This window comes from Altererythrobacter sp. BO-6 (assembly GCF_011047315.1).
Lineage (GTDB): Bacteria > Pseudomonadota > Alphaproteobacteria > Sphingomonadales > Sphingomonadaceae > Erythrobacter.
Genome location: NZ_CP049259.1, coordinates 1250568 through 1307329, shown reverse-complemented (window position 1 = coordinate 1307329; position 56762 = coordinate 1250568). Strand labels below are relative to the sequence as shown.

55 protein-coding genes, 3 tRNA genes and 1 pseudogene (1 of these 59 only partly in view) are annotated in these 56762 nt (G+C 58.8%); 34 read left to right on the top strand and 25 right to left on the bottom strand.

All coding sequences use genetic code 11. The annotated features are described in order from the left end of the window. Positions 1 to 575: the 5' portion of an RlmE family RNA methyltransferase gene (locus tag G6N82_RS06375; protein WP_165194863.1), read on the bottom strand. Its footprint begins 100 nt before the window's first position; only the first 575 of its 675 coding nucleotides appear in the window; it begins with the start codon at positions 573 to 575; its stop codon lies off the left edge, out of view. Beyond that, positions 572 to 1840, bottom strand: a complete 1269-nt coding sequence (locus tag G6N82_RS06370) for a Ppx/GppA phosphatase family protein (RefSeq protein ID WP_165194861.1) — start codon at positions 1838 to 1840, stop codon at positions 572 to 574. The genes G6N82_RS06375 and G6N82_RS06370 overlap by 4 nt, the downstream gene beginning before the upstream one ends. A gap of 172 nt (positions 1841 to 2012) precedes the next feature. Between G6N82_RS06370 and G6N82_RS06365 the strand changes: the two genes are divergently transcribed. Further along, positions 2013 to 2086, top strand: a tRNA-Gln gene (locus G6N82_RS06365). A 98-nt stretch (positions 2087 to 2184) separates the two neighbouring features. Beyond that, positions 2185 to 3063, top strand: a complete 879-nt coding sequence (locus tag G6N82_RS06360) for an LOG family protein (protein WP_165194859.1) — start codon at positions 2185 to 2187, stop codon at positions 3061 to 3063. 7 nt (positions 3064 to 3070) lie between these two features. Here G6N82_RS06360 and thiD read toward each other — a convergent pair whose 3' ends face one another. Genes thiD through glmM form a run of 3 tightly spaced genes read right to left on the bottom strand, consistent with a single transcriptional unit; the run spans position 3071 to position 5450 of the window. Further along, the gene (gene thiD, locus G6N82_RS06355; RefSeq protein WP_165194857.1) at positions 3071 to 3880 is read right to left on the bottom strand and encodes a bifunctional hydroxymethylpyrimidine kinase/phosphomethylpyrimidine kinase; all 810 of its coding nucleotides are present in this window, start codon (positions 3878 to 3880) and stop codon (positions 3071 to 3073) included. Between the two features lie 8 nt (positions 3881 to 3888). Next, positions 3889 to 4113: a DUF1272 domain-containing protein gene (locus tag G6N82_RS06350; protein WP_165194855.1), complete on the bottom strand. Its 225-nt coding sequence runs from the start codon at positions 4111 to 4113 to the stop codon at positions 3889 to 3891. Then, positions 4113 to 5450 carry a phosphoglucosamine mutase gene (glmM, locus tag G6N82_RS06345; protein WP_165194853.1) on the bottom strand — a complete coding sequence of 446 codons (1338 nt, stop codon included), beginning with the start codon at positions 5448 to 5450 and terminating at the stop codon, positions 4113 to 4115. Before glmM ends, G6N82_RS06350 begins: the two co-directional genes overlap by 1 nt. 98 nt (positions 5451 to 5548) lie before the next feature. Between glmM and G6N82_RS06340 the strand changes: the two genes are divergently transcribed. Then, positions 5549 to 6799 carry a cation:dicarboxylase symporter family transporter gene (locus G6N82_RS06340; RefSeq protein WP_165194851.1) on the top strand — a complete coding sequence of 417 codons (1251 nt, stop codon included), beginning with the start codon at positions 5549 to 5551 and terminating at the stop codon, positions 6797 to 6799. 114 nt (positions 6800 to 6913) lie between these two features. Beyond that, entirely contained in the window at positions 6914 to 7525 is a 612-nt protein-coding gene (locus G6N82_RS06335; RefSeq protein ID WP_165194849.1) for a superoxide dismutase, read from the top strand. A gap of 50 nt (positions 7526 to 7575) precedes the next feature. On the opposite strand, the gene G6N82_RS06330 is transcribed toward G6N82_RS06335, so the two are convergent. Beyond that, complete coding sequence (locus G6N82_RS06330) at positions 7576 to 8184, bottom strand: sigma-70 family RNA polymerase sigma factor (RefSeq protein ID WP_165194847.1); 609 nt, start codon at positions 8182 to 8184, stop codon at positions 7576 to 7578. Beyond that, positions 8184 to 8381, bottom strand: a complete 198-nt coding sequence (locus G6N82_RS06325) for a NepR family anti-sigma factor (protein WP_165194845.1) — start codon at positions 8379 to 8381, stop codon at positions 8184 to 8186. The genes G6N82_RS06330 and G6N82_RS06325 overlap by 1 nt, the downstream gene beginning before the upstream one ends. Positions 8382 to 8638: 257 nt before the next feature. Here G6N82_RS06325 and G6N82_RS06320 point away from each other — a divergent pair, with 257 nt between their 5' ends. Beyond that, positions 8639 to 10198, top strand: coding sequence for a CHASE domain-containing protein (locus G6N82_RS06320; RefSeq protein ID WP_241255217.1), 1560 nt, complete (start codon positions 8639 to 8641; stop codon positions 10196 to 10198). Here the strand turns inward: G6N82_RS06320 and G6N82_RS06315 are convergent. Both G6N82_RS06315 and G6N82_RS06310 read right to left on the bottom strand, forming a co-directional pair. Next, positions 10195 to 10987, bottom strand: a pseudogene (locus G6N82_RS06315) (response regulator). The gene G6N82_RS06320 and the pseudogene G6N82_RS06315 overlap by 4 nt on opposite strands. A gap of 272 nt (positions 10988 to 11259) precedes the next feature. After that, positions 11260 to 12420 (bottom strand): N-acetyltransferase, encoded by a 1161-nt coding sequence (locus tag G6N82_RS06310; RefSeq protein WP_165194843.1) that lies wholly within the window; start codon positions 12418 to 12420, stop codon positions 11260 to 11262. 147 nt (positions 12421 to 12567) lie between these two features. Between G6N82_RS06310 and G6N82_RS06305 the strand changes: the two genes are divergently transcribed. After that, entirely contained in the window at positions 12568 to 13665 is a 1098-nt protein-coding gene (locus G6N82_RS06305; RefSeq protein WP_165194841.1) for a fatty acid desaturase, read from the top strand. Between the two features lie 3 nt (positions 13666 to 13668). Here the strand turns inward: G6N82_RS06305 and lptG are convergent, their stop codons facing one another. From lptG to phaC, 5 genes are all read right to left on the bottom strand, one after another. Beyond that, positions 13669 to 14766: an LPS export ABC transporter permease LptG gene (gene lptG / locus G6N82_RS06300; protein WP_165194839.1), complete on the bottom strand. Its 1098-nt coding sequence runs from the start codon at positions 14764 to 14766 to the stop codon at positions 13669 to 13671. A gap of 12 nt (positions 14767 to 14778) precedes the next feature. After that, positions 14779 to 16011 (bottom strand): LptF/LptG family permease, encoded by a 1233-nt coding sequence (locus G6N82_RS06295; protein ID WP_165198015.1) that lies wholly within the window; start codon positions 16009 to 16011, stop codon positions 14779 to 14781. Positions 16012 to 16106: 95 nt separating this feature from the next. After that, a complete protein-coding gene (gene clpS, locus G6N82_RS06290; RefSeq protein WP_165198013.1) occupies positions 16107 to 16436 on the bottom strand; it encodes an ATP-dependent Clp protease adapter ClpS in 330 nt (109 codons plus the stop codon). Between the two features lie 289 nt (positions 16437 to 16725). Further along, entirely contained in the window at positions 16726 to 17514 is a 789-nt protein-coding gene (locus G6N82_RS06285) for a phasin family protein (RefSeq protein ID WP_165194837.1), read from the bottom strand. A 108-nt stretch (positions 17515 to 17622) separates the two neighbouring features. Further along, positions 17623 to 19530, bottom strand: a complete 1908-nt coding sequence (phaC, locus tag G6N82_RS06280) for a class I poly(R)-hydroxyalkanoic acid synthase (protein WP_165194835.1) — start codon at positions 19528 to 19530, stop codon at positions 17623 to 17625. Between the two features lie 132 nt (positions 19531 to 19662). Between phaC and G6N82_RS06275 the strand changes: the two genes are divergently transcribed. The 7 genes from G6N82_RS06275 (at position 19663) to G6N82_RS06250 (ending at position 24143) form a co-directional block, all read left to right on the top strand. Next, on the top strand, positions 19663 to 20862 hold the full coding sequence (locus tag G6N82_RS06275) for an LL-diaminopimelate aminotransferase (protein WP_165194833.1): 1200 nt from the start codon (positions 19663 to 19665) through the stop codon (positions 20860 to 20862). A 101-nt stretch (positions 20863 to 20963) separates the two neighbouring features. Further along, complete coding sequence (locus G6N82_RS06270; protein ID WP_241255216.1) at positions 20964 to 21542, top strand: hypothetical protein; 579 nt, start codon at positions 20964 to 20966, stop codon at positions 21540 to 21542. 26 nt (positions 21543 to 21568) lie between these two features. Next, positions 21569 to 21901, top strand: coding sequence for a hypothetical protein (locus G6N82_RS06265; RefSeq protein WP_241255215.1), 333 nt, complete (start codon positions 21569 to 21571; stop codon positions 21899 to 21901). A gap of 75 nt (positions 21902 to 21976) precedes the next feature. Further along, the gene (locus G6N82_RS06260) at positions 21977 to 22438 is read left to right on the top strand and encodes a hypothetical protein (protein WP_165194830.1); all 462 of its coding nucleotides are present in this window, start codon (positions 21977 to 21979) and stop codon (positions 22436 to 22438) included. 11 nt (positions 22439 to 22449) lie between these two features. Further along, complete coding sequence (locus G6N82_RS06255; protein WP_165194827.1) at positions 22450 to 22860, top strand: JAB domain-containing protein; 411 nt, start codon at positions 22450 to 22452, stop codon at positions 22858 to 22860. Between the two features lie 41 nt (positions 22861 to 22901). Beyond that, a complete protein-coding gene (locus G6N82_RS14955; protein WP_241255214.1) occupies positions 22902 to 23243 on the top strand; it encodes a winged helix-turn-helix domain-containing protein in 342 nt (113 codons plus the stop codon). 99 nt (positions 23244 to 23342) lie between these two features. Next, positions 23343 to 24143: a crotonase/enoyl-CoA hydratase family protein gene (locus G6N82_RS06250; RefSeq protein ID WP_241255213.1), complete on the top strand. Its 801-nt coding sequence runs from the start codon at positions 23343 to 23345 to the stop codon at positions 24141 to 24143. A gap of 3 nt (positions 24144 to 24146) precedes the next feature. Here the strand turns inward: G6N82_RS06250 and G6N82_RS06245 are convergent, their stop codons facing one another. Beyond that, positions 24147 to 24926: a thioesterase family protein gene (locus G6N82_RS06245; RefSeq protein ID WP_165194824.1), complete on the bottom strand. Its 780-nt coding sequence runs from the start codon at positions 24924 to 24926 to the stop codon at positions 24147 to 24149. Positions 24927 to 25052: 126 nt separating this feature from the next. Between G6N82_RS06245 and G6N82_RS06240 the strand changes: the two genes are divergently transcribed. Next, positions 25053 to 25126, top strand: a tRNA-Cys gene (locus tag G6N82_RS06240). Between the two features lie 33 nt (positions 25127 to 25159). Further along, positions 25160 to 25235 (top strand) — tRNA-Thr (locus G6N82_RS06235). 166 nt (positions 25236 to 25401) lie between these two features. On the opposite strand, the gene G6N82_RS06230 is transcribed toward G6N82_RS06235, so the two are convergent. Genes G6N82_RS06230 through G6N82_RS06220 form a run of 3 tightly spaced genes read right to left on the bottom strand, consistent with a single transcriptional unit; the run spans position 25402 to position 27891 of the window. Next, positions 25402 to 27069 carry a phage major capsid protein gene (locus G6N82_RS06230; RefSeq protein WP_165194822.1) on the bottom strand — a complete coding sequence of 556 codons (1668 nt, stop codon included), beginning with the start codon at positions 27067 to 27069 and terminating at the stop codon, positions 25402 to 25404. Further along, positions 27056 to 27436, bottom strand: coding sequence for a hypothetical protein (locus G6N82_RS06225; RefSeq protein WP_165194820.1), 381 nt, complete (start codon positions 27434 to 27436; stop codon positions 27056 to 27058). The genes G6N82_RS06230 and G6N82_RS06225 overlap by 14 nt, the downstream gene beginning before the upstream one ends. Continuing rightward, positions 27433 to 27891 (bottom strand): hypothetical protein, encoded by a 459-nt coding sequence (locus G6N82_RS06220; RefSeq protein WP_165194817.1) that lies wholly within the window; start codon positions 27889 to 27891, stop codon positions 27433 to 27435. The genes G6N82_RS06225 and G6N82_RS06220 overlap by 4 nt, the downstream gene beginning before the upstream one ends. A gap of 1296 nt (positions 27892 to 29187) precedes the next feature. Here G6N82_RS06220 and G6N82_RS06210 point away from each other — a divergent pair. After that, entirely contained in the window at positions 29188 to 29379 is a 192-nt protein-coding gene (locus G6N82_RS06210; RefSeq protein ID WP_165194812.1) for a hypothetical protein, read from the top strand. A 369-nt stretch (positions 29380 to 29748) separates the two neighbouring features. On the opposite strand, the gene G6N82_RS06205 is transcribed toward G6N82_RS06210, so the two are convergent. The 5 genes from G6N82_RS06205 to G6N82_RS06180 all read right to left on the bottom strand — a co-directional run bounded on the left by G6N82_RS06205 (position 29749) and on the right by G6N82_RS06180 (position 34633). Next, positions 29749 to 31248 (bottom strand): phage/plasmid primase, P4 family, encoded by a 1500-nt coding sequence (locus tag G6N82_RS06205; RefSeq protein ID WP_165194809.1) that lies wholly within the window; start codon positions 31246 to 31248, stop codon positions 29749 to 29751. Beyond that, positions 31245 to 31673, bottom strand: coding sequence for a toprim domain-containing protein (locus tag G6N82_RS14855; protein WP_206520318.1), 429 nt, complete (start codon positions 31671 to 31673; stop codon positions 31245 to 31247). The genes G6N82_RS06205 and G6N82_RS14855 overlap by 4 nt, the downstream gene beginning before the upstream one ends. 562 nt (positions 31674 to 32235) lie before the next feature. Beyond that, positions 32236 to 32535, bottom strand: a complete 300-nt coding sequence (locus G6N82_RS06195; RefSeq protein WP_165194804.1) for a hypothetical protein — start codon at positions 32533 to 32535, stop codon at positions 32236 to 32238. Between the two features lie 281 nt (positions 32536 to 32816). Further along, positions 32817 to 33383: a hypothetical protein gene (locus tag G6N82_RS06185; RefSeq protein WP_165194801.1), complete on the bottom strand. Its 567-nt coding sequence runs from the start codon at positions 33381 to 33383 to the stop codon at positions 32817 to 32819. Beyond that, positions 33380 to 34633, bottom strand: coding sequence for an integrase family protein (locus G6N82_RS06180; protein ID WP_165194798.1), 1254 nt, complete (start codon positions 34631 to 34633; stop codon positions 33380 to 33382). Before G6N82_RS06180 ends, G6N82_RS06185 begins: the two co-directional genes overlap by 4 nt. A 530-nt stretch (positions 34634 to 35163) precedes the next feature. Between G6N82_RS06180 and G6N82_RS06175 the strand changes: the two genes are divergently transcribed. From G6N82_RS06175 to G6N82_RS06135, 10 genes are all read left to right on the top strand, one after another. Then, positions 35164 to 37305, top strand: a complete 2142-nt coding sequence (locus G6N82_RS06175) for a PQQ-dependent dehydrogenase, methanol/ethanol family (RefSeq protein ID WP_206520316.1) — start codon at positions 35164 to 35166, stop codon at positions 37303 to 37305. Between the two features lie 166 nt (positions 37306 to 37471). Beyond that, a complete protein-coding gene (locus tag G6N82_RS06170) occupies positions 37472 to 38011 on the top strand; it encodes a hypothetical protein (RefSeq protein WP_165194794.1) in 540 nt (179 codons plus the stop codon). Positions 38012 to 38315: 304 nt separating this feature from the next. Next, complete coding sequence (locus G6N82_RS06165) at positions 38316 to 40151, top strand: multicopper oxidase domain-containing protein (protein WP_206520315.1); 1836 nt, start codon at positions 38316 to 38318, stop codon at positions 40149 to 40151. Between the two features lie 254 nt (positions 40152 to 40405). Next, positions 40406 to 40849, top strand: a complete 444-nt coding sequence (locus G6N82_RS06160) for a nuclear transport factor 2 family protein (RefSeq protein WP_165194790.1) — start codon at positions 40406 to 40408, stop codon at positions 40847 to 40849. Positions 40850 to 41407: 558 nt separating this feature from the next. Beyond that, positions 41408 to 42082 carry a TetR/AcrR family transcriptional regulator gene (locus tag G6N82_RS06155; protein ID WP_165194788.1) on the top strand — a complete coding sequence of 225 codons (675 nt, stop codon included), beginning with the start codon at positions 41408 to 41410 and terminating at the stop codon, positions 42080 to 42082. 291 nt (positions 42083 to 42373) lie between these two features. Beyond that, on the top strand, positions 42374 to 44608 hold the full coding sequence (locus G6N82_RS06150) for a TonB-dependent receptor (RefSeq protein WP_277601964.1): 2235 nt from the start codon (positions 42374 to 42376) through the stop codon (positions 44606 to 44608). Further along, the gene (locus G6N82_RS15175; protein WP_346773754.1) at positions 44608 to 44985 is read left to right on the top strand and encodes a 5'/3'-nucleotidase SurE; all 378 of its coding nucleotides are present in this window, start codon (positions 44608 to 44610) and stop codon (positions 44983 to 44985) included. The genes G6N82_RS06150 and G6N82_RS15175 overlap by 1 nt, the downstream gene beginning before the upstream one ends. Beyond that, on the top strand, positions 44945 to 45664 hold the full coding sequence (locus tag G6N82_RS06145; RefSeq protein WP_277601963.1) for a 5'/3'-nucleotidase SurE: 720 nt from the start codon (positions 44945 to 44947) through the stop codon (positions 45662 to 45664). Before G6N82_RS15175 ends, G6N82_RS06145 begins: the two co-directional genes overlap by 41 nt. Before the next feature lie 211 nt (positions 45665 to 45875). Further along, the gene (locus tag G6N82_RS06140) at positions 45876 to 47126 is read left to right on the top strand and encodes a cytochrome P450 (protein ID WP_165194784.1); all 1251 of its coding nucleotides are present in this window, start codon (positions 45876 to 45878) and stop codon (positions 47124 to 47126) included. A gap of 41 nt (positions 47127 to 47167) precedes the next feature. Beyond that, positions 47168 to 48706, top strand: coding sequence for an aromatic ring-hydroxylating dioxygenase subunit alpha (locus G6N82_RS06135; RefSeq protein ID WP_165194782.1), 1539 nt, complete (start codon positions 47168 to 47170; stop codon positions 48704 to 48706). A 283-nt stretch (positions 48707 to 48989) separates the two neighbouring features. On the opposite strand, the gene G6N82_RS06130 is transcribed toward G6N82_RS06135, so the two are convergent. Then, on the bottom strand, positions 48990 to 49928 hold the full coding sequence (locus tag G6N82_RS06130) for a magnesium transporter CorA family protein (protein ID WP_206520313.1): 939 nt from the start codon (positions 49926 to 49928) through the stop codon (positions 48990 to 48992). A gap of 411 nt (positions 49929 to 50339) precedes the next feature. Beyond that, positions 50340 to 50924, bottom strand: a complete 585-nt coding sequence (locus G6N82_RS06125; RefSeq protein WP_206520312.1) for a hypothetical protein — start codon at positions 50922 to 50924, stop codon at positions 50340 to 50342. Positions 50925 to 50993: 69 nt separating this feature from the next. Here G6N82_RS06125 and G6N82_RS06120 point away from each other — a divergent pair, with 69 nt between their 5' ends. The 8 genes from G6N82_RS06120 to G6N82_RS06085 all read left to right on the top strand — a co-directional run bounded on the left by G6N82_RS06120 (position 50994) and on the right by G6N82_RS06085 (position 56406). Then, positions 50994 to 51419 (top strand): hypothetical protein, encoded by a 426-nt coding sequence (locus tag G6N82_RS06120; protein ID WP_165194776.1) that lies wholly within the window; start codon positions 50994 to 50996, stop codon positions 51417 to 51419. A gap of 92 nt (positions 51420 to 51511) precedes the next feature. After that, complete coding sequence (locus tag G6N82_RS06115; protein WP_165194774.1) at positions 51512 to 51838, top strand: hypothetical protein; 327 nt, start codon at positions 51512 to 51514, stop codon at positions 51836 to 51838. Further along, positions 51835 to 52083 (top strand): hypothetical protein, encoded by a 249-nt coding sequence (locus tag G6N82_RS06110; protein WP_165194772.1) that lies wholly within the window; start codon positions 51835 to 51837, stop codon positions 52081 to 52083. Before G6N82_RS06115 ends, G6N82_RS06110 begins: the two co-directional genes overlap by 4 nt. 275 nt (positions 52084 to 52358) lie before the next feature. Continuing rightward, complete coding sequence (locus G6N82_RS06105; protein WP_165194770.1) at positions 52359 to 52757, top strand: helix-turn-helix transcriptional regulator; 399 nt, start codon at positions 52359 to 52361, stop codon at positions 52755 to 52757. Between the two features lie 279 nt (positions 52758 to 53036). Then, on the top strand, positions 53037 to 53384 hold the full coding sequence (locus G6N82_RS06100; protein WP_165194768.1) for a hypothetical protein: 348 nt from the start codon (positions 53037 to 53039) through the stop codon (positions 53382 to 53384). A 131-nt stretch (positions 53385 to 53515) separates the two neighbouring features. Further along, on the top strand, positions 53516 to 54709 hold the full coding sequence (locus G6N82_RS06095; RefSeq protein ID WP_165194766.1) for a VapE domain-containing protein: 1194 nt from the start codon (positions 53516 to 53518) through the stop codon (positions 54707 to 54709). Between the two features lie 267 nt (positions 54710 to 54976). Next, positions 54977 to 56137: a site-specific integrase gene (locus G6N82_RS06090; RefSeq protein ID WP_165194764.1), complete on the top strand. Its 1161-nt coding sequence runs from the start codon at positions 54977 to 54979 to the stop codon at positions 56135 to 56137. Continuing rightward, the gene (locus tag G6N82_RS06085; protein ID WP_165194762.1) at positions 56134 to 56406 is read left to right on the top strand and encodes a hypothetical protein; all 273 of its coding nucleotides are present in this window, start codon (positions 56134 to 56136) and stop codon (positions 56404 to 56406) included. Before G6N82_RS06090 ends, G6N82_RS06085 begins: the two co-directional genes overlap by 4 nt. Positions 56407 to 56762: the final 356 nt, after the last annotated feature.

The window sequence follows — 56762 nt, the reverse complement described above, 5'->3', positions numbered from 1 at the left end:
AAATGCGTCTTCAGCAGCTTGAGCAATTCGGTGTCGGTCCCGCCCGCCAGCACCTTGGCCACGAAAGTGCCGCCGGGGGCGAGATTGTCGATCGCGAACCATGCCCCAGCCTCGACCAGGCCCATGGTGCGCAAATGATCGGTCTGCTTGTGACCGACGGTGTTTGCCGCCATGTCTGACAGGATCAAGTCCGCCTTGCCGCCCAGCGCTTCTTCCAGTGCGGCAGGGGCGGCATCGTCCATGAAGTCCATCTGGAAGATCGTGACGCCTTCGATCGGTTCGGTCGGCAGCAGGTCGATCCCGACCACCGTGGCTTTCGGCGCCAGCTTGCGCACCACCTGGCTCCAGCCGCCCGGGGCGATGCCCAGGTCGACCACGCGTTTCGCACCGCGGATCAGGCCGAATTTCTCGTCCAGCTCGATCAGCTTATAGGCCGCGCGGCTGCGGTAGCCCTCCGCCTTGGCCTGCTTGACATAGGGATCGTTGAGCTGGCGCTCGAGCCAGCGAACCTGTGACGCAGTGCGCCCCTTGGCGGTCTTGACCCGCTTGTCAGGGTTGCGGCCCGAACGGCTCACTTCGAATAGCCCAGCGACGGGTCACGCGCCGGCCAGGCGGGCCGGTTCTCATGCAGCGGATGCGGATGGGCCAGCTCATGCGCCATCAGGCTACGCAATATGCCTTCGCGGATGCCGCGGTCGGCCACGCCAAGCCGGGTCGCCGGCCAGATGTCGATGATCGAATCGAGGATCGCGCATCCGGCCACCACCAGTTCGGCCCGGTCTCGCCCAATGCAGGGAACTTCGCTCCGTTCTTCGGGCGACAGGCCCGCCAGCTTCCCCGTTATCACGCGCATCGACTGGGCGGGGACGATCAGGCCGTCCACGGCGTTGCGGTCATATTGCGGCAGGCCCAGGTGCAGGCTGGCCAACGTTGTTACCGTGCCGCTGGTGCCCAGCAGGCGCAGATCGCCTTGTTTGGCAGCCGGTGCAATGCGGTCGGCAAAGGCGGCGAAGCTGTCGCGCACCACGCGGCGCATCTCGGCATAGCGCGCGGCGCGCTCCTCGGCGGTGCCTTCGACCCTGCCGACCGTATCGGTCAGCGAGACTACACCCCAGGGCACGCTCAGCCAGTCGACCATTTCAGGCACGCCGCTGCCCTGTTCAAGCAGGACCAGTTCAGTCGACCCGCCGCCGATGTCGAAGATGATCGCCGGGCCGGTGCCGGGCTCCAGCAGGATCTGGCAGCCGAGTACCGCCAGCCGCGCTTCCTCTTCCGCGCTGATAATGTCGAGCGCGATGCCGGTTTCCTCGCGCACGCGGGCAATGAAAGCCTCGCCATTGGCAGCGCGGCGGCACGCCTCGGTCGCCACCGAGCGGGCGAGGTAGACATTGCGGCGGCGCAATTTCTCCGCGCACACCGATAGCGCTTGCACCGTGCGGTCCATCGCCGCATCGCTCAACCGGCCTGATTTGGCCAGTCCTTCGCCCAGCCGCACCACACGGCTGAAGGCGTCGATCACGGTAAAGCTGTCCCCCGATGGCCGGGCGATCAGCAGGCGGCAATTGTTGGTGCCAAGGTCCAGCGCGGCATAGGCCTGGCCAGGGCGCGGGCCGGGCTGATTGAAGGGCTTGGGCGCAGGTGGGCGATTCGCCGGCTTGGCGCCACGATCGCTGTTGCTGCGTGGACCGGACGGCTTGACGCGCGGATTTTGTGCCCGCGCGGCCTTGGGTTCATTGGGCTTGGCGGGGCGCTTGTAGCGGAAATCGGCTACCTTGCCGGACTTACCGCCCCTTTTTGAGCCTGCCCTGTTTTTACCGTCCGGCGGAGAAAAATCCGCCATATCAATACTTTCTTTCCTCCCGCTGCTTTTCGCGCACGGGGACCTGAAATCTGGTTACCTTAGGGAAGGGCGCGGGGCAAGCCATGCGGGCGACAGGCCTTGACCTTGCCGCTAGCTAAAACTAGATGCACGCACCGCTCAGGCTGGCCCGATCAAGGCCGCGCAAGGCAATTGCCCCGTCGTCTAATGGTAAGACTACGGACTCTGACTCCGTCAATTGAGGTTCGAATCCTCACGGGGCATCCAGCCATAACGCCACAAGTTGCAACGCTGTTCATCAGCGCCCACGGGGCACGGTCGATCTTGGCTTGCCGATGCCGCATGCCCGCCCTAGGTCACTGGCCATGGACAAGAAAATCAAAGAACACGATCTGGTAGACCACAAGTTCTACCATGCCGGGCAGGAAGCGCCGTTCCAGGAATGCACTGAAGACCCCGGTACGCCGCAGACGCGCCATCCGGCCTATCGGCTGGCCTTTGCCGACAATGATTTCCTGCTGCGCGACGAATTGCGCCCGGTGCGTTTCCAGCTTGAGCTGCTCAAGCCCGAAATGCTGCTGGAAGAGGCGGGCGTCGGGTCAACGCTGGTGATGTATGGTTCAGCCCGTATTCCTTCGCCAGAGGAAGCAGATAGACTCGTGGCCGAAGCCTCTGACGAGCGCCGCCCGATCGCGGAACGGCTGGCCGCGAATTCGAAATACTACACCGAAGCCTATAAGCTTGCGCGGCAGGTAAGCGAGCTGGCGATCGTCGAGAATGGCAAGCGCCAGTTCGTGATCTGCTCGGGCGGTGGCCCTTCGATCATGGAAGCGGCCAATCGCGGTGCCAGCGATGCCGGGGCAGAATCGATCGGGCTTAATATCTCGCTCCCGCATGAGCAGTATCCCAACGCCTATGTCACGCCCTACCTCAGCTTCCAGTTCCACTACTTCGCGCTACGCAAGCTGCATTTCCTGTTACGTGCACGTGCTGTCGCCGTATTCCCCGGCGGCTTCGGCACGCTCGACGAATTCCTGGAACTGCTGACGCTGATCCAGACCGGCAAGATGAAGCCGATCCCGGTGCTGCTGTTCGGCAAGGACTTCTGGAGCCGCGTGATCAATTTCGACGCGCTGGTGGAAGAAGGCACGATCAACCGCGAGGATCTCGACCTGTTCAAATGGTGTGAGAGCGCGGATGAGGCATGGTGCCACATCGCGGAATTCTACGATCTGGAATGCTGACCGCGGGCTAGCCGCCGCGCACCGCCTGGTGACCGAGCGGGCCGCTGCCTGATCCGAACCCGGGCGCGGCCTCGATCGCGCGGTAGACGAAATTGCGCGCCAGTGTGATTGCGTGCTCCAGCGGCTGGCCATGCGCCAGTAGCGTGGCGATGGCAGCTGACAGGGTGCAGCCCGTGCCATGGGTGTGGCGCGTGTCGATCCGCGCATGGCTGTATTGCAGCGCCTTGCCGTCTGGCGCGACGAGCATGTCGATCACCTGTTGCGTCTCGGTATGGCCGCCTTTGGCTAGGACATGGCAGCCATAGCTGCGCGCCAATTGCCCGGCGGCGCTTTCCATCAACCCGCTGTCGCGCAATTCGCGCTCGGCCATATGTTCGAGCTCGGGCAGGTTGGGGGTCAGCAGCGTCGCGCGCTCGAACAGCAGGTCTTCGATCGCGGCCATGGCATCGGGCGCGATCAGCGGCGAGCCGGAGGTAGCGATCATCACCGGATCGAGCACCACCGGCGTGCCTTCGGGCAGCGTGTCGAGTGCGGCGGCAACATGTTCGATGATGTCGCGATCGTGCAGCATGCCGATCTTGACAGCATCGACCCCGATATCCGCGACACAGGAGGCGATCTGCTGCGCAACGAAAGCGCCTGACAGCGGCGTGATCGCCTGCACGCCCACGCTGTTTTGCGCGGTCGCGGCGGTGATCGCGGTCATCGCGTAGCCGCCCAGCATGGTGATCGTCTTGATGTCGGCCTGGATCCCCGCGCCGCCCGAACTGTCGGACCCGGCGATGCTGAGGATGCGCGGCGGGGGTTTGGCACTCATCCCAAAAGTCATCCGGCGTGCTTGCGCTCAGTCGATGGGGGAAATTTCTCGTGCAGCTTTTTAGCGCGTGTGGGCCGGTCCATCAGCTCTCCGCCGCAATTGGGGCAGGCATCGTCTAGCGCTTCGGCGCAAGTGGCGCAGAAGGTGCATTCGAAGCTGCAGATGAAAGCGCCGGGCGCTTCTGCCGGAAGGTCCGTGCCGCAGCTTTCGCAATCGGGGTGCATTTCCAGCATCAGCCTGCTTCCTTCACCGCTGCACAGATCCTGTCGACCACGTTTTCGACCTGGGCCGCGTCGTCCCCTTCGGCCATTACGCGGATCACCGGTTCCGTGCCCGAGGGGCGGATCACCAGGCGGCCATTGCCCGCCAGTTCCGCCTCGGCCTCGGCAATGACCGCCTTGACCATGGCATTCTCGAGCGGCGCACCGCCCACATAGCGGACGTTCTTGAGCAATTGCGGCACCGGATCGAACAGGTGGAGCAGCTCGCTCGCGGGCTTGCCCGATCGCACCAGCCCCGCGAGCACGCGCAGCGCGGCGACGGTGCCATCGCCGGTGGTCGCGTGATCGAGCAGGATCATATGGCCCGACTGTTCGCCGCCCAGGTTGAAGCCGCCTTCCTTCATCCGCTCCAGCACATAGCGGTCACCCACCTTGGTCCGCTCAAGCGTCAGACCCTTGCTCGCCAGGTATCGTTCCAGGCCCAGGTTCGACATCACGGTTGCCACCACGCCGCCACCGGTCAGCGTGCCTTTCTCCAGCATCCGCGTGGCGATCAGCGCCATCAGCAGGTCGCCATCGACCTTGTGGCCCTTCTCGTCGACCACGATCAGCCGGTCAGCATCGCCATCGAGCGCGATGCCGACGTGCGCCCCCTCTTCGATGACCTTGGCCTGCAGCGCTTCGATCGAGGTTGAGCCGACCCCGGCATTGATGTTGAGGCCATTGGGGTTGACGCCGATCGGGATCACCTCCGCGCCCAATTCCCAGATCGCCGTGGGCGCAACCTTGTAGGCCGCGCCATGCGCGCAATCGATCACGACTTTGAGGCCATCAAAGCTGACGTCCGACGCGACCGATTGCTTGACCGCATGGATGTAGCGCCCGGCGGCATCGTCAACGCGCCATGCGCGCCCGATTCGCGCCGGTTCAGCCAATTGTGGTTCGGATTCGATCAATGCTTCGATCGCCAGTTCATCCGCATCCGACAGCTTGAACCCGTCCGGCCCGAACAGCTTGATGCCATTGTCCTCGTATGGATTGTGACTGGCAGAGATCATCACGCCCATATCAGCGCGCATTTCGCGGGTCAGCATGGCGATGGCAGGGGTGGGCAGCGGCCCGGTGAGGATCACGTCCATGCCCACGCTGGTAAACCCTGCGACCAGCGCATTCTCCATCATATAGCCTGACAGGCGCGTATCCTTGCCAATTACCACGCGGTGGCGGTGGTCGCCGCGCAGGAAATGTGCGCCTGCGGCCTGCCCCACGCGCATCGCCATGGCAGCGGTCATCACGCCATCGTTGGTGCGCCCCCTGATCCCGTCGGTGCCAAAAAACTTGCGGCCCATGTCTTACCTTGTAGCAGGATTTGAAATGATGGATTTGTCATGCCGCGTGGCGAAGGCAATGTCACGCCCGGTCACGGCCAGGGGAAGGTTTTTACGCAATGAATGAAGCTGCGGGATCGAGCGCATTTCCAGAGATCAGGGTTCCCGCAGCGCTTACTTTTGGCGGGCTGGTGCTGGGGATCGCGCTCGGCATCGCCGTGCAGGGCAATGCTGCGGCAGCGGAGTGGGTCAATGTCGCGGAAAAGATCGGCGACCTTTGGCTCACCGCGCTCAAGCTGACGATCCTGCCGCTGGTGATCGGGCTGGTGTTCACCGGCATTTCGCAAACGCTGGCTGCGGCTGGCGGCGGCGCGCTTGCACGGCGCGCGGTGGTGCTGTTCATGGTAGTGTTGCTGGCCAGCGGGCTGATGGCGTCGCTGCTGGTCCCGGCCTTGCTAGAGATTGCCCCCATTCCCGTGCGTGCGGCAGAAGCGCTGAGCGGCGGTGCGGTCGATACCGGAGCTGTTCCGGGCTTCTTCGAAATCCTGTCCGCGATGTTCCCGGACAATATCTTCGCTGCCGCATCGGGCGGTGCGATGCTGCCGGTTGTCGTTTTCACGGCGCTGTTCGCAGTCGCTGCGACACAGATTGCAGAAGCGCCGCGGCAGCAATTACGCGCGCTGTTCGAAGGGCTGGCGATGGCGATGATGGTGGTCGTAGGCTGGGTGCTGATGCTGGCCCCCATCGGCGTGTTCGGGCTGGCGGTGTCGCTTGGTGCAAAGACCGGGGCCGATGCGATTGGTGGGCTGGCGCATTACATCCTGGTTGTCAGCGCCGCCGGGGCGGTGGTGCTGATCGCCGCCTATGTCCTGGCAATGACGCTGGGCGGACAGCGCCCGCTAGCGTTTGCGCGGGCGATGGTGCCCGTCCACGCGGTGGCGATCTCGACCCAGTCCTCGCTGGCCAGTCTGCCGGCCATGTTGGCGGCATCGCACAGGCTGGGAGTTCGGGATTCGACCGCAGATTTCGTCTTGCCGCTGGCAGTGGCGATCTTTCGCGCCACCAGCCCGGCGATGAACCTGGGGGTGGCGCTTTATGTCGCCTATCTCACAGGTACGCCAATCACCTTATGGGCGATCGGGGCCGGCATCCTAGTCGCTTTTCTCGTTTCGCTCAGCTCGGTTTCGCTGCCCGGCACGCTCAGCTTCATCGTTTCCGTGGGGCCGATTGCCATGGCCATGGGCATCCCGATCGAGCCGCTGGCATTGCTGGTGGCGGTCGAGATGCTGCCTGACATCATGCGCACGCTGGGCAATGTAACCATGAACGTCGCGGTGACTTCCACGGTTGATCGCGGCTCGCGCAGCTGATCCGACTCCCAGCAAGCCAGGTTGCATTCTTTGCACGACAACCCGTGCAACCATGTCCGGCCCCATGCGTTGTTTAATTGAAGCTATTCAAATTATTCAATAAATGGAGACATCATGGCTATCGAGCTGATCCCGCTGCCCTATGAACCTGACGCACTGACCCCCGCTATTTCGGCAGAGACGCTGTCCTTTCACTACGGCAAGCACCATCAGGCCTATGTCGACAAGACCAACGCCGCGATCGAAGGCACCGCCCACGCGGAACAGCCACTCGAGGCAATCATCGCTGCGGCGCGCGATGTCGATACGGGCCTGTTCAACAATGCCGCACAAAGCTGGAACCATGCATTCTACTGGCATTCGATGAGCCCAGATGGGGGGGCGCCATCAGGTGAATTGGCGGAGAAGATCGACACGGCGTTCGGTTCGCTCGACGGCTTGAAGGAACAGCTCAAGGCGCGCGGTGCGGGCCACTTCGCCAGCGGCTGGGTGTGGCTGGCGGAGAAGGACGGAATGCTCTCGATCCAGGAAACGCATGACGGCGACACGCTGGCTGACGGTGACCACAATCCGTTGCTGACGATCGACGTGTGGGAGCACGCCTATTATCTCGACCACCAGAACAAGCGCCCCGCCTATCTCGATGCAGTAATCGACGGCAAACTCAACTGGACTTTCGCTGCCGAGAACCTCGCGCGCGGCTCGATTTGGACTTACCCGGCCTGATCAATTCGATTGAAAAAGAACGGGAATTGGCGCCGGGAGTTGCGGCGGTGTCAGTTCCCGGCGATTTCTTCCTGCCGCGCGGCCACTTCGTCAAGCTCTTGCAGGATGGCGCGGTGCGCGCTGGCATCGTCGCTTGACCGCTGCGGGATCGAGCCGTCTTCCATCATCGCATTGAGCGCCGCGCGGGCCCGCCCGACGCGGCTTTTGATGGTGCCGACGGCACAACCGCAGATGGTCGCGGCTTCTTCATAGGAAAAGCCCCCGGCACCAACGAGCAAGAGTGCTTCGCGCCGTTCCGGCGGGAGCGTCTGGAGCGCGCGGTGCAGGTCGGCAAGGTGGATCGGCTCCTCCTGCCCCGCTGGTGCGGTCAGGATGCGTTCGGCCACGCTTTCGTCATATTCCCCGCGGAAGCGGTTGCGGCGCATATCGGTGAGGTAGGCATTGCGCAGGATCACGAAGGTCCAGGCGCGCATCGAAGTGCCGGGTTCGAACCGCTCCTGTGCGGCCCAGGCCTTGAGCAGGGCTTCCTGCACCAAATCGTCGGCCATGTCGGGGCGGCCGCACAGGCCGCGCGCAAAGGCGCGCAAGTGAGGCACCACCTCGGTCAGCTCACGCCGGAAATCCGCCTTTTCAGCGGCGGTGCGGGTGTCTTTCGCCATCAGGCGGATCCATTCACGGATGGATCGTCCAGCTTGTCGAGTAAATCCTTGAAACTGTCGGGCATCGGCTCTTCTACGACCGAATCGTAAAGCTTGCGCAGGCCATCGGACCATGCCGGCGGTGCAGACGCGGGCTTGCCGGCGGCGGGGTGTCTCCGCTCGTCCGATTTGCCCGAGTGATGCTTATCCGATGCCATGGCTTGCCTGTGCCCTTGTCCTTTTCCGTCCCCTGCTGCAACAAGCCTGGGGGCACGTACATGCTATCGAGGGAACGATAGCGAAATTGTTTGGTTCCCATCCTACCCCGGTGTCGAGGCAGTCAGGCGATGCACGTTAACCCGCAACAGCGGATAGGAAAGGCAAAAACGGGCGGCGCCGTGCGATTGCTCGCGCGCTATCCGCGTGCCGTGCCGGTGGTGATCTTTTTGCAATCGCGCTGGTCACGGCCCTCAGCGTGCTGGCGATCGAAGCGAGCGAAGAACAACATGATCGCGCTGTGATGGGTGAAGTCGCACAGTCGGTCTCGTCTGCGCTGGAGCGCCGAGGCGATACCAGCGCTGCCTATCTGCGTGCAGGATCGGCCTTGTTTACCGCCAACTCCGAAGTGAGCCAGTCCTTGTTCCGGAGCTATGCGAACGAGCTTCAGCTGGATGTGGATGCGGGCGGATCGGAAGGCATCGGCTGGGCCGAAGTCGTGTCGCTTGCTGAACTCGATGATTTCGAACGCCAGGTGCGCGTGGAACGTGACGGGCCGTTCGAGGTGCGCCGGGAACCAGGTGCAGGCGCTGACCTGATGGTGCCCGTAACCTTCTTCAAACCCGACACCGAAGGATCCCGCAGGGCGATCGGATTCGATCTTTATTCGGAGCCGGCGCGGCGCGCGGCCATGGACGAAGCCGCGCAATTGCTGCGTCCTACCGGCACAGGCAAGCTGATGCTGCTGCGAACGGGCGAGCGCGAAGTGATCGGGTTTCTGGTGTTCATGCCCGTGTTCGAGACAATTGCTGGTGAGCGGCGGTTGAAGGGCTTTATCTTCAGCCCCTTCGACGCCCAGTATTTCCTTGAATCGGCAATGAGAACCTCCGCACACCCCTATGTCGGTGTGCGCCTATACGATGGCGCTGCAAGCCCCGAAAATCTGCTGGCGACCCATGCCCCCGCCGCCGCTTCGGGCAAGGTTATCCATCAGCGGATTCAGATCGCCAATCGACCGCTACTGATCGAAATCGAGTCCTCGCGCCAGGGTATCCTGTCGCCGTTGTCCATGGCGACTCTGCTGTTCGGTCTGGCGGTGGCGAGCCTGCTGATGATGCTGGCGCGTTTGCTGACGCGGCAGGCGATCGAAGACGAAGCCTCGCTGGCGTTCTTCGAAGAACAGAATTCGATCCGCAATTCGCTCACCCGCGAGCTCAACCACCGTGTGAAGAATACGCTGGCCAGCATTCTGTCGATCATTTCCCTGACCCGGCGCCGGACCAACGACCTCGACGAATTTGCCGAAGGGCTTGAAGGGCGGGTACGCGCATTGTCGGCGACGCATGACTTGCTGACGCAGTCGGATTGGGGAACCACGCCGGTGCGATCGGTAATCGAGGCCGAACTGGCTCCTTATGCCGGCGTCGGGGCTGATGCCGAAATCGTGATTGAAGGGCCCGATATCCAGCTCTCCCCGAATGATGCGCTGTCACTGGGCCTGGCGGTGCACGAATTGACGACTAATGCCGCGAAGTATGGCGCCTTAAGCCAGCCCGGCGGTAAGGTCACCGCGCAATGGGAATATGAGGGTGAGGAGCTGGTCGTCGTTCGCTGGCAGGAACGCGGCGGGCCGCCCGTCAGCCCGGAACGCAAGAAAGGTTTCGGCACCGAGCTGATCCAGAAGATCGTGGCACATGAATTGCGCCAGCCAGTCGATCTGCGCTTCGAAGCAGAAGGCGTCAGCTGCACCTTGCGCGTGCCCATCCGGGTGCGCAGAGAATTCCAGATCCGCGAAAAGCTGAACCGGCTTGCGGACTAGGCCACAGCGTTTGACCGGAAGAACAGCGCCTGGCTAATCGTCGTGCCCACGGTACGTTCCTGGAACGGCTTGGTGACGAGATAGGTCGGTTCGGGCCGGTCGCCGGTAAGCAGCCGCTCGGGGTAAGCGGTGATGAAGATCACCGGCACGTCGGCGATCGCCAGGATGTCAGTCGACTGCGTCGAGCCCTGATGAGCCGTCGGCCAGTTGTATATCGGCGAGGACCAGACCGGGCATTGCGCTGGCAACGGCCTCCCTGGCCTGCGTGCGCGTTGCGGCTGTGGCGAAAACCTCGTGCCCCAGTGAAACAACCAGATCTTCAAGCTGCATCGAGATCAGCGGTTCATCTTCAATGATCAGCACGCTGGTAGCCGCTTCGCGCTCGATCTCGGCAATGGCGTCAGCGGCAAGGCGCTCTGCCTCGGCGGCGTCGATGCCAAGGATTTGCCCCGCCTGGGCCGGGCTGAAACCTTCGAGCGTGGTTAGCAACAGGGCCTGCCGGTTGAGCGGTGTGACAGCGCCCAGCACCGCCTGCGCTGCCCCTTCACGCCCGGTTTGGCTTTCGCTGCCTTGCCGTGTTTCGGCAGTGGCGGAGGACCATAGCGCGGTAAAGGCCCGGTATAGCGGCACGCGACCACCAGCGAGGCTGGCCTTGAGCTCCTCATTGGCCAGTGCCGCTTCCAGCGTGGCGCGCACGAAATTGTCGCCGCTGGCCTGTGATCCTGTCAGGGCGCGGGCATACCGCCGCAAGTAAGGGAGATGGGCAGCAACTTGTGCGCTTAATGACATTGTGAGCCTTCCCGTGACATACAAATTCCCCAACGGATTGGGCAGGAATGCGTTCCACCGCGCAGGCCGGATAGCAAAGTGAGGGGCTTTGTCCATGGCTGCCGGCCCACGGCAAGCAGACGGCAGGACCTTTTGGAAAATTTTTTCGCTGCACGGGGAACCGCCGCCGGTTTCGGACATTTCCGAAATATCACCGCCGAGACCCCCCTCCCGTCCAAGCGGCTGGTGATACGATCCCGAAGGCCTCCGCCCTCAAAAGCGGAGGCCTTTTTTTATCCGAGTGCTTTCTCGAAGACGATATATTCGCGGTTGATCCTGCTCTCGATCGCGTCGGCGATAGCGACCATGCCCTGGTTGTCATCAAGGATCCAGCCGATCTCGCCCCGCTTCGAGCCGTATAGTTCGTCGGCCTTGTCGCGGATCTGGCTGATCATCATGAAGGCAAGCTGGCTGGCGACCCTGGAATTGTGCAACTCCTTCTTCACGCCCATCAGTGGCACCCGCATTCCCGCGCCCTTGGGGAAGCGCAGCCAGCGCAGCAGGTGGAACCAGCCGAACGGGAAAAGTTTGCCATCGATCCGCTTCAAAACCTGGTTGATGTCAGGGAAAGTCAGCATGAAGGCGACTGGCTCGCCATCAAGTTCGGCGATCATGTTGAGCGGTTCGAATATGATCGGGCGCAGCTTCTTGCCGGCATAGGCCACTTCTTCCGGCGTAAAAGGTACGAAACCCCAGTTCTTCGACCATGCATCGTTGAGGATTTCAAGCACCACAGCGACTTCCTCGTCCCAGCGGCTTTTGTCGACCGGACGCACGCGGATGCGCTCGTTGCGCTCGCCTGACTTCACGATCCGCTGGATCAGCGGGGGAAACTCTTTGGTCACATCCAGATCATAGGTCAGCAGCGTCTTGGCAGGGATAAAGCCATAGCTTTCGATCCAGCCGCGATAGTGCGCCGGGTGATGGCCCATCATGATCATCGGGGCGTGGTCTTGCCCGCGCACGAGCAGGCCCGGCTCTTCCCAGACCGACAACGAGATCGGCCCCACTACGCGGGTCATGCCCTGACTGCGTAGCGATTGCTCGGCTGCTTGAAGCAGGGCATGTGCGGCCGCCTCGTCCTCCGCGTCGAAATAGCCGAACATGCCGGTACCGGGGCCAAAGCCCTGGCCGGCCGGCATTTGCAGCGCCAGTTCGTCGATATGTGCGGAGATCCGTCCCACTGGCTGGTTGCCGCGGCGGGCGACAAGGAATTCCGCCCGGCCATGCCCGAAAAAGGGGTTCCTGTCCGGGTCTATCAATTCGATCAGCTCGCTGCGCAGCTGCGGCACCGAATGCGGTTCGCGCGCGGCAAAGCTGCGGCCCAGGTCGACAAATGCAGCGCGTCCTTTCTTGCCCGTTGCTGGCTCGATTACTATCTCTGTCGCGCTCACTCGCTTGTTCCGTTCAGATTGAGTTGGGTCAATGTGTGGTGGGAGAACGCGGCTTAAGCAAGCCATTCGATCACTCTTGCCAACACATCGCATTTGTCCTCGTCCGCCGTTATGGGGTAAGGGCGCGGTCCAGTCAGAGATTTTATGATGGAACAGACGCTAAATCCCGCCGCTGCATCGAGCGCTTTGAGGGCGCCGGCGACGCGTGCCCAGTTCATCGATAGCGATGACAAGGACATGCTGCGGGTCGCCCGCGATGCGACCAAGGACCTGGGGCAAGCCCGCGCGGCGTGGTATTGGCCCGACATGCTGCTTTCGGCAGGCCTGGGCTATGGTGCCATGGCAGGCGCGATACTGACCGATAATATCACGCTGGCAGTGGTGCTGGGGATCGTTTCCGCACTCGCGCTCTATCGCGCGCTGATGTTCATCCATGAACTGACGCACATTCACCGCGACGCCTTGCCCGGCTTTCGCACGGCGTGGAACCTGCTCGTCGGCATCCCGATGCTAGTGCCCAGCTTCATGTATGAAGGTGTGCACACGTTGCATCACAAGCGCACGCAATATGGCACAGCAGAGGATCCCGAATACCTTCCCCTAGCGTTGATGAAACCATGGAGCCTGCCGGCCTTCGTGCTTATCGCGCTGCTGGCGCCGGTTGGCCTGATCCTGCGCTTTGCCGTGCTGGTGCCGCTGGGGGTCGTGATCCCGCCGCTCAGGAAACTGGTTTGGGAACAGGCCTCTGCGCTGATGATCAACCCCGAATTCCGCCGCAAGCCGCCCGAAGGTGTACTGGCCAAGCGCGTGTACTGGCAGGAACTGGGCGGGTTCGTGTGGGCTTGGGCGGTACTCGCCAGCACCCAATTCATCGGCTGGCGCCCGCTGCTGATCGCGCTCGCAATCGTCTCGCTTACCGCAGTACTCAACCAACTGCGTACGCTGGTCGCGCATTTGTGGGAGAACGATGGCGAACCGATGACGGTAACCGCGCAATTCCTTGACAGCGTCAATGTGCCGCCGCCCGGGCTGGTGGCGGAAATCTGGGCCCCGGTGGGCCTGCGCTATCACGCGCTGCATCACCTGATGCCGTCCATGCCCTATCACGACCTGCCCGAAGCACACCGGCGGCTCAAGGCCGAGCTCGGCACGCAATCGACCTATGACGGGGCGAACCACAAGGGCATGATGGAACTGGTGGCGCGTATAGCGCGCAGCACGATGGGCCAGCGGCCTACGGCATAAGCGCTATTCCTCGGTGCGGATCAGCACCGTCTCACCGACCAGCAGGAACAGCAGGAACGGTCCCCACGCCGCGAGGAAGGGCGGATAGCCGCCGAAATTTCCCATCGACAGCGCGGCATTGTCGATCACGAAATAGGCAAAGCCCAGCGCCATGCCGATGATCGCGCGCAGGAACAGCTGGCCCGAACGCGCCAGGCCGAAGGCGGCGATCGCCCCCAAAAGCGGCATCAGGAAGGCTGACAATGGGCCTGACAGCTTGTGCCACCATTTGGCGCGCAGTTCGGCGGTGCGGCGGCCGACCGCTTCATAGGCTTCGATCGATTGCGACAGCTCCCAGAACGGCTGTGTTTCCGGGTCGACCGTGTCCATCTCGATCTTGTCCGGCGTCAGCTCGCGGCCAACGACAAGCGTGCTCTTCTGTGCGGTCTGGGCCGTGCCGACATCGAACTGTTCGGCATTCTCGAGCCGCCAGCCCGGCGCAGCATAGGTGGCGCTTGCAGCACGTACTTGGTTCAGGATCATGCCCCCTTCGCTGCGCTGGTACCAGGTGACGTCGCGCATGCGGATGTTGCTGCCCGATCCCGTCATGCTGGCCGCGGTGAGCACACTGATCCCGTCCGTCAGGTAGACATTGGCACGCACACCCGACTCTTCCGGGATCGGGCCATAATCCGCAGATTCCCATGCCTTAAGCGTGGCTGTGGCTCGGGTCACCACACGCTCGTTGAAGACAAAGCTCACAGCCGAAAACGCGAGCGCGGTCACCAGCAGTGGCGCCAGCACCTGATGCGCGGACAGGCCCGCCGCCTTCATCGCGATAACCTCGCTGTTCTGGTTGAGCGTGATCAGCGTGAGGATCGTCGCCAGCAGCACCGAATAGGGCAGGAAGCTCTGCACCAGCTGCGGAATGCGCAGCGAGGCATAGGTCACCAGCTGGGCCTGGCCGTTGCCCGGCATCGCCAATATGTCCCCGCTCTTTGACAGCAGGTCCAGCATCATCAGCACCAGCACCAGCATCACCAGCACGGCGATGATCCGCACGGCAAACAACCGCGCCAGATAGAAAGTGAGCGTGCGCGAAGGGAAGAATTCAAGCTGCATCCGCTGTCTGCCCTATTCCGCCGGTGAAGCTTCTAGCAAGGCGGCATGACGCGGCTGGCGCCGCTTGAACAGCTTGCGCAAACGCTTGCCAAGTTTGGAGGCGAGCGTTTCCAGCGCGCCGATAGCCTGCCCGCCGGGCACATAGGCAACCCGGTAATACATCCACACGATCAGTGCGGCGAAGATCACGAACGGTCCCCACAAGGCCACAATCGGATCGACCCGGCCCAAAGAGGCGATGTCTTCGCCATATTGGTTCACCTTGTGATAGGAGACGACCATGATGATCGACACGAACACGCCCAACGCGCTGGTCGATCGTTTTGGCGGGATCGCCAGCGCCACTGCCAGCAGCGGCAAAAGCAGCATCATCACCACTTCCACCAGGCGGAAATTGAAGCTCGCCTGGCTGGCATCGCGCTTGGTTTCCGGCTGGGTGTCGCTCCAGCCGATCCGCAGCAATTCAGGCAGGATATATTCGCGCTCGGCATCGCCGCGTTCGCGGAATTCCTCGATCCGCGGCAGGTCGATCGGCAGATCGTGCCGGGTAAAACTCAGCACGCGCGGCGTGTTGTTGCCGGTGTCCTGCACGATCGTGCCATCGGTCAGCCGCAGGATAATCGTGTCCGGGCTGTCGCTGGTCGCCATGAAAGCGCCTTCGCGCGCCGAGATGGAAAGCACCTGCCCTTGCGAATTCGAAACGCGGGCAAAGATCCCTTTCAACCGTCGGCCCTCGTCTTCGCTTTCCTCGATCCGCAGCGCCATCCGGTCCTTGAGCGTGGTGAACTCGCCAACCTTGATCGACGCGCCCAGCGCGCCCGAACGCAGCTCATATTCCATCTGCTCGTAGTAATAACGGCTAATCGGCTGGACATAGAATACCAGCGCCACGTTCACGCCAATCAGCACCAGCGTGATGAGATAGGGCATGCGCAGCAGCCGGGTGTAACCCAGCCCGACCGCCCGCAGCACGTCAAGTTCGCTGGTGGTCGCCAGCTTGCGGAAGGCGAGCAAGATACCCAGCAACAAGCCGAGCGGGATCGCCAGGCTGGCATATTCCGGGATCAAGGCCCCGAGCATCTTGAAGACGACGGAAACGGGCCCGCCTTCGACCGCAACGAAATCAAGCAGTCGCGACAGTTTTTCGAGCGTCAGCAGCGACGCGGCGAGCGCAAACACGCCCAACATCGGAAACACCACCAGGCGCAGGATATACCGGTCTATGCTGGGCAGGAACTTGAGCACTTGTCTCGCCGGAAAATCGCTTGCTGTTATCGGGTCAGGCAATCCCTAGCGCGAAAATCCGGCGCGGTCATGCCCTCACGCGCGAAAGGCGGATATTATGCCTTCTCCAGCGTGCATTGCAGCGGGTGCTGGTTCTGCCGGGCAAAATCCATCACCTGGTTCACCTTGGTTTCCGCCACTTCGTAGGGGAAGATGCCGCATACCCCCACCCCGCGCTGGTGCACATGCAGCATGACGCGGGTGGCCTGCTCAAGATCCATCGCGAAGAACCGCTTGAGCACTATCACGACAAATTCCATCGGGGTGTAATCGTCATTGAGCATCAGCACCTTGTACTGGCTCGGCTTCTTGGGCCGGGTCTTGGCCTTGGTGGCAATGCCGACTTCGTTTTCCGAACCCGAATCCCCGTCAGTGCCCTCGGCCATAGCGATGGCGGGCAGGCGGCGCTGGTCTTGGGCGCGGAGGAAAGTGAGGTCGGTGTTCATTGGCAGGTGCAATATCGTAAGCCCCGGCTGAATCGCAAGGTCAGAGCGCATCGGCTTTGGCGCAATCGGGTTAATGCAATCCGAACTCGTGCAAAAGCAATCGGGTTCCCGGGGCGCTGCGCACAACGAAAAGGGCCGGCTGGACGCTTGGTCCAACCGGCCCTGGTGTTTCTGCCGGGTGAGGGAGAGGAGAGAGTACCCGGTCAGAACTCTGGAATTTCCAGAAGGCCTAGGCGGCCTTCTTGATCTTCTCTGCAGCCAGGCTCATGCGGCTCGAAATCGGCGCGAAGGCTTCGTTGTAGAGCTTCACCAGCGCTTCGGTGTTCTTCGAACCGAACGACACGGCAGCGTCGAAGTTGCGGCGGGCGAGTTCGCCCTGCAGCTGGACGAGTTCGGTCGGCGACTTGACGGCAGCCATCTTCTTGAAGTCTGCGGTGACGGTTTCGACGACGGTCTTGGTCGCTTCAACCTGCTCACGGCCCATGCTCTGCACGCCGTTGAAGAAGATCTTGCCCGACTCAACGACGGCTTCGAGATTGCCCTTGTTGAATTCAGTCACTTCCGAGGCGAGTTCGCCGGTCTTGGCGAAAGCGGTCTTGGCGCGGGTCTGTGCGTCAGCCAGGAATTCCTTGGCGGTTGCGGTGAAATCGGTGGTCTTGGCAGTGGCCATGATCTTGTCCTTAACTTGGATGAAGGGGTTGGCGGGCGCTGCGGTTTTCGCGGCGGCCTTGGCGGTCTTCTTCGGTGCGGCCTTCTTGGCTGCTACCTTTTTCGGAGCCGCCTTCTTGGTGACGGTCTTCTTCACGGCTGCCTTTTTGGGAGCAGCCTTCTTGGCGGTCGTCTTCTTGGCCGGAGCCTTCACCGCCTTCTTGACAGCAGCAACCTTGACCGGTGCCTTGGGGGCATCGGTGGCAATTGCCTCTTCAACCGCCGTCTCGCTGACGGTCTTCTTTGCGGCTGCTTCGGCATATGCCTTCTCTGCAGCGGCATCGATCTTTGCTTTGGCTTGTTCGGCCATGGGAACCTCGCTTTATGTTGCAGTGCACAAAATAGGCATTGCACCAGCGAAGTCAAGGATTTTTTGTGCAGTGCACAAAAAACCGGAAAACGGTTCAGCTGTATGTACTTAGCGAGTTTTCACATAGCGGCCTGGGGCGTCTTCGATCACCTTATCCCCTTTTCCACCGGGCTTGCGCTTGCCTGATGCGGGCACCCGCTTTGCATCCTGCGCTTCCAGCCATTCGATCCAGTGCGGCCACCAACTGCCCGGATGCTCGGTAGCGCCGGCGACGAACTCCTTGAGCGAGCAGGCCTCGCTGTCGCCAGTCCAGTACTGGTATTTGCCGGCAGCGGGCGGGTTTACCACCCCGGCAATATGGCCTGACCCGGCGAGCAGAAAAGTCAGCTGCCCCTTGAAGTGCTCGGTGATCTTCCACACGCTTTCCGCGGGCGCAATATGGTCCTCGCGCCCGGCCTGTACGTAGCTGGGCGTTTCCACCAGCGACAGGTCGATCGGCGTGCCATCCGCGCTCAGCGCGTTGGGCACCACCAGCTTGTTGTCGCGATAGAGGTCGCGCAAATAGTCGGCGTGCCACTTGCTCGGCAGGTTGGTGACATCGCCATTCCAGTGCAGCAGGTCGAAGGCCGGATAGTCTTCGCCGAGCAGGTAATTGTTGACGACATAGTTCCAGATCAGGTCCTTGCCGCGCAGCGAGTTGAAAGTAGCCGCCAGATAGCGCCCGTCGAGGTAGCCTTCGCTCGACAGGCTCTTGATCATTTCGAGCTGGCCGTCGTCGATGAAATGCTTGAGGTCGCCGGCCTTTTCGAAATCGACCTGGGCGGTGAAGAAAGTCGCGCTCTTTACCTTGTCAGCCTCGCCGCGTTTCGCCAGCACTGCCAATGTTGCCGCGAGTGTGGTTCCCGCCACGCAATAACCGATGGTATGCACTGCGGGCACCTTGAGCCGATTGCGCACAGTGTCGATCGCATCGATCTGGGAGCGGATGTAATCGTCCCACACCACGTCCTTCATGCTCGCGTCGGCCGATTTCCAGCTGACCACGAACACCGTCAGACCCTGATCGACCGCCCATTTGATGAAGCTTTTCTTGGGCGTCAGGTCGAGGATGTAGAAGCGGTTGATCCACGGCGGGAAGATCACCAGCGGGATTTCGAAGACCTGCTCGGTCGAAGGGCTATACTGCACCAGCTGGTAGAGCGGAGTTTCGTGCACGACCTTGCCCGGCGTGGCGGCGAGGTTGACGCCCAGTTCGAAGGCCTCGGCGTCGGTATGGGTCAGCTGGCCGCGCTTCAGGTCATTGATCAGGTGGCGCATGCCCTTGACGAGATTCTGCCCCTTGGTCTCGATCGTACGCTTCAGCACAACGGGGTTGGTCAGGATGAAATTGTCCGGGCTCATCGCTTCGACCAGCGCGGTGGTGGCGAATTCCAGCTGCTTGCGCTTCTCCGGGGCGATGCCTTCGACCTGCTTGGCCGCGCCGACAAAATACTCTGCCATCATCAGATAGGTCTGGTGCAGCAGCGCAAAGGCGGGGTGGGCGCGCCATTCCTCGGCGGCGAAGCGCCGGTCCTTGCGTGGCAGCGCGTCGGCATCGGCAGCGTCCTTGCCGCCGGCCCGACCCAGGAAACTGCCCAGCACGCCCTGCCACACTTCCATGCTGTCACTGGCGAACTTCTGCGCGGCATCGAGCGGCGCCTTGGGCAATTGCCTGGCCATGCCTTGTGCCAGCGTAAGCCACTGGGCTGGATCGAAGGGGTTCGCCCCTTCGCCTTGTCCCTGGCTGCGCTCGGCCATGAATTCGAACCACATAGACTGGATTTCGCGCGCGACAGCGGCAAATTCACCCGCGTCGCCTGTAAGCGAGGAACGGTCAGCCAATCCAGATAGAGGGGACTTCCCGGAGCCTGGCATGAAGCTTCCCAGCATTTCGCGCATCGCTTCGCCTTGCATGTCGAAGAATGCCCGGAAGGGCTCACCCGGATTGTCCCACTGGTCGCCGCCGTCCTTGGCCATCGGCTGTTTGATCCTCTTTATCTATGTTGCAATGCGGTATAGCGAGATTGGCGTTTCAGTTCGACTACTATTAGCGTAGATTCAGATGCAGCAAGCCGCACAGTTTCGCAGCGGCCTTTAGGAAAGACCCGGATGGATACCGAATTTTACCGCATGAAGCGCTTGCCACCCTATGTCATCGCAGAAGTGAATGCGATGCGTGCGGCGGCGCGGGCCGCGGGCGAGGACATCATCGATCTGGGCATGGGCAATCCCGACCTGCCGCCTCCGCAGCATGTTATCGACAAACTGTGCGAGGTCGCGCAGAAGCCGGACGCGCACGGCTATTCCCAGTCAAAGGGCATCCCCGGGCTGCGCCGTGCGCAGGCCAATTACTATGCCCGCCGGTTCGGCGTCGAGCTCGATCCGGAGCGTGAAGTGGTCGTGACCATGGGCTCGAAGGAAGGGCTGGCCAGCCTTGCTACCGCCATCACTGCGCCGGGCGACGTCGTACTGGCGCCAAACCCGTCCTACCCGATCCACACTTTCGGCTTCATAATTGCCGGTGCGACGATCCGCTCGGTTCCCACCACGCCCGACGAGAACTATTTCCTCAGCCTGGAAAAGGCGATGGCCTTTACGGTGCCGCGCCCCAGCGTGCTGGTGGTCAACTATCCATCCAATCCGACGGCAGAAGTGGTCGACCTGGCGTTTTATGAGCGGCTCGTAGATTGGGCACGGGCCAACAAGGTCTGGATCCTTTCCGACCTTGCCTATTCGGAGCTCTATTTCGACGGCAATCCCACCCCTTCGATCATGCAGGTCAAAGGCGCAAAGGATGTCGCGATCGAGTTCACCAGCATGTCGAAAACCTATTCGATGGCCGGCTGGCGGATGGGCTTTGCGGTGGGCAACCAGAAGCTGATCGCTGCCATGACCCGGGTGAAGAGCTATCTCGATTATGGCGCCTTTACCCCGATCCAGGCCGCAGCCTGCGCCGCGCTCAACGGCCCGCAGGATATCGTCGAAAGGAACCGCGAGCTGTATCACAAGCGCCGTGACGTGATGGTCGAGGCTTTCGGGCGGGCCGGCTGGGAAATTCCCCCGCCGGCAGCATCGATGTTCGCCTGGGCACCGCTTCCGCCTGCACTGGCGCATATGGGCAGCCTCGAATTCTCGAAGCAGCTGCTCACCGAAGCCAAGGTCGCGGTGGCACCCGGGGTAGGCTATGGCGAGAACGGCGAGGGCTTTGTGCGCATCGCCATGGTCGAAAACGAGCAGCGCTTGCGGCAGGCTGCGCGGAATGTCCGCCGATACCTGACCAGCCTGGGCGTCAACAGCTCGGCTGCCTGATCAGCCATCGACAAAGCGAAGCTCCGGGTCGCAGAAATGCGGAGCCTTCTGGGTGCAAGTGTGTTAGATAACCACGTGTCTTTGCATTTCTGGAGCTGTTGATGGGGGCCGCCGAAAGGCGAAATATGACCAAACGCCAAGTGGACGTGCTGGAACGAATCGACCGGCGCGTGCCGATCAAGGTCATCGCATCGGAGCTGGGTGTATCCGAAACCCGCATCAACCAGCATATCCGCGCGCTTAAGAATCACTACCAGGTCGATAGCCTGAATGAACTGGTCGAATGCTATCGCGAAGAATTCGGCATAACCGACGTGCCTCTGGAAGAGGGGGAACGCCCTTCAGCTGAAGCCTTCAGTGAATCTGCATACAGGAAAAATCAGCTGCCGGGCACGGCACCTGAAACTGAATACGGGTCCCGGGTCGATCCGGGCGAGATCGTGCTGAGCGACGTAATGCCGCTCGGTGGTCTGGCGCCATGGAAGTTGGCGGCAGAGCCGCGGATTGTCCCCGGGGTGCTCGACGGCGACAATGCTGTCTTGCTTCGGCTGGTGGCAATCGTCGGGATTGCCTTCGGCATCCTGGCGGCGATCGTTCTCATGGTCACCGCTGCGATGACGGTAAGCGAAGCACTGCAGGGAAAGGCGCAAGTCCCCGAAGATTATCTTCAGTCTGCCTGACGAGCGGGCAGGCCGGGAGACCTCTCATGTCTGACCGTATCGTTACCGACGCCCGTTATCTGAAAAAGCTTATCCGCGAGGCCGAAGCACTGGCCGATGAATCGATGATTGCCTTTGCCAAGCTCAAGCAGGCGATGCTGGCCGCGCGGCAAAACCCTGAAGTTGGGGTGGATACTGGCCAGCGTGCACTCATGCGACTAACGCAAGCTGAGCAGCAAGCGATAGCCATGTCGACCAACCTTCTGCGAGTCCACGAAGAACTGAGCAAGGTTGCACGTGTGGTTGGCGGGCTTGATGAGGGTGTGCCAACCGAGATCCAAGAGGCAGCTTTTAGCGACGGCGAGCTCGTTTCGGCGTAATTGTGCACCATCCATCATGCTTAGCTTAATCCTTGAATTTCGCGACGAGGCGCAGAGAATTGCCTTCTGGGCAGTGTGTCTCGCCGCGCTATTCAAGGGGGCGGCCCCGAGCGCGCCATTTCGATCACGCTAATCTCGATCTTCGTTGTAACTGACACGATCTATCACGCGCTTACTGACAACAGCTTCTCAACCCACCAGGTCGATATTTTCCACGCCAGCAATGACCTGCTTGCCGGCGTGCTGCTCATCTTGATCGCGCTTTACGCGAACAGGATATATCCAATGTGGATCGCATCATTCCAGCTGCTTGCGACCCTCGCGCATGTGGCGCGCGAATTGGCTGACCAGATCTCTCCGATCGCGTACGTCATCATGGTTAGCGTCCCGTCTTATTTTCAGATCGGTATTCTCGCGGGAGGTGTGTTTCTGCACGCCCGCCGCCGACGCCGCTTCGGACGGTATCGCGACTGGCGGCCTGGCGTAGGCACGCACGGCTGGATTCATGTGCTTTCGACCATCGGGCACAAGACATGAATGTCGCGGCTATGCCAGCGGGCCGAGCCCTTCGCTCTTGTCCGGAGCAAGCGCAGCTTGCCGCCCTGTTCGAACATCTGCACTATGCCTTTTCGGCTGTCGCAGCGGGCGAGGAACGGTTCCATGCCATCTTTCTCGACCACGAGCGCACCTACCTTGACGATTGTGTCATGGCCTGCGGACATTCCGCGCATCTGCCGGTCCGCTTGCGCGACATCTTTGCCCGGGCGCTGGCGATTGGCGCGCGCGCCATCATCGTGTCGCACAACCATCCCTCGGGCGATTGCCGCCCAAGCCGCAGCGATATCGACGCAACCCGCCGCCTGACCGAGATTGCGCGCGCGCTCGACATCGAACTACTCGATCACCTGATTTTTACCCGCGAGAAGGTCTATTCTATGCGGGCTGGGGGAAAACTATGAATTCGGTCAATGCACGCCGGCTTTTGCCGGGCAGCGATAAAATGATTCCGCGTTTCATCGAAGCGGGCGATGTGACCCTGGACCTTTTCCATCGGGATGGCCGGGTCGAGGATCGCTGGTTGCACCTGCATCCACGCGAATTCGAACTATTGTGGCGGTTGGCCCAGTGCCCGGGGCAACGCCTGACGCGCCGCGAGCTTTTGGCCGAGGTGTGGCGGATCCAGCAGGAGCCGGGAACCAACAGCGTCGCTGTGCATGTAGCGCGCGTGCGCGGCAAGCTTGACCGGTTCGGGCTCGGCCGGATGCTGGCGACGCACCCGGATGGCGGCTATTACCTCGACGCGCCGCCCGGCCCCAGCGCCTTTCGCTTCCAGCGCGCCTAAATCCTGGGGCATGAGGCTCGAATAGCGCGCTGGACAGCGTAGGCCAGTTGCGCCAGTCTTTGCCCAATTCAATTTGGATCTGGACAATTGGGAATGGCGATGGACTTCAGGGAAAGAGTTTCGATCGATCTTGGCGGTGACGGCGTGGCGCAGGTCCGCTTTACGCGCCCGGACAAGCTCAATGCGCTCGACCCAGATATGTTCGAAGCGATTATCGAATCCGGGCGCGCTTTGCACAAGATGAAGGGGCTGCGTGTTGTCGTCCTGTCGGGTGAAGGGCGTGCATTCTGCGCCGGGCTCGACCTGTCGAACTTCGCCCGCACGCCAAGCCCTGACGAACCCGAACTGACCGAGCGCACGCACGGCAATGCCAACCGCCCGCAACAGGCGGCCATGCTGTGGCGCAAGCTGCCGGTTCCGGTGATTGCCGCGGTGCATGGCGTGTGCTTCGGCGGCGGACTGCAGATCGCCAGCGGGGCGGACATCCGGGTGGTCCATCCGCAAACCCGGATGTCGATCATGGAGCTTAAGTGGGGGCTCGTGCCCGACATGGGCGGCTATGCGCTTTGGCGCGGCCTGGTGCGCGACGATGTGCTACGCGAACTGGTATATACCAACCGCGAGTTTACCGGGGCAGAGGCGCAGTCGCTGGGGCTGGCGACGCATGTTGACGAAGATCCCCTTGCGCGGGCCACCTCAATCGCCACAGAGATCGCCAATCGGAATCCGCATGCGATCCGCGCGGCCAAGCGGCTTCACGCAGGCATGGTCGAGCGCGGCACCGACGCGATCCTGCTGGAAGAAAGCATCGAGCAACACGCCATTATGCGCTCGCGCAACCAGGTCGAGGCAGTGATGGCGGGGATGGAAAAGCGCGCCCCCAATTTCGAGGACGTTTGAAGCTTACCCGAACACCGCGACTGACTGCAGCCCGTCGAGCACCTGCTTGCCATCGCTGTTCCACAACCTGAGCCGTTCAGACGAATAACCTTCATCGGCATGCTGGCTGGCATTTTCCGAAAGCCACCAGCCACCGCTGGTCTGCGGCGCGGTATCGAGCAGGTTGAAGCTCCAGTTGATCGAGCTGATCGGCCCCTGGCGCTGCATCGCGCGCATTGCACCGGGCGGCAGGACATCGCCCATCAGCACCAGTTCACTGATCGGGTCTAGCCCATCGGCATCGGTCAGTCTTGCCCAGCGCCTCACCACCGGCAGGCCCGGCCCGCTCACATCCTGCGCGCGGCGCAGTTCGAAATTCTTGGCGATGAAACTGGGTCCAACGCCAGCCATCACGGCTTCGCTTTCATCGGGCGGTGGCGGAAAATCCTCGGGCCTCGGGGCAGGGTGCACGGCATTGGGCTCGCGCCCCTCGCCGAACAGCCAGAACGATGTCAGCGCCAGCTGGCCCTCGCAACGGATCTCGCTGCGCAGCTGGGTCACATTGCGGCCTTGCCGCACGATCTCGGCATGCAGCTCGACCCGTTCGCCAACCGGAGCGACGAATCCGATTTGCGCTGCACGCAGTGGCGGCAGGTCGGAAAACGCGCGGATCGCCTGGGTGTAGGCCAGCAGGGCCGAGGCACCGCCATAAAGGGTGCGGCCCTGCATCCAGTTGGCTGCATCCGGCAGGGTTATGGTGGTGTTCTGCCCGGTGATCGGGGCGATAAGTCGGGTCACGCTCATGCCAACAGTCCCTGTCGCTTTTGCGCGCCTGCGTCCAGACTGACGTTGCGTAAAGCGATCAATCCGATTGCCATTGCCGCGATGAATCGCTAGGGCGCCGCTTCCCCGTCTGCGAGGGCGGGGCGAGGCCCGATGGCGGAGTGGTTACGCAGAGGACTGCAAATCCTTGCACGCCGGTTCGATTCCGGCTCGGGCCTCCACTTTCAGGTGGTGCTGGACGCATCGCCGCGAGTGCCGCTTTAGCTCAGTTGGTAGAGCACATCATTCGTAATGATGGGGTCACGTGTTCGAGTCACGTAAGCGGCACCACCTTTTCAATAAGTTAGCTGAATTTCCCCGCTGGCCCGTTTGGCTGGATTGGAATTTGGCAGCAATTTGACCGCAGATACGAGAAAGAGCGGAGCAGCACTAAGGCCACCCCGCTCCCTCTGAACCCCTTTGGCGGAACCAACGCCAGAGGAATCTCTTTTGCCCGTTACGGCGTGGTCAGCGTGATTGCTTGGAACGCAGGCGGGTAGCGGACCGCTACGTCAGCTAGCTGGCTTGCATAGATATTCACAATGCCATTGGCCCCACCCGTGTACGGGTCGATGATAAGGTCCAAACCGCCCCACATGCCAATGAGGCAGTGCTCCCACAGGCCAACATAAACCGTGCCTTGGGTCGCGTGCGTGCTCTCGATTGCCCTGCGGCCCAGAATGCGCCCGTTCTCGTACACGAACATGCCAGAGCCAGAATCCTTCGCCTGAGCGCCGAGCGTTGCCGCGTCGGTCGGATTCAGGATCCAGACTGCGTTGGTCGTATCGAGGTTAGCTGCTGCAATCTCAGCCAAGGCGTCGAGGCTTTCAGAATGAGTCATCGTGCCACCGCCTGCGGTTGGGAAGGTGTTGATTCCCACCTGATTGGCAACACCCGTTGGGATCGCACCAACGCCTGAGCCTTCCAGTGCAGCCGCGTCCAGACCATTCGCGATCTGCTGGGCCAAGCCCTGCCGAACGAGGTTGTCGATCTGGGGATTGCTGGTGGCCAGAAGGTGTCGCGTAAACGAAGCCCTGCCTGCAAGCATGCGAGGCGACATGGTGACGTTGTCGATGTCGAGGTCGCTTTCTGGGATCGCCCCGCCCTCAGCGACCCAGCTTGCCGAGACGTCCGCATTGTTTTTGGGAATGCTTACGTTGGCTGCCAAGCCACGCAGGAAGGTCGCGCCTGCTGCGGTAACGGCCGAGAACGGACGCAGAGCGTCGATGTACTCCGACCCCATCAGGACCGTATCAACCGCACCAGAGGCATTGCCGCTGGTAAGCATGGTCGCGCGGGACTGGTAGATCGCCTCAGACGGGATCACGATCCCCTTGGCCTTGCCAGCGTAGTTGCGCTTGGCTTCCTGACACATTTCGCGCTCGTATCCGGCTTCTGAGTAGTCGCCCGTGACTTCGGCATTGATGAGCCGAGTCAGCGAAAAAGACCGCTCAGAGCCAGTATGGATGGCAGGAGCGCCTCCAAAGGCAGTGGTGCTAATCGACTCCAGAAGTTCGCTGCGAAAGGATTCGAGCGATTTGCCTGCTGCGATAGCGTTGTGGGCCATATCGACCCGATTGTGACGCTGGGCGAGTGCCAGCATTTCTTGTGCGTCGGACATGATAGTATCTCCAGTTTCCCGTCCGACATTGACGGTCTTCAGCGTTAGGGCTGCAGGGACTTCCTGCGATCGCGTGGATTGCTGAAGGAAGGCCACTTCGAGAACATCCTCGCCAGAGGCGTAGCGCTTCTGCGCCGCGACTCCTTCAGCATTCCTACTGAAGCGCACGAGTGCTCCATTCCCAGACTGGTCGAGGTCCGCCACGCCAACTTGGCGCGACTGGATTCCATCGATCAGGATGGGCAGCTGGTTACGGCCAGCCCCCCTTGCCGCGTGGCCGTGCGGCAGGTGAATTTGATATGCATCCCGCCCATGTGAACGGGTGGCTGTGTAGCCTTGTGGCAGCGGCTCCGAACGGGCGATCCAGTTGCTGTTGCTGATAGCGGTCGTGCAGACTTCCTCGCGTTCGAAATCCCGTGACTCGAAGGCCAACATGAATTTGGCCGCTTCCTCATCGGTGTAAGCGCGGCCTGCTACTGGGTGGCCGTATTCACGGTGCTGCATAATAGTTTCCATTGGGGAGCATCTCTTTGACGTTGACGGCGAGCACGTTTTCCATGCCAGGCACTGGTTTTCGGGCGACAAGCGGAACGTAGCCGCTGGCCTTCTCATCGCTTGGCACGGCGTAGATTGTTTCGCCTTCGGACACGCTCATGTGGACCGCGTAAAACTTCTTCCCGATTTGGTCTGCGATCCCGAAAATCTTCCGAGCGGTTTCGAAGGTAGGCGGATTTCCGGCAGCGAGCAGCGCCCTCATGAACCGCTCAACGTTGCCACGGCCTATTTCCTCGTTAAGCGCCTCGCGCAGGTGTCGCCGGAATATCCTTGCGCGATATGCGTCGCACTCTTGGCCCCAGATTGCAGTAGTCATGCTGCTTCCTCTTCGTGTGGTTCGTGGTTCCCGATCAGCGCGCCAGCCAGATCGATGGTGAGGCTTTCCTCGAAATCGCTGACTGCGTTCGCGAGTGCTGCGGCATGGTCCACCAGCAGCGAGCCGCCCAATGGCGAGATTACCAGCCACAGGTTGCCGCCGCCGCGAGCCTGTAGCTTGGCCATTGCCTGTTCGACCTCATCATGATCGATCTGGTTGAGCCAAGGTCCTGCCTTTGAGGCTGGGAAGCCCAGCGTGCGCAGCTTGCCCAGTACGAGAGCCTTCACCAGATCAGATCGGCGGTAGAGGTTGTCGCGCCACAGCCGCGAGCCTGAATCACGGATAGGCAGATCGTGGCGCACTACGTCACACAGGAAGCGTTGCGCGCTGGGATAGCCTGCGCATCGCGCTAGCGTGCGGGTGAAAAAGCTGGTCGGGATCACCTGTTCGATCATGCCTGCAATATACAGGAGGCGATTCGCCCGATCACGCGTTTGCGGGCTTTTATTACGCGCACAAGAAGCGGTATTTTTGCACAGGTGAAATGCTACAGCTAAATCCACAGGCTGCCCGAAGTTCGGGCTTCCCATCACCCTCGACGGAAAAAAGTCGTCAAAGTACCTGCGATCCTGAACGAAATTGCCTGTGGCAAATGAATGCCCTCTTCTGGCGCGCCAAGATGGGCTGATTTAGGTTAGTGCTCTATGAAGCTGAAATCATATGAGCAGTTGAATGATGATCTTGAAGCCGAACGGCTGAGGCTTCGGGAGCACTCGCAGACAACTGGCAGATCATTGATCCCATACCAGAGTCTACAAATTGTAACGGCAGATTTCGTAAAGTCGTATAGTGATGATGCGCTAACTCGCTGGATGCATGAAAACGAAACGAGTCCACATTCTGGGCCAAAATCGGCTGCTCAAGTCATGCGAGCAGAACTAGCACTGCGCGCCAACGCTAATTCGCGCACAGCCCTCAGAATAAGCGAGCGGGCAATATTTTGGGCTAAGGTTGCAGCGATGGCTGCGGTCGCTGCGGCACTGGGCACATTTCTGCCCATGTTCGTGGACGTGGGCGCTCGTTAGTTCAACCAACGCTTGCTGGAAGTCAAAGCCTTGCTAGGTTGCTCTTAAATTATGAGTTTACGAGGACTTTATGGGTAAGTGTCTGTTCGGTTTGGCATGTGTCGCCGCCGCCATTTCCGCCCCATTGGCCGCTCAATCAAGTGAGCGCAGCACTGAGGCAAAGAATCTCTTCGAATTTGTGCTAAAGCAAGATGATCTTGTTTCAAAAGGTGGCCGAGACACGCTCATAGAAAGATTAGCGGCGTACTGCAGCGCAATTCAGCAGGATGCACCGACCAACTCGCCAGCTGAGCAAGCATGGCTAGAGACGGAGATAAACGCTAGCGGCTCTAGGGTAGTTCGCGCTGCGGAATCCGCTGAGTTTGCGAGACGGCTCGTGTCAAATTTCACATCTGGTTGCCTAAACGGTGTCTCAGGCTACCGGAATGGTTTTGAGTCTAGTGCACTTGCGTATCTTACCTATGAATTCACTAGGTTTGATAGAGACGCACCCCTTATGGCTAAGCGAGCAGGCTTCGACGGCGAGAGACATTCTATGGGCGCTCTACCTCTTGTCACCGAAAGATTAGCCTTTGCATCATTCATTGTAGCGTCATCTGCGAATTCATCGACCGAATAGGGCAACCCTTAACCCCCAATTCAGCCGCCCAGCCCTAGCCTGCCGGCATGAATGACAACCACACCGCGACCCAGATCGAAGGCCCGCGTCACGCTGAGGCTCTGGCCTTGCTGAGCGAGTTAACCCTCATCCTCGACAATGCCGCGAAGTCAGGCTTGGAGCGGATAGACAGCGAAGGCGATAAGGTGTTCGACTTCGGCTATTGGTCGAGCGAGTGCAGGCGGATTGCGGCGCTTTAGCCAACCATCCGGCAACAATAGCGCTTGCGGATCGAACCGCTTGAGTTAGTCTCTCCTTCTGGGGAGGGGTTTAGCGACCCGCCCTTCCTCGACCAGAAGACCCCGATCGCCACTTCTTTCTCCCGCGATCGGGGTCTTTTGATTCCCACCGTGCAGCCAACCACCGCCCACCACCGCGAAGGTGCTGTCACTTGCTGCTTGCGGGTGAGCCGTGAAGTTCCCGCGAATGGTGACGCTTGTGACGCTTGTGACGCTTGTGACGCTTTTTCTCACTGCAAATAGACCTGAGAAAAAACACTACTCTCCCACCATACCTTTTTTCAGCTTGTCTAAGAGCAGTAGGATAAAGTGTCACAAGCGTCACATGTGTCACGGTGGCGGTAGCAACCCAAGCCCAGTGACGTAGCGGGCGCGCCTGTCCTTATCCGTCCCAAAGCCCAGTTTCGTCAGGCGCTGGCGCAACGTCCTGACCGTCACGGTTCTGTGGATGCCACTCGCTGCGGCCCATGTGGTGTAAGCGGTATAAACCTCGCTCATTGGGGTCTGAGCGTGGCTTGCGCGCTGGCACACCTCCTCGACAAACATTGCCACTTGGTCAGCTTCCAGCCGCCATTCATTCTTCGCGTCCTCGCTAGATGACGGTTGCGTAAAGCCGAAATGGATTGCCTCGCAGTAGGCGTTGAGCGCCAGATTAAGGATGCCGGATAACTCCGACAGCAGTTCATCCTTCAGTCGCGGGTTTTGCTCATGCGGCGCGAACACACGATTGAATGTGATGATGACTGCGCGCCGGAATAGCGCGTCCGAAAAGTCCCGCGTGCTGGGCATATGGTTCGTGCCAAACCAACAGGTCGAGAACGGCCGCATGACAAACGGATCCTTATGCTTGTGTTCGACCGTTGCAGGTTCGCCGCTGGTGATTGCCTTAAGTTCCGCATCCGCAATCACCTCGCCTTGGCGCAGTTCCGTGACGATATTCGCCAGCTTCATGTGCAGGTGAGCGCGCTGGAAGCGGTTGTCGAAGCTGGATGGCTGCACGCCTGCGACATTCTCCGACCCGCACAGCGCATACAGGACGCTCAGCAGCACGCTTTTGCCGTTTGCGCCTGCGCCAATGAGCATGACAAACTTTTCGTGCCGTGCGTGGCTCATGAGTGTGTAACCCATGAGTTCCAGCAATGCCTGGCGCTTCTCTGCCTTGTCGGAATCATCCACGAATATCTGGTCGAGGAACGCCTCAAACTTAGGCGCGGTTGCTGCTGGGTCATAGGCCACGGGGATTTGTGTGGTGCGATAATCCTCGCGACAGTGTGGTTTAAGTTGCCACCGCCCGCCCTCAAGTTCGACTTGCCCGTTAAGGCAATTCACGGCCTCTGGATTGCCGCAGTTAAATTCTTGGCCCTGCCTGAAGACTTCGGTCTTCAGAACGTCCGTGACGGCGTTGACGGTCCCGCTCATGACTTCAAGGCTGGGCATTTCTGCCAGCGCCGCCTGCACGTCCTGCTTTACGGCCCTGTCATGCAGAGCAGCCCAGACACCGCAGTCCTGCCAGCCCCAGATATGTGACTCGGCTGCGATCATATTTTCCGCGCCTTTGAGTTCGATGACTTGGCGAGCAAGGTCGAGGTGGTCAGGTTCTGGCGCTTGCTCCTGTCGGCATTGCTCATTGAGAACGCTTAACGGAATGCCGGTGGCTTCCTTGATCGCGTCGAATACCTGTCGGCGCTGGATGGCGCTCAAATGCGCGCACTCACTGACAATATCCTCGATTTCGTCTGCATCATCCGGCTGCAATGCTTTTGCCGCCATCTTGAGTTCGACAAAGTCGCGCACCTTGAACTCGGTTTCGTGAAAGATTGGCGCGTTCATGCTGCGACCCCCTTCAGAATGTCGTTGAAGTCGCGCCCGTCGCCAGCATCCAGAATGGACACCTTCCAGCCCAGCCCGTGCGCCCGCGTTGCCAATGCCTTCGCTGCTTCCCGTCCAGCCGGATCGCCATCAGTGGCAATTTTGATGTGTCCCGACCCCTTCGGCAGGTGCAGCTTGCGCATCCCGTTAGCCGATAGCGCAGCGCCAACAATCATTGGCTCGGTGAGCAGCCCACACAGCAGCGAAAGTCCGCTTTCAATGCCCTCGGCAATCACCAGCCGGTCGGCCGGACCATCGGATAACATGACCGCTCCGCCGGACACGCTGCCCAGCATCATCTTGTCACCTTCGGGCAGACCCGCCTTCCCGCTGCCATCAGCGCGCAGGAACGTGCGGTGGATTGCAAAGCTGTCGCCGCCAGACACTAGTGCGACCATTGCAGGCAATTCGCTACTCGATGGCCCGTGAAAGCAGCGCGAGTGAAATCGGAGCGTGTCGGGCAGGTCGCAGGTTATTGCGCGTGAACGGAGATAGGCCTCGGCAGGCGTTCCTGCGATTGGCTGGGATGTTGCCCAAATTCGCTTGGCAGCACCAGCGCGGCGTATCGCCGCTGCGGCGTTCTCTGCCTTGCGCCTGTAAATCTCGCTTAGGTCTGGCCTGCGGTACTCGCCCGCGCGGATACCAGCAGCGGCGAGGATATCGCGGAAGTCGTGCTCTGACTTCTTGCAGTGTGCCAGCAGAGCAACCCTGCCATTCTCAAGGGTCAAGGCGTTCTGGTCGCGCCGCCTTTCCGGCTGGCATACAGGACACGGTGCCGTGCCGTATCGGCCATACCATCGCCCGCCTAGCGCCAATGTCAGGCGTCGAGCGTCTTGCGGAATAACTTCGTGCTTCATTTTTCGCCCCATCTTGTGGCGCGGTGTCTGCGAAGGCCGTATATTGCGCGGGCTTCCTACTCGCGCTGGGGTCTCCGGACTCCGGCGCCTTTTATTCGCGATACTCGGTGACAGTCAGGATGGCTTCCAGCGGCACATTGAGGACGTCGCCCCATTGCAGACCCGTGCTTGTGCGCTCCGGTTGGGTGTCGAGAACTCCCATCAACCTGAAGTCCACGATCTGGCCAGCCTTGATGTAGACAGGCTCGCTGCGGCCGAACTCATCTTGCAGCATCACCTCGACGCGGTGGTTGCGGCTGATGTTGAGCAGTTCTGCCGGATGAGGCCTGTGCTTGGCTTTGCGCTTTACCTGATCGGCTGGCACGAAGCTGTAGGTTGGCTCGCGGGTCATTAGGCCAGCCCCCTTCCGAGATACTCTGCGGTCGAGGTGTGGCGCCGTTCTGAGAGAAAGCTGTCCAGATCGTCTTCGAGATAGAAGACGCAGCGGCCTGCCTTAACGAACTTTGGGCCGCAGCCTTGCACGCGCCACTTTGCCAGCGTGTGAGCCGACATTTGAAGCCGCTCCGCCGCCTGCTTGGGTGTGTATGTAGTCACTGTGGGTACTCCGATTGCTTCGAAGTTCCCACTTTGTCTGATGATGTATTTTGCTGGACGGGGTAGAATAACGCCGCGCTATTTTACCCCATTCTTTGCCTTCTCAGCTTTCCGGTGCGCCTTCCACCAATTGATGACGCTTTCCTCGCCGTAAGGCAGCCCTAGGCCCTCGGCGACGATTGCGCAGCCGGTGTTATCGTGCCCGATCCGGCGCTGCTTCGACACGTGCGCCGTGATGCCAATACTCTCTAGTGCGATGATGCAGTCTAAGGCCACTTGGATGTTTTCGAGCGTGGATACCTTCGACCCCTTGGCCTTTTTCCGTGGCTTCAGGTTTCCGGCTAGTAACTCTCCTGCCAGGCGTTGCAATTCGGGAGATAGATCGCTCGCCTCGACCATGAGCAGCTTGTCAGACAGATAGGAGCGTAAAGCCTCAAAGGTCTGAGGGTCACGCCAATCAAGTGGGTCTAGTTCTTTCGGCCACCCGCCCCGATTCACTAGGTCGATGTGCCGCTTGAGCACATCCGGTGTAGCATCGACCATCCATAGCTGCTTGCGCCTTTCTGCCACCCACTCAACCAGCCCTTTACGGCCCTTGGCTTCATAGATGCTGCGCAGTCCCTCAATTTCTTCCTGCTGGATCATTTGACGCACTCCAGCACGTGGTCGCGCCATTGTTCTTGCGCCTCGCGAATTTCCTTCTCGTAGGCGTACCAGAGATAGCTTGGAGCCAAATTTTTGAAGGTTGATATCTTGTTCTGGGCGAGCAGGCCAATGTCTGGCCTAATGCGAAGCTGCTCCAGCCCAGTTGCATGGGTTCGCCTGAGGTCGTGTAATCTGAAGTGCCTCGAATAGCCGTGCTTCTTCAGCAAGCCGCGAAGACGCGCCACGGCCTTAGAAAAGCCGCTTACGGCGCTCTTGCCAGTAGTAGTGAAGACATAGCCTTCGCTCGGCCATGTTTCGCTATTGTCGGGATCGTCGGGCGCAACGTCATCCAGCATGGCGACGACCTCATCCACCAGCGGTATGAAATAGTCGTGCCGCGTCTTCGTGCCCCGTTCGTTTGCGTTGATCGTGAGCAGTTTCTTGTCTCGGTCCAGTTCGCTCCATTGCATGGCTGCTATCTCATTGCGCCTTGCGCCTGTCAGCAGCAGGATGCGGCACATTGAGCGCCATGGTTCCTCAATCTCGCCTGTAGCCGACCAAAAAGACTTAATCTCGGCTTTGGTCTTCAACCAATTATTGCGAGCCTTCGGCTTAGGCGGGGCGTGCATGGCCGCCCAGAGGTTCTGTTCGACATGATCCTCTTTGATTGCCCATGACCAGAGTGCTCGGCCATGCGTGTAAACCGAATGCTTCACAGATGAGTTCTTGTCGGGAATAGAGGCGAGAAGTTCTCTCGCGTCGTCCTTCGTGATGCTTGAGATTGGGCGGTCGCCCCAGAATGGAACCATCCGTCCCTCAGTGTAGCGCCTTGCTGCGCCAATATGGTGAGATGACCGACCCTTCTTTTTGAGCCAAGCCAAATAGTCCCCGACCACCGTAGATAGGCGGGCGTGGTCTTGCTTGCGCTCTAATGCCGCAGCAGCCTTCGCAGCCCCAATCCGCGCTTTCTTTTCGGCTTGGGGGTCCACTCCGCTGGCGGCCTCGCCAATCATCACCTTGGCTTTTTTGCGCGCTGCGTCGGCTGAAATCTGATCGGCGCGCCCTATCGATACTCGACTGTAGGCTTTGCCGGGCGCTCTATAGCCAAGGATGAAGACAGGCACCTTCTTCCCCAGCCTTACACCGAAGCCAGTTATCTCTGTATCCCAGATGATGGCCTTGCCATCGCCACCCCTCTGGGTAAGTTCATCGACCAGCGACTTGTTTATCTTGCGCTTGGTTTCAGTCATGTGGTTCGCTCCTGCTGCCAAATCTGGGCCACATGATTGAAGAGCATCTGCTCCCCAATTTTGACTGCAATTTGACTGCACATTGCATACAATGACAGACAACCAGAGGCAACGAGATGCGCGTTAAATACTGAGCAAAATGTGTTTTTTGTTATTTATCAAATGCTGAAAAAATATTCGTAATGATGGGGTCACGTGTTCGAGTCACGTAAGCGGCACCACCTTCTTAGAGATACATAAACTAGGATAACGCGAAGTTTGCTGGCGAACGGCCGTTCGGCTGGGCCGCAGTTTGGGTCCTGCTTGGGTCGCGTTTGGCAAGGAAGGGCGGCTTTTGTCCGTGAACGCACGACCCCATCATGACTGCTGATGGGTGGAAAGCGGAAGTTCTGCAGCCAGGCATAGAAACAAGATCAACGCTTTTAGCCAAGTCACAATCAAAGCTGTCGTCTTCGAGACACTCACAAATACCCTTTGCTCTGGCGGAAATTGTTGGATAATCTTCGCCTATTCGGTCGCATCGGGAGAGGATGATGACCGTTGCCTCAAAGAAGCTTCGCGGAGCCAAAGCTCTTTTCAGTCTCGCCTGTGCTGCGGCCTTGCTATCTTCTTGTTCGCAGTTTCAGAGCGGAGAGGGGAATGGCCTTGCTAGCGATGATGCCATTTTGGCAGACGAAGCCTTAGTCGATCAGTGGGCTGCGTACGGCGGAACGCACTACGAAAGGCGTTTCAGTCCCCTCAAGGATATCAATGCCGGGAACGTAAACGAGCTGGGCGTCGATTGGTATGTGGATCTGCCAAACGATGTGGGTCTGGTCTCCACGCCTCTTGTCGTTGATGGCGTTCTATATTTCACCGGCAACCTAAATGTAGTTCGCGCAGTCGATGCTGTTTCTGGGGAGCTGCTCTGGGCATTTGATCCTAAAGTCGGAGATGCCCTCGCGAAAAAGAGCCAGGCTGGGATGAGCCACAGCAGAGGGTTATCATTTTATGGCGACAAGCTGTTCACGGCGACTTTTGACGGGCGTTTGATCGCGCTTGATGCAAAAAGCGGAAAGGAAGTCTGGTCTGTTAGGACATTCCCTGAGGACGCTGCTCTTTATATTACTGGTGCACCCAAAGCGTTCGCTGGCAAAGTTCTGATCGGCAATGGAGGAACGGAGGCAGGGCCAACTCGCGGCTTTGTCACCGCCTACGATGCGGACACCGGCGAGGAGGCCTGGAAGTTTTGGATCGTTCCAGGAAACCCCGAGGATGGCTTCGAGAATGCCGCTATGGAAATGGCGGCAGAGACCTGGACCGGCGAGTGGTGGCGCCATGGCGGTGGCGGGAACGCTTGGCATGGTTTCACCTATGATCCCGAATTCAACACGATTTATATCGGCACAGGCAACGGATCGCCTTGGAATAGAAACATCAGGAGCCCAGGCGGCGGTGATAACCTTTTTCTCTGCTCAATTGTCGCTCTCGACGCGGATACTGGCGAGTACAAATGGCATTACCAGACCACGCCGGGAGAAACCTGGGACTACAATTCAAACATGGACATCGTCCTCGCCGATCTGAAGATTGGTCAAAGGGATGTGAAGGCTATCATGCATGCGCCAAAGAACGGCTTCTTCTACGTAATCGACCGCGAGAATGGGAAACTACTGTCAGCAAAGCCTTTCGCTGATGTGACTTGGGCATCTCATGTCGATCTTGAAACAGGGCGGCCCGTAGAAGTCGAGGGTGCTCGCTATGAAAAGAATCTGGCTAGTATCGCACCAGGTCCTTGGGGCGCGCACAACTGGCAAGCGATGTCCTTCAACCCGGAAACTGGCCTAGTATACATTCCAACCCAGCACATGGGTGTTGGCTTTAGCGATGCAGGATTTGATCGAGCCAAATTCCAGGCGAAACCGTTTCGTGGAGGGACAGGTACTTTTCTTTCTTTCCCCGAAGATCAGCCACGTGACTATCCAGGCTCATTGCTGGCTTGGGACCCTGTGAAACAAGAAAAGGTGTGGGAGGTCCCTCACGATACATTCTGGGGAGCGGGTACACTTACGACTGCCGGCGACCTGGTGTTTCAAGGTCTCGCTGATGGCCGGTTCATGGCATACAATGCACGCACAGGCGAAAAGCTTTGGACATTCGACGCCGGCCTCGGGATCTCGGCACCGCCAATCACCTACAAGATTGGTAATCGCCAATATATTGCATTGCTGGTCGGTTTTGGCGGTGGCTTCAGCGGTTTGGGAGGACCAGATGCGGCCAATCTGGGCTGGTCATATAGGACTCATACGAGGAGGCTCATAGCATTTGCGCTCGATGGTAAAGCAAAAATGCCAGATCAGCCTCCGCCATTGGTGCCGAAGCCATTGGTATCGGATTTCGTGCCCGACGCGAGGCTCGCTAAGGCCGGAAACAATCTATTCAACCGCGGAAAGATCGAAGGTATGTGTTGGGGCTGCCACGGTGCGGGAGCGATCTCTGGGGGGGCAGCGCCAGACCTCCGTGCATCACCTGTAATGCTTGATTCCGCAGAATTCGACATGGTTGTTCGGCAAGGGATGCGCACGCAATCTGGCATGCCTGCATTTCCTGAACTTACCGATGAAGAATTGGAGTCGATACGTCACTATGTGAGATGGGAAGCGGACGCCGCAGCGGCAACAGCCCGCAAGTAAGCAGTCTTGAGAGTTACGTTGTGTGACTTTGGCGATTTCAAGCATGCGCTTTCGGCCAGCTAACGTCAGCAATTGGGTCGGGAGCGGACGAGGGAGCTTTGATGTCAAAGAGATTGCCCTTGCTTCGCTCTTGGCTCGCACTAGTCCTTTCTCAAGGATTTGAGAGATGACGCTCGAAGCAATCTACTTTATCAGCCAAGTGATCGCAGCCGTGGCGCTGGTCGGATCGTTAGTTTTTGTGGGCTTTCAGATCAGAGCGCAGGTCCGCCAGGCCAAGCTGGATGCCGTTCGCTCGATGATGAGTTCGTTCGCCGAGGGACTTACGCCACTCGCAATGAACAAAGATCTTGTCGAGTACTGGGTTAAATCATTGGAAACGCCCAATTACGAGATGGAAAGGGCAGAGACGTTTATGGTTGGCGTCTATGTTCAACGCATGCTCCGTCTAACGGAGGCAATGCACTACCAGTATCGAATGGGCCAGATTGATGAGAGTATCTGGCAATCCCAAATTAGGGTCTTGGAAAGCTGGAAATCCACCTTGGCAGTTCGGCAGATATGGAATGACCGGAGCGACATGTTCAGCAAAGAATTCCAGGACTTCTTCAATTCTATTGAAGCGATGGGCTATCGTGAGGGCGGGCAACTCGCAGATCGCAATTCCAAAACTCCAGACAAGCCAGATCCAGCGGTTGGGACTCAATGAACCTTTAAGCGATTTACTTTGTTGAGCAGATAATTGCTGCCTTCACGATGGCCGGCTGGCTTGTATTCTTAGGTCGACATTTGAGTCGTTAGCGGACCAGCTGCTATCGGCTGGCGGCGCAACCAATCAGACTGTCGGCTTTCAGGATGCCGCCTGAAGCCAAATACCGTCAGCTCATGGGTGGGAAGCCGACGTTCCTGTAGCGATTTTTATTTCAAGACAAACCTAGCCCCAGTTGTTACGCTTCCCTTCGGGTCGCTCGGAATTTCAAAGACAAGCATGAAATTGCTGGGGGGCTATCATAGTGAGATTTGCTTTTGCGACTCTTGTCGCATTTGGCACGGCGGCGTCCTTGTTGCTGCCGGGGGACGTTAGCGCACAGTCCGCCTCGCCTCGTTACGAGCTTTCTGTCGAGCGGATCAACGGCGAGGTCTACAATCCCTGGACCCTGGAAATGGATGCAGTTGAGCTGCGTGCGTTTCAGGGAGAAGGTGGGCAAGGACTGGTCGCTCCGACCATGCGGGTTTCGCCCGGGGAAATCCTGAGCCTCAGAGTGCAGAACAAACTCGCGACATGCTCTCCGGAAGCAATCGCGCAGCACGAATGCTACAACTCCACCAATATTCACACGCATGGGCTGTGGGTCTCGCCTAGCGGCAACAGCGACAATGTGATGATCTCAATCAGCCCGGGTGAGCAGTTTGAATATGAATTTGTGATCCCACCAGATCATCCTTCCGGGACCTTCTGGTATCATCCCCATATGCATGGCGCGACGAGTATCCAGCTTGGGTCTGGCATGGCGGGCGCGCTGATCATCGACGGCGACCGCGTTCCTACAATGACCTCGCCTGGCGATATCGATATCCTGTTCTGGCAGCGCAATGGTCAACCCTTCGGCGAGAAGATCATGGTGTTCTCGCAAATTCAGTACGGGTGTCATGACAAGGAAGGAAAGCTAAAGGCACCCAGATCGCCTGACCCGGAGGCAAGGCCATGGGAGCATCCTGCGTGGGCCTGCGAAGCGAGCGATGTGGGCACAGTTGACCGGTGGAACCAGTTCGGCGTGTCTATGGAGAACAGGTCTAAGCGCTTCACAGGTATCAACGGACAAGTTCATCCGACTTTGAGCGGGCTCGAAACCGGTCGATTTCAGCGAGTACGCATGATCCATGCAGGACTCCGGCGTGCCGTTAAGATGAGCATCCGCCGCCTCGCCGATGACGCACCACCGTTGCGTGATGTGCCAGCCGAGGACCACCGCGCATGGATCGCCCAGTATTGCACGGGCGAGCCAATCGAGCAGTTTCATTTTGCTGATGACGGCCTGACCCGTACGTCTTTTAGGCGCACGGCCCAGGTAAGCATGTTTCCCGGTTCACGCTTGGATTCACTGGTCTATTTTGAGCAGCCCGGTTCCTATTGCATGGTGGATGATCAGCGGTGGCGGATGCAGCCGGATGAGTATCGCATGCTAGGCATTTTGGAGGTGAGCGGCCGAACTGCAGCGGTTGCGAACGTGGCCGACCATCTAGCCGAGACCTTGATGGCTGCTGCAGAGCAACGGATTGCAGATAGAGAGGTGCGCGAAAGGATCGTGGCGGATCTTTCGGATGGACTGAAGATCGGTTCCTTCTCCTGGCACGAGCCTGTGTCAGATGAGGAGATCACCGGCTATCAGAAAGCTGCGATGACTATCGAGGTTCACGACGATGGGTCGGAAACCTACAGCATCGATGGTAAGCCACATGAGCATGGTCGCATCGATCGTCTATTGACGGTGGGGGACGCAGAGGAATGGGAACTGACATCCACCCTCGGGGACCATCCGTTCCATATTCATGTTAACCCGTTTCAGGTGGTTGCCATCCGCGACCGCGAGGGCCGGGATGTTACCATCGAAGGTAGCGAGGCATATGACCCAGATTATGGTGGGATGATCGGTGGCTGGCGCGACACTCTCATCGTCAAGCGTGGACGGGTAGTGACGATGCGCACTCGTTACCGGCGATACATCGGTGATTTCGTGATGCATTGCCATCTCGCCAGTCATGGCGACATGGGCATGATGCAGAATGTTCGTTTAAAGATGCCGGGAAATCAGCACACAGCGAACAAGGAATTTCTTATCCTTGATTAAGTGCGTTCTGTTTCACCCCCAGCTTCCATGGGAATGGGGGAGATTGCGAATAGGTCCGCTATTGGGTCGTAAGCAGAACAGCCGCTTTCGGCTGGCATCCCAGGAAAGTAGCCTGTCCGCTCCTAGCGTTGAGGTTGAACCGGCATTTGGTCCGCTGATGGGTGGAAGGCGGACATTGTCGTCCTGATCTTTCACGCGATCCCTTCCCATTCCTATCCGCGCCAAGTAGTCGATCGTGGAGGCTAAAGCGGGTCATGCTGGGCAACCCTTTGGTCTTTGACTGGGAGATGATTATGTCGGGCTCTTCGAAGGCACTAATTGAGGGAATCTATGCGGCGTTTGCGGCAGGAGATATGGCAGCATTCACAAACGCGTTGGCACCCGACATTGTGTGGAACGAGGCAGAAAACTACCCATACGCGGATCGCAATCCCTATCGCGGGGCCCAGCAGATCATAGAAGGCGTTTTTGGTCGAACGGCTGAAGACTGGGATGGGTTTGCGGTCCAGATGAACGACTTTGTCGATGGTGGGGATCGGGTCGTGGCAATGGGTCGCTATAGCGGAACGCACAAGGAAACAGGCAAAAAGCTTGACGTGCAAGCCGCCCATGTTTGGACGATCGAGAACGACAAAGTTGTTCGCTTTCAGCAATACATCGATACTTTAGGCACCGCCCGAGCGATGGGGGCGAGTTGACGTTTAGTACCACACGACCAAGTTCTGGGTAGTTAGCGGACAGGCTGGATTTCGGATGAAAAGCGGTCATCCCAAATTCCCGCGTGCACTTTCGCTAGACTTCCTGGGCGTGCAAAGCCTCTCGATTACAGCAAGGTCAGATGACAGCTTGTTCAATTCGTCCTGTTTGATGCGGTATCGGTGGGCCATAAGCAGGCGACAGGCTACGCGGGCGCATCACATGAAACGAGCAACAACGCAGCAAGCAAGGGAGTGGCCAGCCGCTTTCCCAACCGCCCATAAACTTGCACTGACCTTGCATGACTGGTTCGGAAACTCAGCTGCCAATCCTTTCCCGATTTCCTGCGGCTCTGGAGCCGAATGGTCACCTGCATCAATTCCAGCGGCGACGATATTAAGCCCGTTCGATCACACGCCATGCGATGTTATCGATGCTAACGCGAAACCACAACTATGGCCGCAAACCGGCCATGAAGTTGACCATCGAGGCCGATGGTTTGCACGTTGAAGTTGGGATGGGGCTTTATTCTTGCCGGTCGCCATGCTTCATACGCCGCGATGGGACAAGCAAGCAATCCAGCAAGGACTAGGCGCAAACGTGCCGGTCGTCCGCCTGCAGCCGAGAACGTCGATCGTCGCAAGGCCATTCTCGACACGTCAATCGAACTGTTTGCCAAGGACGGATTTTCCAGGGTCGAGCTTCGCGACATAGCGGCACAGGCAGGGGTCACCGTCAGCCTGATCCGCCACTATTTCGGGTCCAAGGACGAGCTGATTGACGAAGCAACCAGCAAGGTCGGCGATCGACTCGAAGCGGTTTATGAAAAAATACTTACCGATATCGAGGCGCATAACGTCGAGGAGCTGCTCGACCTGCTTTACCAGCGCAACGAGCGCTATCTCGTACCGGAATACAACCTTCTGTTTTTCCTGAAGCAGATGGCGGTTGAACTGCCGGAAAAATCCTTTCCGGTATTTCGCAAACACTTCAGCCTGATGCAGGCGCAGCTAAGCGGACTGGAGGCGATCGGCCAGATTCAGCCCGGCGTGAACATGGTCTGGCTTACCTTTATGCTCATATCGATCCAGTTTGGTCCGATCTTCCTGGAACGGCAGATCGAGGACTTCCTCGGGATCTCGCCGCGCAATCCAGAGGCAACGCGGATGCGCAACCAAAGCAATGCCCGCGCGGTGAAATATGGCATCATGCCTCGCGATACCGGGCAGAATTGACTGCGCAGCTGAAAGCCAAAAAGCCCACGCCAAATCCATTTTTGTCTGACTTCGCGGTGCGCCAACCAGGCTGCGCATCGCCGATGGCGCTAATTGTTTCTTAAACATAATTAAAACGTCCGTTCAGGTTGGATATTTAAAACCTTTTTAATCAACGTTTTAAGCTGGTAATTGATGCCTTTTTGACAGGTATGCTACAATTGTCAGGTGAGCCAATTGATTTTTCCCTTAGAAAGAATCCCGACGGCGTGATGCCCGGCACATGCTGCAAGTGGGGAGGGGAGATTTCCTATGCGTAAGTACCTGAACTTAAGTTTTTCATCTAGCGCGCTTGCAATCTGCGGCGCTGCCTTTGCCCAGCCTGCCTTGGGCCAGGACCAGATCGAAGGTGAATCTTTTGGCGTGCAAGAAATTGTGGTGACCGCGCAAAAGCGCGAGGAGAATCTGCAGGACACACCAATCTCGATTGTGGCCTTCGGTTCAGAGACACTTGAACAAAGGGGCGTGAATTCGCTGAATGACCTGTTTACCGGAGCCATCCCTTCGGTGCGGATCGCACCATTTGTCGGCAGAGCCTCGGCCGTGTCGATCGGTATGCGTGGCCTGGTGCCTTTCGACGCGACACAGGTTTCACGCGACCCCACCGTTGGGGTCTACATCGACGGTGTCTATCTTGGCCGTGTCTCCGGCCTCGGAATGGAATTGGCCGATGTGGAGCGGATCGAGGTCCTTCGCGGCCCGCAGGGCACCCTGTTCGGTCGAAATGCCGTCGGCGGCGCCATAAGTGTCGTCTCGAAACGGCCGACCGGTGAATTCGGCGTTGATATCAAGGGCGGGATTGGCAATTTCAGCAGCCGAACTGGCGCGGTGCATATGAACTTACCGCAAGTCGCTGGAGTAAGCGTGAAAGTGGACGGGCTGATCGAGGATCGGGCGGGATTTGTGCGCAATCCGCTCGAATCGTCGAACGACTATGGCGAAGTCGACAAGATCGGTTTCAGAATCGCTGGATTGTGGGAGCCGACCGACAATCTCAGTATCCTGTATGCATATGATTATTCTAAGGAAAAGCCCACAAACGGGTATTATTATCTCAACTCGACTGCGCAATCTGCCGCAGTCACGCCATCCTTCATGACTCTCGATACCAAGCGGGTCCGCACCGCCCGCATCGGCCTGCCCGTGCCGGTCAATCCCCAACGCGCCGAGGGACATAGTGTAACGGCCGAGTGGGAGGCGACTGACAATCTGACCATCCGTTCTATTTCGGCGTGGCGCGAACTCGATTCCACTCAGTGGGAGCAAGACGGCGGGATGTTGACCTCATGGGGAGCAAATCGCCGCTTCGGCCGGCTTAGCTTCGCGAACGTCAGCCAGAGCCAGTTCAGCCAGGAACTCCAGTTCGTGGGCCAGGCTGGAGACCTGAAATACATCTTCGGAGGCTATTATTTCAGGGAAAAGGGGCGCGATGTAGCAACAGTCTTTTCATCAGGAACGATCAATTCCACGCTTACCGGGGTCAATCTTTTCCCCGAGCCAACCGCCGATCGTGGCGCCGCGGTGCCTGACCGTGCGTCGGAGGCGCGCGTGCGATCCAAGGCGCTGTTCGGGCAATTGACCTGGTCGCCGTCGACAATCGCAGGTCTGCACCTGACGGCCGGCGCGCGTTACACGGACGATCACAAGGATGGTCGGATTACGGTAATTTCCGGGGTCGATCCCGACTTGACCTTCGTCTTCAATTCAAGCCGGATCGATCCCATGGCGACGGTCGGCTATGACCTTTCGGAAGACGTCAACGTCTACCTGAAATGGAGCCGGGCCTATCGTGCCGGTGGCGCAAATTCGCGCTCAATCGATTTCACGCCGTTTGGCGAAGAAGAACTGACCGCGTGGGAGGCCGGCATCAAGGCCGACCTGTTTGACCGTCGCGTCCGTATAAACCTTGCTGCGTACACGAGCGAATTGAACGACCAGCAGGTCGATTTCGTAAACCCGGCCAATGTCTCCAACACAGAGACCCGCAATGCTCCGGAAAAGCGCACGATCAAGGGGCTTGAGGCTGACCTGACAATCGTTCCGGCGCGTGGCCTCGCGCTGACAGCCAACTATGTTTATACGGACGCCCCGCCAACGCCCGTTCGCAATCCGTTCACCGGCGCGACGGAGCAAATCTATTCCAGTTTTACCACGAAACACGCGGCAACCTTTGCGCTGGATTATAATTTCCCGGCCATGTCGTTCGGGCAGCTCAAATTCCACCTGGATGCCGAAACCGCAGGCAATATTCCCTGGTTCCAGACGCCAACCATCCGCACGGAAAAGGAGCTGCTGGTCAATGGCCGGTTGACGCTGGCCGAGATCGAACTCGGCCAGAGCGAATGGGAATTTTCGCTTTGGGGCAAGAACCTCTTCAACCGCACCTATGAACTGCTCAACGTCAATCTAACCCGGATCGGACGTCAGAGCTATGCGCCATACAATGACCCGCGCACCTATGGCGTGGAAGCCCGGGTCCGCTTCTGATGAATGCGAAAGTGCGGCCAGTTCTTTCGCAGGCACTTGGAATGCGGATTGCTGGTTACACCCGGAGGCTGGTCATCAGCGTCGCTCTCCCTGCGCTGATGGCCGCTCCGGCCAATGCCGAGTCCATCGTCCTGACCAATGATGATGGACTGACGAGCAATCTTGTTGCGCTCTACCATGAACTCAAGTCGCGCGGGCATGACGTGATCGTTTCAGTGCCTTGCACCGGGCAAAGCGGGATGGGAGCGGCCATCTATTTCCTGCGCCCGCTTGGCCCCTTGAGCCAGCCTTGCCTTAACCAGGCCGGCCAACCAGGGAGACCCTGGAGCCGGGCCAATGACCCGCGATGGTCTCGGCCCCGACTTCTTTTACGTTAACGGCACGCCTGTGATGGCGCTGCTCTATGGGCTTGATATCAAGGCGCAAGAGCGGTGGGGGCGACCACCGGACTTGGTGCTCTCCGGCCCGAACGAAGGGCGCAATACCGGATACATTGTCGTCAGCTCCGGAACGGTCAGCAACGCGCAATATGCTGCGATGCGCGGGATCCCGGCGATAGCTCTCAGTGCCGGCGAAGACACGCGGGACAATGTCGCATTGGCCAATCCGAAGTCGCGAGAGGTGGCAGGTCTTGCTGCGGATTTCGTTGATCGACTGGTTCGCGCTAAAGGCGAAGGACCAGTCATGCCAATGGGCACAGCATTGAATGTGAATTTCCCGGATGATCCAGGCGATGCGCAATGGTCGGTAGCCAGGATCGGTACTTTCAATCGCTATTCGCTCAAATTCGTTACAGACCTCTCGCAAGAACCATCAGCGCGTGCCTATGGCCTGGAAGACGTTAAGCTTCCGGGCGTCTCGGTGTCGATTGTATCGACCGCCCCTGCCGAGGATCAGAACGGCGATGAGGCGGCTGTTTCCGAACGCGCAATTTCCGTCAGTGTGATGCAGATCGCTTATGACGGGAGTGACGATCAGCGCGACTGGCTGGCATCGACGATGGCGGCCATGTCTTCATCGCCTTGCGAGCCAGCCGAAGCGGCGTGCGCTGAATAAGGGGCATTAGCCATCCGCAACCTTGCTTGCAGCAAAGCGAGAACCCGCGAATGCGGCCATAGCGTGCCCTGGTCCTTGCCCTAGCTTTTTTGTGAATGACCAACTTGATCGAAGTCAAAGCCTGCCAAGCGCGTTCTCCTAAATTCGGGCCAGCGATCGCCGCATCATGAAACGCGGGGACGAGGCAATTTCCGGACGGGGAGCATAGGACATGGAAGATCTTGGTCAGATTGACGCAACCAGTTCCGAGAACCTCGAAAACCCTTATCCCTACTATGACCGTTTGCGGAAAGAGGCGCCCGTTTTCCGTGATCCGAAGACCGGTATTGTGTCAGTGTCGACCTATGACCTCGTGCTTGAAGTCAACAAGAAGCCGAAGCTGTTCTCAAGCAATTTTGCGGCCTTGCTGGGTTCCGGAGGCAAAGGAAGCCTGAGCGATGAGGAAGAAGCTATCCTTGCTGAGGGCCTGCCCCGGTGCAGCACACTGCTGACCGCCGATCCGCCTGAGCATACCCGCTACAAGCGCGTCGCGATGCAAGCCCTGCCTTACGCGCGGATCATGGGGATGGCACCCTATATCGCCGAGGTCACCCATGACCTGATCGATAGCTTCGCGGCAGATGGCGAGGTTGAGTTCAAGGCACAATTTGCGGAAATGCTTCCGGGTATCGTTATCGCTGATGTTCTTGGCGTTCCAAGAGATGACATACCCGTGTTCCAGGGATGGGTACGCGCGGCCATTCTGCGGCTCAATGGCAATGCCAAACCATCGGAGCGGGCCAGCCTCGCCCGCAGCGAAATCGACATGCAGGAATACTTCCGCGCGATCATGGCAGATCGTCGGGCAAACCCAGGCGATGACGTGGTGTCTTCGCTGGTCACCGCTACTATCCCGGACGGCGAAGGGGAACGGCTGCTTGTTGACGCAGAAGTGTTCTCAATCGTCCAGCAGATCTTCACCGCTGGCCAGGAAGCAACGGCCCACGCGCTTGCCTATGCCATCGCCCAATTGCTCGCCAATCCGAAGCAGATGCAGGCGATCATGGAAGACCATAGCCTCGTGCCGAACTGGGTCGGGGAAACCGCACGCCACCTCTCGCCGTCCCACAATATGTGGCGGATCGTAAAGGAGGATACCGTGCTTGGCGGGGTTGCCCTCAAAGCCGGCGAACCGATGCTGCTGCGCTATGGTTCAGCCAACCGCGATTGTGCGAAATTCGCTGAGGCCGACAAATTCGATGTGCGGCGCGAAAACGCGCGTGAACACATCGCTTTCGGAGCCGGCGTCCACACTTGCCTTGGCATGCATCTCGCGCGGCTGGAGATGGTGACAGCGCTGCCGATCGTGCTGCAACGTTTGCAAAACCTTCGCTTCGCCGATCCGGACAATCCGTTCCAGTTCGCTGCCAGCCATATCTTGCGGGGCATGCAGTCGCTGCGGCTGAAGTTCGATCCTGCCTGACAGGCTGCAGCTATCAGACATATCGTTTAGGGAAGAGGAAAATGGTCGAGACACTCACTGGCACGAACCGCTCCAAGGGGATCACCTATGATGAATTGCTGGATATGGACACGCACAGCGTGCCCCCGCGCTTTCGCGAGGACCAGCCGATCGAGCCGGGACCAACGATAGTTGATCCGAGCATCTACTACTCGCGCGATTTCTTCGACCTTGAAGTCGAACGGTTGTGGAAGCGCGTGTGGCAAATGGCCTGCCACGAAGATGATATCCCGAACGTGGGCGACAGCCATGTCTACGACATCACACAGTTATCATTCATCATCGTGCGGACCGGCGAAGACGAGATCAAGGCCTTCCCCAATGCCTGCCTCCACCGCGGCCGCGCTTTGCTGACCGAGGATGCGAAGAACCTGCACGAATTTCGCTGTCCTTTCCACGGCTGGGGCTGGAAAATTGACGGCACGCTGAAGGAAGTGCCCTGCCATTGGGACTTTCCGAGCGTCAGCGAGAAAACGCACAGCCTGCCGCCGGTCAAGGTCGGGCGTTGGGGCGGCTGGGTCTTCATCAACCCGGATGACAATGCCCGACCCTTTGAGGAATTTCTGGGCGATATCGACCGGCATTTCCAGCCGATCCCCTTTGAGCGGCGCTACAAGGCGGTGCACGTCGCCAAGAAACTGCGCTGCAACTGGAAGGTCGCGCAAGAGGCTTTCATGGAAGCTTACCATGTCGTCGCCACACATCCGACGCTGCTTGATGTCATGGGCGATGCGAATTCGAAGTACGATGTTTTCGGCAACCTGTCGCGCGCGATCTCGCCCAACGGGATGCTAAGCCCGCATGTCAATCCGGCGCTGGTTGCCGAACCCCTGGAGGGAGCCAAGATCTTCGCCAAGGTGCGCCATGCGCTGTCTGGCACAGTCTACGAGCGGCTTGGCGAAGACCGCGTCAGAGTGACTGCGCGAGACGGGTGCACCGGCATTTTCGATCATGCCGCACACCATATCGAAGGCGAGCTCGATCATGCCGATATCCAGCTGTGCGATTGGGTTGGCGGCCGCCTGCCGGCCGGATGGGAGGAAGAACCCGATCCCACCACCACCGGTCCGATCCCCGAACGGCGCAAGGCCATGGCGCACCAGATGCGCGAGAAATGGCGTGAGACCCTGGGCGATGAAGTCGACGAGATCAGCGATGCCGAATTCGTCGATACCATCTACTATAACTTGTTTCCCAACATCAGCCCGTGGGGCTGCCTTGATCCGATCTTTTATCGCTTCCGCCCTCATGGCGACAATCCCGAAGAATGCATTCACGAAACCATGTTCATGCTGCCTGTCGCGAAAGGCGAAAAGCGCCCCGAACCCGCCAAGATCCACTGGCTCGACTTCGATGATGACTATTGCGACGCACCGGAACTCGGCATGCTGGCCAAGGTGTTCAACCAGGATGTCGTCAATCTACCCCATGTCCAGAAGGGCATGAAATCGATCAAGTCGAGAGAGATTATCTTTGCGAACTACGGCGAGACGAAAATCCGGCACTTCCACAAGCTGCTCAAAGAGCAATTGGCGCGATGACCGGCATAGTCTGAATATCCGCAATTGGGTCGCTGCCAGCCGGTCTGCTTTTGTCCGATTTAGTGACCAAGCTGCCAGTCAGCTATCAGACGCAGCGCTGAGTCGCCTGAGCGTCAGCTCTTGGGTGGAAAGCGGACGTTCGAGCGGTTCACTGAGATTTCTGGCGTTGGGCCGCTTCCTGACCATCAGTTTTCGGTTGGTAGCTCAGCGAACCGGCTAGTCGGCTGACGACCCAATTTCGAACTTATTGCTGATAGATGGTCTAGGCCGCTGAGTTCGCGGACTAGAGCCATCCCTTTCGCTTGAAGAACACGAACGGTAATATGGCGGAGAGGATCATCAATCCGATCGCGAAAGGATAGCCGAGAGGCCAATCAAGCTCTGGCATATGCTCAAAGTTCATGCCGTAAATCGATGCGATCAGAGTTGGAGGCAGAAAGACCACCGCAGCCACGGAAAATATCTTGATGATGGCGTTCTGCTCGATGTTGATCATCCCGAGTGTAGCATCGAGTAGAAAAGTAATCTTTTGCGATAAAAAGCCGGCGTGATCAGTAATCGAGCGGATATCGCGGGTTAAGGTCTTCACTCGGCTTATGTGCTCTCGCGCATCGCCTTCACCAACGATGTGCTGGTTGAGAAACCCTGCAAGCCGGTCGAGTGTTACCAGACTATCCCGAATGTTCGAAATGAGATCACCCTTGCGGCCGATGGTTGCCAATGTGTTTTGGAAATTCTGCGACCGGGTCTGCCGACCCTCGTGGCGCTGGAAGATTTTGCGCGAAACATCATCGACGTCTCTTCCTGCGTGTTCGAGTATGTCGGCCAAGCGGTCAACAATTTCTTCAAGTAAAGCGATAAGTACGCCCTCTCCGGCTTCAACGCCCATTGCGACCTTCGCGGCCCGTTGAGGAAACGTCTGAAAAGAGCGGGGTTCATGGTGGCGGACTGTAATCAGTTGTAGACCGCTGAGGACGAAGGATACCGGCTGCATATCGGGCTCGTCGCCATCGGCATGTGCAGGAAGTATCGCGGTCATGAAAACCGCTCCGTCTTCCCGGTAAAGCCGGGAGGAAATCTCGATTTCCTGCATCTCGTCACGGGTCGGTATGCCGATACCCAGTTGTTTCTCAAGCGCAGCTTCTTCTTTATCGCTAGGTTCGACCAGGTCGATCCAGACGAGATCTGTGAGGTTGCGCTTGGAAGCCTCAACTTCGATCAAAAGTCCGGCCTGGCTAGAATATCCCCGTATCAACGATCTCTCCTGACTTCTGCCTAGCCCACTTCTCTTCCTGGCAAGTAAATTGCGCCGACTAGAAGCTTCCATTCGTCAGCTTGGTCAAAACAAGGTCCAAACTAGGCCAACTGTGCCGATCAAAATTCTATACCATGCAAAAGGTGAAAACCTCAGCTTGTAACGTTTGCAACACAAACTCAACTGAAGCCAACGCACCAAAAATCTCCAGTGCTACTGGTGGAACCTCTGCCCGGAAGAAATACATTTGAGGTCTGCTTTCGGGACTGTCCCTTGATGCAGCTAACGCCCGCAATTGGGTCGATAGCGGCTGGTCAGCTTTCAGGTCGCGTTGTGTTCTTAGCTCAAGACGGCTCTTGGGGTGGAAAGCGGACAAGTTCAGCCGTTACGCAAACGCCGCCTTCGAACCATAACCCATAGGCTGAGAAGCCACGCAAACGCTGATGTCATCGTTGCCATCCAAAGATAGTATCCCGGCCCGAGTTGTTTGATGAAGTTCTCGCCTGATGAATCTGGTATCCGGTTCCAGAAAATTGCGCTTATTATGCAGAGAGCGATAAAGACCGCCGCCAGCATAAGACGTGCCGCCTTCACATCGGGCCACTTCCAGACGACGTAAATAACCGCGAGAAAAAGCACCGGGTTGGCATAGGCTGAGATTTGGAACGTAAACGGACCAAGCAAGCCGAGCAAAAAGATATGGTAGCCTTTGTAGGATTGATCCGCGTTTAGGTCGTCCACCGTAGCTACGTGCAGATTCAACGACATAATCCATGCGACCGATAGCGCCAGCGGAATGATGAACTTGACTAATATGCGTGTCATGGCGCGTCCTGCAGATTGGTCGTGGAATATGCCGCGATAAAAACGCCCGCAAGTGGGTCGGTAGCTGACAGTCCGCTTTCCGGCCGCATCAGGTAAATCCAACCGCGCAAAACGGGGTATCTTATCTGGAGACGGCAAATCTGCCTCCCCCTCCCCCCACCAGGCCCTCGGATGAAAGTCCGGGGGTTTTTCATTGGAGATACCGAAATGATCATCATCCGCACCGCGGAGGAGTTGGCGCGCGCGCTGGCTTCCCCGCATGAATGTACCTTGCGCGAGCGCTTGGAGGCGCAGCGGGACTACCTAGCCGACTACCTTCACGACTACACGTTTGAAGAGCTAGCGTTGCTCGTAATCGTCGAGCCGCGCGATCACCTGGAAGACCTCAATCCAGCAAGCGGCGTGCGGCTGGTACGCGACGGCACCTTTGCCTTTGAAGTCGAAATAGCCAACCGCTACTGCGACTGGCTCGAGCTCCTCTTCGTGATCAGCGACGATGGCTTCGGCGTGGTCCTGTTCGTGCCGATTACCGGCGACATCGACCCCGCCATTCTCGCTGCCTGCCAAGACCAGGCACCCCACCTGGAAATCGTGCCCAGCCGCCAGGTAGGTGAGCACAAACCAATAAGCTGACTGGTTCCTGCCGGTCACTCGAATTCCAAAACCCAACCAAACCAAGCGGCGCCATCGAGCGCCATTTTTTATGCCCGAAAGGAAACCCAATCATGCTCAAGCTTACAACGACGGCAGCGATCGAAGCTGCCATTCCAACCGTAACCTGCCCGACCCTCAAGCACCTTATGCTCGGGCGGCTGGAAGATATCGTTATTTGCGACCTAGCAGCCCTGACTCACCTCCTGGTGATGGAGCCACAGGACACCGAAGCAGAGCTTCGTGCATGCCTCGGCCGCGAGCCGCGCGACTGGGACTGGCGCGAACAGCACGGACACTGGTGGGAGCTCATGTACCTCGCCAGCGGTGGGTTCGCGTTTATCGTCCTGACCGAAGAACCTGCGTTTGTGCAGCAGGGCTGCGAAGGGGCAGGGCGGTGAAGGCGCTCGCATGGTTCATTGGGGCGGTCATGGTCGTGGCCGCCCTTAGGCTCGCCGTCGCGGCAGGGCTCGTCTTGCTCGTCATCCTGATCCTGGCGGCACTGTTCACGCAGCCTGCGAATACCCTCAAGGCACTGGCTGGCTTAGGCTTATTTGGCGCCTTCGCATCGCATCCGCTTGCTGGTCTGCTGCTGTGTGCGGCGATTATCTTCGCAGGTGCTTTGGTGCCTCGGTCTGACAAATGATCCAGCAAATCACCTGACCCAAAAGGGTGGGCAGGGGTAGCAAACGACGCGGATCAGCTGCCGTGATTGCGATGCTGCTAGCTTCCTGGCTTGGACCCAAACGCTAAGGGCGCCTGGAGAGATCGGTTTCGCGGTTGCAGAATCGTCTCGTTCTATCCGCACGCCCTAAAGCTTTGCTAGGACCTCCTCAGCGACTAAGGCAAGCTGGCTGGCTTCGACACCGAGTAATAGTCTGCTAGTGAGCTGAGAACCGTGTCAGGCTGGAAAGGGCTCACTTGCCAATCGTCATCAATGGTAGAACGTTGCGCGCGCTCCGAAAGGCGATGGGCTGGAGTCACGATGATTTGGTACGGAGGACTGGCGTTAGTAGATCAACCGTCATTCGTATTCAGAAAACAACAGCTTACAAGACAAATGGAGTCCAGGCAGAAAGGCTCGCGAGCGCCTTCGGACTTAGCGCAGTAGATCTGACTGGTGGTAGCAACGAGAATGTGATCATTGCTCATGGCGACTTTGTCCCATTCCACACGGTGGCGCTGGAAGTATCCACTAGCAAGGATGGTCTCCTGATACGCTACGCAGAAGACGGCAAAGCCAACCAGGATGCCGACTTAGTGTATGTTGCCCTACCTGAACTGCCGAAGACTTTGATCATTCGAGCGGATGACGACTAACCTGTCTGAGCCAACGTCATCAAAGCGGCCCCGAATGGCTGATCAACGACCAACATCCGCACGCGGCCGCTCGAATGCCGTCACACGCTCAGTGTTGGACGCGATTGAAGCTGTGACACCAACTTGAAACTGTTCGGGTGGAGGCACCTCGGCCATCTCTGAGCCACTGACCCTGATGCGAAGATGTCAGGCTCTTTGAAATTGTGAAGACGAAAGAAGCAACGTCCATCCCGGACGGAAGGTCGACCCCTGCCTAACCTCAAGTGAGGACCCATAAGCATGCTCAGCCTTGCTGAGCGCCAATCCCAAAATCGCCACCTTGCTGTGGCCAACAACAGGAGGACAGCAATGTCACGTAATATATCCTCTGAACGCGGCTTCGACACTCTGCGCGAAGCCTCAGACCTCAAGCTTCGCTTTGATCGTGCAGGACCAGCCGGTCTGACCAGCTTTGCAAAAGCATGCATCTGGTCGGGAATCGATGATCCCGAAGATATCATCGCTGAAGCCCGCGCTATCACCGGCGACCATGTCGAGAATGAACTCGGCATAATCCTTATGGAAGGCGAGAACATCCACTGGAGCAAGACTGGCCGTGGGCGGCTGGCCTTGTTGATCGCTTTATGAGTTCGGGGTCAGACGGTGCCGGGGGATCGCAAGATCCTTCGGCCGATAACGCCCAGCCAGCTCATAGAGCTAACGGGGATAAGCATGACAAACCACACGATCGCGGGCCTCCAATAGAGTTCCCCTGTCGATTGAAGAAAGACGATTTCCCCCATCAGCCCGCAGAAGGCGCAGTGAAACTGCCAATCACGAAGGAGAACGTTGAGCACATGCTCGCGGAATCCGGGGTGACCGTAAGCTACGACGTGATCAAGAAGCGCAGGAGCTATGAGCGGGCGGGAAGCGCGCTGACTTTTTCAGATCTTATCGGTCTCGCTAATCTTAATGGTCTCAACAGCCCCTGGTTCGGTGATTTCGTGCAGGAGATCGCCGAGGCCAATCCAACAAACCCGGTGAAAGCCTGGATCGAAAGCCAGCCTTGGGACGGCACAGATCGACTAATGGCATTCTACGAGACTGTCGAAGCCGATGAAGACTACCCAACGGGCTTCAAGTGCCTGCTACTTAACCGCTGGCTTCGAAGTGCAGTCGCGGCAGCGGTCAAAGACTACTTTCGAAACCGGGGTGTGTTGACGTTTCAGGGGCCGCAGGGTTGCGGCAAGACCAGTTGGATTGCCGCCTTGGCGCCGCCGGACAAACGGGCCGAGCTTGTGAAACTCGACCATCATCTGGATCCGCACAACAAGGACTCTGTCTACATTGGGGTGAGTCACTGGTTCACCGAGATCGGTGAGCTGGATAGCTCGTTTAAGCGCGATATTTCGCGACTGAAGGGCTTCCTGACCAATGACTGCGATAAGATCAGATTACCCTACACCAAGACGCCCATCGAAATGAAACGGCGCACGGTCTTTGCGGCTAGCGTCAACGATCCCAATTTTTTGATCGACGCAACGGGCAACACGCGCTTCTGGACGATACCGGTGGTCAAGTTGCACTATGATCACGACATCGACATGCAGCAGGTCTTTGCGCAGGTCTTGGTAGACGTTCGTGCTGGCAAGCAGTGGTGGCTGACTCCCGAGGAGGAGGCGATGCTCGAAGAGCAGAACGCACGTTTCAAGGCTGTAAGCGTGATCGAAGAACGTCTGCTTGACGCTCTGAACGCAAAGTCAGGCCCGGCGATCTATATGACAGCGATGGAAGTTCTGCGGGCGCTGGACTTCAACTCTCCGTCCAACAACCAGTGCCGGGAGTGTGGTGCTGTACTTCGTCATAAATTCGGTCCGCCAAAGCGCGTACAAGGGCGAGCTCGCTGGAAGGTACCCATGAAACCATCGGAAGGCTTTCACCGGCGGCAGGAGCCCGATCCCGACGAGTACTGATCGGCCCCTGCAGTGGGGGGAGGGGGCGGCTGGTTCCGCCGGTTGTCAGATCCTGATGTGCCGGTGATGTGCTGGCTTCGCAGCCCCTTCCCCCCACCAAGCACCACAACCAGCCGCCGGGCTCACCTCGAGCCCAAACGGTGCCCTGAGGCCTGCTCTCGGCCCGTCTGGGAACAGAAACACCCATCGCCATGGCTACCCCCATGACGCGCCCCGCGCTGGCCAGAGCGGCTGGCTCTCAACTCACTTTCATAAGGAATTACGGAAATGCCAACGCATAAACTCACGTCGGCTTTTTGCCGCGACATCACCTGCCCGCCGAACAAACGCAAAGTTGTCTATCGCTGCACGGAACTGACCGGCTTCGGCATTGAAGTTAGACCGACATCGGAGACGTTCTACCTGTACTACAGCAAACCAAACGGCAAAGCTGCGCAGATCAAGATCGGACGCCAAGGTGATATTTCGTTCGAGCAGGCAAAGCGCAAAGCCAAGGAACTGCGGTCGAAGATCATACTGGGTCGGTCACCTGCTGAGGACAGGGCTCGCGATCGTGCAGTCATCACGTTCAAGGAACTTGCTAAGCTTCATGTCGAGCATGCGCAGAACCATCTGCGTTCACATGCCTGCGTGGAAATGACGCACCGGCGCTACCTCGTGCCAAAGTTCGGCAAGCTGCGCATCGATGAGATTGCCACTCAGGAAATCGATGCCTACCTGTCTGAACTACGCAAGCACCTGGCCCCGGCGACGGTTGATCGTCACAGGTCGGTCATGCATCGCAGCTACCGGCTTGCAGCGCTTTGGAACTTGCCCGGTGCAGAGCGCAATCCGGTCGCTGCAGTCACGAAGCCTCGTTACGACAACAAGCGCACCTGCCTGTTATCGCCGCAAGACGTGCAGCGGCTGCTTGCTGCCTGTGAACAGTCGCATAATCCTTTGCTCAAGCCGATTGTACAGTTGCTGCTCGCAACGGCAGCTAGGAAACGGGAACTGCTTAATGCCCGGCTCGAGCACATCGATCTCGAGCGTGCCGAATGGACCATTCCGCATACCAAAAACGGGCATCCTAGGGTTGTCCCGCTCAGCAAAGCTGCCGTGGCTGTGATCAAGGCTCTGCCTCGCCCTGAAGGCAATCCTTGGCTTCTTCCCAACCCCGCGACCGGCCAGCCGTTCGACAACATCAAGCGCTCCTGGAAGACCGCGTGTAGCGCGGCTGGAATGCCAGGAATGCACCTTCATGATCTTAGACATGCCGCAATAGGTGCGCTCGTGTCCCAGAATGTTTCGCTTCACGTTGCAGGTAAGATCGCGGGGCACCTGAGGCCGGAGAGCACGTCTCGTTATGCGCAGATTGCCGATCGGACACTTGCCCATTCTGTCGAATTGGCTTCCAGCGGTCTCGGCCTATCGGAGGCGGCGGAATGAACGAGGCCCTCATCACGCGCCTTCGTACACTTGATCATGCGCTTAAGGATGACCCCAAGAACAAGCATGACCGGGCCCATGTCCTGATCAATGCCTGCATCGCCGAAGGCGTCGTTCATGGGTCGCACATTGTCGACGTGCTGGCGGGTATCGGCTTCAACCGCAGGCATATAGGCATGACTCTGAAGAAGGGCATCCAGCCGAACCCCGTGTGGCCGTACTGGGGCCGACATGAAGATGGTACCTTCTACGCGCCAGGGCCGACCTGACACATCTAAGCCCCCGTGTAGCCACAGCGCTATGCGGGGGCGTCTTTCTATCATTTTTTGCCAAAAGCAGTTGCTCGCATGGCTAATGCAAAGGCCAAGAAACGGAACGCTCTTCGATCATACGGCGCCTTTCAAATGCAGAAGGTCGCCGAGTTGAGCTTGGGCAACAGCATGCCCCATCGTCCCTATGTCGGGCTCCTAGTCCATCAACCGAAGGCGACAGTTTGCTCATTGGTGAACCTTGGGCACTCGCCCTCCCGCTCTCCTTCTTGAGGGTTGATGATCTCGTATTGACACGCCTAACATGAGACGATACCGTATCGTCTTAAATGAGGTTAGTGGGGACTCGGATTTCT

Coding starts and splice junctions, on each gene's coding strand:
- G6N82_RS06305 (WP_165194841.1), top strand. CDS start 12,568: ATGGAACAGACGCTAAATCCCGCCGCTGCATCGAGCGCTTTGAGGGCG.
- G6N82_RS06255 (WP_165194827.1), top strand. CDS start 22,450: ATGCCAGCGGGCCGAGCCCTTCGCTCTTGTCCGGAGCAAGCGCAGCTT.
- G6N82_RS06245 (WP_165194824.1), bottom strand. CDS start 24,926: ATGAGCGTGACCCGACTTATCGCCCCGATCACCGGGCAGAACACCACC.
- clpS (WP_165198013.1), bottom strand. CDS start 16,436: ATGGCCGAGGGCACTGACGGGGATTCGGGTTCGGAAAACGAAGTCGGC.
- G6N82_RS06170 (WP_165194794.1), top strand. CDS start 37,472: ATGACGCTCGAAGCAATCTACTTTATCAGCCAAGTGATCGCAGCCGTG.
- G6N82_RS06350 (WP_165194855.1), bottom strand. CDS start 4,113: ATGCTGGAAATGCACCCCGATTGCGAAAGCTGCGGCACGGACCTTCCG.
- lptG (WP_165194839.1), bottom strand. CDS start 14,766: ATGCAGCTTGAATTCTTCCCTTCGCGCACGCTCACTTTCTATCTGGCG.
- G6N82_RS06325 (WP_165194845.1), bottom strand. CDS start 8,381: ATGGCATCGGATAAGCATCACTCGGGCAAATCGGACGAGCGGAGACAC.
- G6N82_RS06340 (WP_165194851.1), top strand. CDS start 5,549: ATGAATGAAGCTGCGGGATCGAGCGCATTTCCAGAGATCAGGGTTCCC.
- G6N82_RS06225 (WP_165194820.1), bottom strand. CDS start 27,436: ATGACTACTGCAATCTGGGGCCAAGAGTGCGACGCATATCGCGCAAGG.
- G6N82_RS06360 (WP_165194859.1), top strand. CDS start 2,185: ATGGACAAGAAAATCAAAGAACACGATCTGGTAGACCACAAGTTCTAC.
- glmM (WP_165194853.1), bottom strand. CDS start 5,450: ATGGGCCGCAAGTTTTTTGGCACCGACGGGATCAGGGGGCGCACCAAC.
- G6N82_RS06160 (WP_165194790.1), top strand. CDS start 40,406: ATGCTGGGCAACCCTTTGGTCTTTGACTGGGAGATGATTATGTCGGGC.
- G6N82_RS06150 (WP_277601964.1), top strand. CDS start 42,374: ATGCGTAAGTACCTGAACTTAAGTTTTTCATCTAGCGCGCTTGCAATC.
- G6N82_RS06230 (WP_165194822.1), bottom strand. CDS start 27,069: ATGCAGCACCGTGAATACGGCCACCCAGTAGCAGGCCGCGCTTACACC.
- G6N82_RS06335 (WP_165194849.1), top strand. CDS start 6,914: ATGGCTATCGAGCTGATCCCGCTGCCCTATGAACCTGACGCACTGACC.
- G6N82_RS06135 (WP_165194782.1), top strand. CDS start 47,168: ATGGTCGAGACACTCACTGGCACGAACCGCTCCAAGGGGATCACCTAT.
- G6N82_RS06265 (WP_241255215.1), top strand. CDS start 21,569: ATGTCTGACCGTATCGTTACCGACGCCCGTTATCTGAAAAAGCTTATC.
- G6N82_RS15175 (WP_346773754.1), top strand. CDS start 44,608: ATGAATGCGAAAGTGCGGCCAGTTCTTTCGCAGGCACTTGGAATGCGG.
- G6N82_RS06140 (WP_165194784.1), top strand. CDS start 45,876: ATGGAAGATCTTGGTCAGATTGACGCAACCAGTTCCGAGAACCTCGAA.
- G6N82_RS06270 (WP_241255216.1), top strand. CDS start 20,964: ATGGGGGCCGCCGAAAGGCGAAATATGACCAAACGCCAAGTGGACGTG.
- G6N82_RS06185 (WP_165194801.1), bottom strand. CDS start 33,383: ATGATCCAGCAGGAAGAAATTGAGGGACTGCGCAGCATCTATGAAGCC.
- G6N82_RS06145 (WP_277601963.1), top strand. CDS start 44,945: ATGACCCGCGATGGTCTCGGCCCCGACTTCTTTTACGTTAACGGCACG.
- G6N82_RS06250 (WP_241255213.1), top strand. CDS start 23,343: ATGGACTTCAGGGAAAGAGTTTCGATCGATCTTGGCGGTGACGGCGTG.
- G6N82_RS06370 (WP_165194861.1), bottom strand. CDS start 1,840: ATGGCGGATTTTTCTCCGCCGGACGGTAAAAACAGGGCAGGCTCAAAA.
- G6N82_RS06285 (WP_165194837.1), bottom strand. CDS start 17,514: ATGGCCGAACAAGCCAAAGCAAAGATCGATGCCGCTGCAGAGAAGGCA.
- G6N82_RS06180 (WP_165194798.1), bottom strand. CDS start 34,633: ATGACTGAAACCAAGCGCAAGATAAACAAGTCGCTGGTCGATGAACTT.
- G6N82_RS06205 (WP_165194809.1), bottom strand. CDS start 31,248: ATGAACGCGCCAATCTTTCACGAAACCGAGTTCAAGGTGCGCGACTTT.
- thiD (WP_165194857.1), bottom strand. CDS start 3,880: ATGAGTGCCAAACCCCCGCCGCGCATCCTCAGCATCGCCGGGTCCGAC.
- G6N82_RS06330 (WP_165194847.1), bottom strand. CDS start 8,184: ATGGCGAAAGACACCCGCACCGCCGCTGAAAAGGCGGATTTCCGGCGT.
- G6N82_RS06155 (WP_165194788.1), top strand. CDS start 41,408: ATGGGACAAGCAAGCAATCCAGCAAGGACTAGGCGCAAACGTGCCGGT.
- phaC (WP_165194835.1), bottom strand. CDS start 19,530: ATGGCCAAGGACGGCGGCGACCAGTGGGACAATCCGGGTGAGCCCTTC.
- G6N82_RS06090 (WP_165194764.1), top strand. CDS start 54,977: ATGCCAACGCATAAACTCACGTCGGCTTTTTGCCGCGACATCACCTGC.
- G6N82_RS06275 (WP_165194833.1), top strand. CDS start 19,663: ATGGATACCGAATTTTACCGCATGAAGCGCTTGCCACCCTATGTCATC.
- G6N82_RS06220 (WP_165194817.1), bottom strand. CDS start 27,891: ATGATCGAACAGGTGATCCCGACCAGCTTTTTCACCCGCACGCTAGCG.
- G6N82_RS14955 (WP_241255214.1), top strand. CDS start 22,902: ATGATTCCGCGTTTCATCGAAGCGGGCGATGTGACCCTGGACCTTTTC.
- G6N82_RS06100 (WP_165194768.1), top strand. CDS start 53,037: ATGCTCAGCCTTGCTGAGCGCCAATCCCAAAATCGCCACCTTGCTGTG.
- G6N82_RS06210 (WP_165194812.1), top strand. CDS start 29,188: ATGAATGACAACCACACCGCGACCCAGATCGAAGGCCCGCGTCACGCT.
- G6N82_RS06115 (WP_165194774.1), top strand. CDS start 51,512: ATGCTCAAGCTTACAACGACGGCAGCGATCGAAGCTGCCATTCCAACC.
- G6N82_RS06175 (WP_206520316.1), top strand. CDS start 35,164: ATGATGACCGTTGCCTCAAAGAAGCTTCGCGGAGCCAAAGCTCTTTTC.
- G6N82_RS06085 (WP_165194762.1), top strand. CDS start 56,134: ATGAACGAGGCCCTCATCACGCGCCTTCGTACACTTGATCATGCGCTT.
- G6N82_RS06195 (WP_165194804.1), bottom strand. CDS start 32,535: ATGACCCGCGAGCCAACCTACAGCTTCGTGCCAGCCGATCAGGTAAAG.
- G6N82_RS06120 (WP_165194776.1), top strand. CDS start 50,994: ATGATCATCATCCGCACCGCGGAGGAGTTGGCGCGCGCGCTGGCTTCC.